The organism is Clostridium mediterraneense (genome assembly GCF_900091705.1).
Classification (GTDB): domain Bacteria; phylum Bacillota; class Clostridia; order Clostridiales; family Clostridiaceae; genus Sarcina; species Sarcina mediterraneense.
In genome coordinates this window covers 1,558,659-1,616,329 of record NZ_LT594785.1, presented here as the reverse complement: position 1 = coordinate 1,616,329, position 57,671 = coordinate 1,558,659, and the positions used below count along the sequence as shown (strand labels likewise).

Below are 57,671 nucleotides of genomic sequence, written 5' to 3'. Positions count from 1 at the left end.
ATATTATGGAGCTTGAAAGTAGTATAAAAAATTATGAGTCTCTTGATGTATTTACAGAAAATGATTTTTTAGCTATAAAAGAAAGACTTGAATATTGCTTAGCAAAGGGATATAAAGATTTAGCTTTTAAGTTTATTCATATATTATTTGAAGTATATACAAAGAGAAAAAAATTTGAAGGAATTAATGAATTAATATCAACTTATAATGAATTACATGAAGATGATGCTGATCAGAAACAAGTTTATTATGAGGATTTAGCTAAATATTTCTTAGCTAAAAGAAATTATAGTGATGCTATAACTTATTTAAATAGAGCTATTTCCCATATAGTAAGTTATACAATTTCTAAGAATATGGATTGCTATATAAAAAATAACTTTTTACTTGCTAAAGCATATTATTTAACAAATGATTATAATAAGTGTGAGGAAATATTAAAAGAGTTATTATATTTAGAGGATAAAATAAAATCAGATGAGTATATAGCTTTAATTAATGGATTAATGCTTACTTGTAGAATGAAGCTTAATAAAGATATAACTGCTAATTTAGAAAAGTTTGATTCTTATAAACATAAAGAAAAAATCACATATTGTGCTGTTGAGTTATTAATAGCTGAAAACTATTTTGAACAAAATAATCAAGATAAGGCTTTAGATATAATATTAGATATAAAAGAAAAGGTTAAAAGTAATAATAGCTATGCATATACAGAGTTGCTTTTATATATGGTAGAGATATTATTAAATAATGAAAAGGTAGATGTTGCAAAAGAAATGTCTGAAGAAGCTTTAGAAATTTCTATAAAGCTTGATAGTCAATTTTTAATAGAAAGAAGTTATCTTTATAAGGCTAGAATAAATAGAGTTAATAGAAGTCTTATTCAATGGGAAATGAATATGAATCTAGCAACAGATATATTAGTGAGGTTTGCATCAGTTGAAGAAAAAAGACAAAGGTATATAGAAATGGCTGAAATGTATCATATAATTGGTGAAACTAGAGAAACAATAAAGTATTTAACTCTTGCTATGAATCTTGAAAAAATAATTAGTATTTAAATATAATAAATGGCTATCTTTTAAGGGTGGCCTTTATTTTTTGAATTTTAATAAAATGTGTAAATTAGCTTAATTGTTAAAATTTAGATAAAGTGATATAATTATTACGAAAAAATTTTTAGGGGGATGAAAATGTATAATGAAGAAATGAATGCTATTTGTCATTCAGCAGAAAAAAAGATAGGACTTTATAATAAAGGTGTTAGTAAGTATATAATGATATCTTTATTAGGAGGTCTTTTTGTTGGGCTTGGAGTTATGCTTTTATACACAATTGGAGGAATTTTAGATCATGCAAATTATGCTGGAACTAAAATTGTTATGGGAGTTTCTTTTGGTGTTGCTCTTAGTTTAGTTATGATGGCAGGGGTAGATTTATTTACAAGTAATTCATTAGTTATGTCTATAGGTACTTTATATAAAAAAGTAACAGTATTAGATATGATTAAAATTTTATTAGCAAGTTACATAGGTAATATAATAGGTTCATTCATAGGTGCATTTGTATATGTTCAATCAAATGCAGGAACTAGTTATGTTAAAGAATATATTATAAAGTCAGCTGAAATGAAAATGACAACTGCTGGACCAGAGTTGTTCTTTAAGGGGATTTTATGTAATATATTAGTTTGTCTAGCTGCATGGTGTATGTATAAATTAAAAAGTGAATCAGCTAAACTTATAATGATATTTTGGTGTTTATATACATTTATAACAGCAGGTTTTGAGCATAGTATTGCAAATATGACTTTATTTTCAATGTCTCTTATGCTACCTCATACTGGTACAGCAGTATCACTTATGGGAGCAACACATAATCTTCTTTGGGTATCAATAGGTAATTTTGTAGGAGGAACTCTTTTCCTTGCTTTACCTTTATATTATATTGCTAAGAATAAAGAAGAGTCAGTAGTTGATATTGAAGATAGAAAAAGAGCTTAATCAAATAAAGTAAGAGCTATCCGTTAGATAGCTCTTTTTTATTTAAAGATATAGATAAAACCAAATTTTTAATATTAGTCATAAACTAAATAAATATTAATATATATTTTTTTAATAAAAATATATAAATTAGTAGGTGGTGGATAAAGTATAATAATAGAGTTATATAAAAACTCAGAAGGTGATTAAATGAATTATGTATATATTTTGAAATGTGGAGATGGTACACTTTACACTGGATGGACAAATAATCTAGAGAAAAGGATACAAGCTCATAATACTGGTAAAGGTGCAAAGTATACAAGAGCTAGATTGCCAGTAGAATTAGTTTATTTTGAAGGATTTGAAGAAAAAGTAGATGCACAAAGAAGGGAATATAGAATAAAAAAATTAAGTAGAAAAGAAAAATTAAAATTAATAGAAGGGTAAATTTAAGGGGGAGAAATTAGTGAGAAAATATAAATCGTATGATAGTATTTTTGAAATAATCCTATATATAATCACATCTATATATATAATTTATGGAATTATCAATAAAAGTAATGATTATATATTTAATGGATTTTGTACTTTAGTTGTTATTGCACTACCAAGGGTAATTATAAAGATATCTAAAATTAAGATTCCTAAATATTTAAATTTTATAATTCAAATTTTTATATTTATAGCTATGTTTCTAGGAAAAATGAATAGCTTTTATTTTAAATTTGAATGGTGGGATTTATTTTTACATTTAGTTTCAGGGGGAGTAGTCTTTTTAGTTGCATATACAGTTTTTATGGTTCAAAATAATTATGAAACAAAGAATGTAAAACCTATACTTATAGTAACTTATACTTTTTTATTTTCTATTGCAATGACTGCCTGTTGGGAGATGTGGGAATTTGCTGGAGATCAGTTATTTAATTTTGATTCTCAAGGTGGAAGTCTTTTAGATACTATGGAAGATATAATAGCAGGAAGTGTAGGGCCGCTTATAATGCTACCTATATTATTAGCTTTTTTAAAAGGAAAAAAGAATATGCTCTTTGATAGCTTAACTAAATTTATGAAAGATAATAATAAAAGCTCTAAAGATGAATAAAAGAATAATATTAATGATTTAATAATCTAATTTATAATTAATTATTATTAAATTAATAAATTTTTTAAAGGTATAAAAGCTTAAACTATAAGTTTTTATATCTTTTTATTTTGTAATTATTTTATAGAGATTAAGTTATTAATTGATAAAGCAATATCATTTAAAAGATGAATCTTGTTGTTAATTTAGTCACAATTTATTAAACTTTATAGAAAGTATATCTATATACATTAAAATTAATAAAAAATGTATATTTAAATATAAAAATATATATTTTTGGTGTTTTTACTTTTTATTAATATTAGGTTACAATAAATTTCGTAAAAGTTACAAAATAGTTATATAAATTGCGGAGAAATTACAAAAGTTGAAGAGAAAGAGAGAGAGAAGATGAATAAAAAAATTAAAGTTATAATCGCAGGTATAGTAGTAGCTGCTGCAGTAGTTGGATTTGGAATATTCAGATATAATGTTGCAGTAAAAAATAAAAATGAGGTTAAAATAGCTGATCAATCATCAACATATAAAGAAGTAAAATATGTATATAACGACGGAATAAATAAACCAGTAGATGTTACTATTAAGTCAGCTCCCAAAAGAGCAGTTACTTTATCACAGTTTATGACTGAGACATTATTATCATTAGGACTTGGAGATAGAATGGTTGGAACAGCACTTCTAGATAATCCAATTCTTCCAGAATATAAAGAGGCTTATGATAAAATACCTCAACTTAAAGTTACAGAAGGACACCAAATATCAAAAGAAAGCTTCTTAGCTTTAAAACCAGATTTTGTTTCAGGATGGTTACAATCACTAAGTGCTAAGGGGGTTGGAACTCCAGAAGAATTAGAACAAGAAGGAATAGCTCCTTATGTAGAATCAGCTTTACAAGGTAATGCAACAATAGAAGATGTATATAAAGATTATGATCAACTTGGTAAAATATTTAATGTAGAAGATAGAGCACAAAAAGTAGTTGCAGATATGAAAGCACAAATTAAAGAAGTTGAAGATAGAAATAAAACTGTACCAGAAGATAAGAAACCATCAGTACTTGTGTATGATTCAGGAGATAAGGATGCATATGTTGTTGGTGGAGGATTTGCAAACAATCTTATAACTCTTGCTGGTGGGAAAAATATCTTTGGAGATTTAAATAATCAATGGAATACAGTATCATTTGAAAGTATAGCAGCAAAAAATCCAGATATTATTATAGTTACTAGATATTTATCAGAACCTCAAAGTGTAGATGAAAAAATAAATCTTCTTAAGACAAATCCTGCATTTAAAAATGTTAATGCGGTTAAGAATAATAAGATATTCACTATAGATTTAGCTGATTTATCACCAGGAATAAGAGCACCAAAGGCTATTAAAGAAATGAATACTATGTTCTATGGGGATGTTAAATAATGAAAAAATCTAAAACTAGTTATGGATTAGCTATAATTATATTAGCTGCTATTCTTATAGTAAGTATGATTTTTGCTATATCTATAGGTAGTACACATATAAAATTCAATATAGTTTATGAAGCTGTATTAAATAAAATAGTTGGAATAAATATTTTTGATGTTAGTTGGAACAATGTAATAGAAACTATAATATTTGATATAAGGATGCCAAGAGTTATCCTTGCAGCAGTAACAGGAGCAGGGCTTGCAATATGTGGAATTTTAATGCAATGTGTAACAAGAAATTCAATAGCAGATCCATATATTCTAGGAATATCTTCAGGAGCTTCAGCTGGAGCTGTTTTTGTAATAGTAATAGGTGGAGCTATATTTGGAGTAACTCTTGGAGCATTTTTAGGGTCCGTGCTTTGTGGAGCATTAGTTTTTATTATTGGTACAAAGTGGGGAAGAGTTTCATCAACTACAAGGCTTGTTTTATCAGGGCTTGCAATATCTACAATATTTTCAGCTATAACAAATTTTATAATTTATTCAGCAGAAAATTCTAATCAAGCAAGAGCAGCTATGTTCTGGATAATGGGAAGCCTTGGTGGAGCTAAATGGAGTAATATAATTTTACCTATTGTTATATTAATTTTAGTTTTGATTATAAGTTTATTCTTATCAAATTCATTAGACTTACTATTATTTGGAGACACAAGTGCAATTGTTCTTGGTATGAATGTTAAACTTATAAAATCTATAATAATATTATTGGCAACATTTTTAACTTCAGTTTTAGTTTCAGTTGTTGGAGCTATTGGATTTGTAGGACTTGTAGTTCCACATATATCTAGAGGACTTGTTGGAAGTAGTCATAAGAAGATATTAATTTTATCATCACTTTTAGGAGCTATATTCTTAGTTGTTTCAGATATAATAGCTAGAGTTATATTTGCTCCTAGAGAATTACCAATAGGAATAATAACAGCGATAATTGGCGGACCATTCTTCTTATGGTTAATAGCTAAAAATAATTATTCATTTGGAGGTAATGAATAATGAAGTTAAAGATTGAAGGACTTGAATATGAAATTGGAAAGCAAAAAATACTAAAAGGTATAGACTTAGAAATACCCAAAGGTAAATTTGTAGGAATAATAGGACCTAATGGATCAGGTAAATCAACTTTATTAAAAAATATATATAGAGTTTATAAACCTAATAAGGGAAAAATATATATAGATGGTAAAGAAATTAATGAAATGAAATCAAAAGAAATAGCAAAAGAATTAGCTATACTTGCACAAGAAAGTTCAACACAATTTGATTTTACTGTAGAAGATGTTGTTAAAATGGGAAGATATCCTTATAAATCAATGTTTGAAGATTATTCTAAAGAAGATATAAAGCTTGTGGATGGGATGATTAAAAGAGTAGGGCTTGAAAAATATAAAGATAGAAATTTTAATACATTATCAGGTGGAGAAAAACAAAGAGCATTTATAGCTAGAGCTTTAGTTCAAGATACAGATTTTATAATTTTAGATGAACCTACAAATCACTTAGATATTACTTATCAAATACAGCTTATGGATATAATTAAAGATCTAAATGTTACTGTATTTGCAGCATTACATGATATGAATATATCAGCAATGTATTGTGATTATATTATTGTAATGAAACAAGGTGAAATTTTAAAAAGTGGAACAGTAGATGAGATTTTCACTAGTGAAACTATAAAAGAGGTTTTTGGAGTAGATAGTTATATATCAGAAAATCCTGTAAACGGTAGAAAGCAGATTTTCTATATTAGTGGGAGATAATCATATAAAAGCTGTATAATTTAAATAGAGCTAAATAAATCATCAAAAAAAGAGTTATCTAAAAGATAACTCTTTTTTGATAAATAAAAAAATCTATAATTTTTTTATTATATAAGTATTTGATCTTATTTTATATATTTATAAAATATAGGAGGTTTTAATTATAAAGATATATCTGAGACAGAAATTCAAACTCTATAGTTGATATATAAAGTTTATGAAATTAATACTATTTCATTTTATAAATTTTTAATGTGTTAATATAATTTTAATTTTAATAAAAAAATAATTGAAAATGAAAATCATTTTCAGTTATTGATTTTTTGGATGGTTTGCACAAAAATTTACTAAATGTTAATCTATATTTAACAACAAGTAGACATCAGGAGGTGTTTAACATGGAGATTAATATAGATAGAAATGATAGTAGAAATGAAATAAATTATAAAAGAAAAAATAAGATATTAACATTATTAAGTATTTTAGGACCTGGGGTTTTAGTGATGCTTGCAGATACAGATGTTGGATCAATAGTAACAGCAGCTCAATCAGCAGCTCAATGGGGTTATAGACTAATAGGACTTCAATTAATACTAATACCAATAGTATATTTTGTTCAAGAACTTACAAATAGATTAGGAATAGTCACAGGAAAAGGACATGGAGAATTAATTAAAGAAGCATTCGGCAAGAAGTGGGAAGTATTTTCAGTTGTAACATTATTAGTAGCAGTTATAGGTGCTTTAGTTACAGAATTTACAGGAATACTTGGAGTTGGAATTTTATTTGGAGTATCTAAATGGGTAACAGTTCCATTAGCAGCAATAGTATTAATTTTAATAACAACAACAGGAAATTATAAAAAAGTAGAAAAGACAGCTATTCTTATAGGATTATTTGAATTAGTATTTATAATAATAGCAATTATATCAAAACCAAATTTAAATGATATAGCTATGGGATTTGTAAATCAACCATTAAAGGATGGAGGATACTGGTTACTAATTTCAGCTAATGTTGGAGCAGTAGTTATGCCATGGATGATATTCTATCAACAAAGTGCAGTTGTAGAAAAGAAGTTACCAAAAAGCTATTTAAAAATGTCTAAAGTTGATACAGCAATAGGTTCAGTAGTTACTCAAATAATAGTAATTGCTATAATGCTTATAGTTGCATCTACAATAGGAAAAACAAATCCTAATGCACCTTTAAATAGTGTACAACAATTAGTTGATGCATTAACACCATTTGTAGGAAGCTTTGCAGGTAAATTATTATTTGCAGTAGGAATTATAGGAGCAGCACTTGTTGCAGCAATAGTTGTATCACTTGCTATCTCATGGTCAATAGGAGAATTATTAAATGTACCAGCAAGTTTAAATAATACAATAAAAGAAGCACCAGTATTTTATGGAGTTTATATAATAACAATAGTTGTATCAGCTGCAATAGTATTATCAGGAATACCACTTGTACCACTTACAATAGCTGTTGAAACATTAAACTCATTATTATTACCTATAGTACTTGGATTTTTAATAGCTCTTGCTTGGAAGACATTACCTAAAGAATATTCACTAAAAACTTGGGAAAAAGTTGTGCTTATAATAATATATGTATCAATTTGTTCACTAGGAATAGTTACAGTTATAGATTTATTTATATAAAATATTAGAGTATAAAAGCTAGAAAACATTTATATGTTTTCTAGCTTTTTATTTTTGATATTTAAAGTAGTTTATATTTATAAATTATAATATATAAATTAATAGAAAAATATATAGTTTAATAATGATATACAAATATTATAATATTAATTTATTTTTGAATTAAATAATTATTAAATTAATAAAAAATAGAGCTTTTTAAAGGAAATTAATTAAGTATGATAATTACTTTCAATTGATTTATTTTTTCATAAAATTTGCATAATAATCTTTGGGGTGATAATCTAATTACTGCAATTAACTAGACTTTAGGAGGAGTGAAAATGGAGTCTAATTTCGAACAAAAGATAAGTAATAAAAGAAGAAGTAAACTGTGGATGCTACTTGCAGCCTTAGGGCCAGGACTTTTAGTAATGTTAGCAGATACAGATGTAGGATCAGTAGTAACAGCTGCTCAATCAGGAGCACAATGGGGATATAAATTAATAGGTCTTCAATTAATACTGATACCAATAGTTTATTTCGTACAAGAACTTACAAATAGATTAGGAATAGTAACAGGAAAAGGTCATGGAGAATTAATAAAAGAAGTATTCGGAAGAAAGTGGGAGATATTTTCAGTTTTAACATTACTAATAGCAGTTATAGGAGCTTTAGTTACTGAATTTACAGGGATACTAGGAGTTGGAGTTTTATTTGGAATATTTAAATGGATATCAGTTCCGGCAGCAGCATTAATTTTAATATTAATAACAACAACAGGAAATTATAAAAAGGTAGAAAAAACAGCTATTTTTATTGGATTATTTGAATTATTATTTATAATAGTTGCTTTTATGTCAAAACCAGATTTAAGTGAAATTGCTAACGGATTTGTAAATCAACCATTAATGAATGGTGATTATTGGTTATTAATTTCAGCTAATGTTGGAGCTGTAATTATGCCATGGATGATATTCTACCAACAAAGTGCAATTGTGGAAAAGAAAGTAAGAAAAGAAGAGATAAAAATGTCTAGAATTGATACAGCAATAGGTTCAGTAGTTACTCAAATAATAGTAATAGCTGTTATTCTTATAGTTGCTGCAACAATAGGTAAGACAAATCCTAATGCACCTTTAAATAGTGTGGAACAAATAGTTAATGCTTTAACACCATTTGTAGGTAGTTTAGCTGGTAAGGTACTATTTGCTGCAGGGATTGTAGGAGCAGGACTTGTTGCAGCGATAGTTGTGTCATTAGCTATTTCATGGTCAATAGGAGAATTATTAAATGTACCAGCAAGTTTAAATAATACAATAAAAGAAGCACCAGTATTTTATGCAGTTTATATAATAACAATAGTTCTATCAGCTGCAATAGTATTGTCAGGAATGCCGCTTGTATCACTTACAATAGGGGTAGAAGTATTAAATTCACTTTTATTACCTATAGTACTTGGATTTTTAATAGCACTTGCATGGAAAACGTTGCCTAAGGAATTTGCTCTTAAAAAGTGGGAAAAAGTTATACTTATAATAATATATATATCAACATGTTCATTAGGAATAGTTACAGTTATAGATTTATTTATATAAATTAAAAATAAAAGTTAGGAAATCATATAGATTTCCTAACTTTTTTATTGTTCATTTATAATTTTACTTATATTATCGTTGTTATACATTGAACTTGAGAATGTTGAATTAAGCATATTTGCATATTTCTTTGCCTCTACAGTATCTTTTTGTGAGTTATAATATAATGCAAGATGATAAAGTACTTCAGGTGTATAACTTTCAGAAGTAGGGTATTCTTTTAGATATTTTTTATAATAATCTAATGATGTATTTATATCTCCAAGTTTTTCATATGATTTAGCTATAAGATATGCAACAGTTGGACCCCTAAATTTTTCAGTTGTATAAGGTTGAGCCTTTTTGAAGTATTCTATTGCTTCTAAATAATTACCATTATTATAATTTTCCATAGCATTATCATAATAGTAGTTAACTCCTGTAGTATTCATAAAGTTTTCAGCTGCAGTATATTCAGGCATAGCATTAGCTGGAACTGTATCTTTAGGTGTATTTTGAAGTATTGCATTAACCTTATCAATAGAGTTAACAGATATTAAATACTTAAGATCTGTTATAAGATTTTGAGCTTGCTCTGGTGTAAGCATAGCTGCTGGTGCTGTAGTTTGATCAGCTGGTTTTTGAGCAGTAGTATCAGCTGGCTTTTCCTCAGGTTTTGTAATTGGTTTAGGGGTATCCTCAGCTTTAGTAGTATCATTTTTAGCAACTTTAGGGCTATTATTAGATTTTATTGCAACATAGGATACACCAGCTATTAAAATTAATGCTATTATAGCAGAAGTAGCTGCGATTCTTTTTGACTTTGAAGCTTTTATATCACTATTATTAGTATTTCTACCTTGTGGTTTAAAATCTTGAGCTCTTAAAGGTGTATCATCATCTTCTTCCTCATTATTTTCTTCACTAGAAGTATTTGATTCTAGATGTTTAATTCTTTTCTTAAATTCCTCTAAATCAATAGTTTTTGGATGATTTGTTTCTACTGTATTAGAAGAATTAATAAGCTCATCTACATTTGTATCAACTACATGATATTCTTTAGAGTCATTACTTTCCTCAACTATATCTTCTACATAATCATCATGAATTGTATTTTCAGTTAATTCAGTTACTTCAGTAGATGGTACAATTTCAGTTAATTCTGGTGATTCTTCTATAAATTCTTGAGATATAGGTTCATCTGTAACTTCAGATTTAGGGAAACGTTCTCTTTCAGTTTCAAAAGTTTCAGAAATAACCTCATTATTTTCTTCTTGTAGAGCTTGTTCTTTTTCTTCTCTTTCTTCACTATGTAAATCACGTATATTATTATAACTTAAAGCCTGTTCCTTTTTTTCTTTATCTATTGAAGCAAGATGTTTTATAGCATCAGCATTTTTATTATACTCGGCATTTATTTTCCAAGTAACAATAGCATCATCAATTCTACCAAGTCTATATAGAATTGCTCCTTCAAGATATAATGCTTCTTCATCACTATATTCTTTTTCAAGATATTTTTCACAAATTTTTAGTGCTGCTTCATATTCACCATTTTCATATAAATTCAAAGCTTTTTTTAGCTTTCTATTAGAAATATCCATTTATAAACTGCCACTTTAAATATAATTAAAAATGTTAATTTATATTTAATTCGTAGCTCCTCCTTTTCTTTATTTCTTTAATTGAAATTATAATTATTATAATATTCTGAGTGAATTAGTGCAACTTTTGTGAAGAAATACTATTTTAAATAAATGTAAATTCTTTTTATGGTATAATAAATAAAATATCATAAATTTTTGATAAATAATATTAGATAAGGAAGATAATATGAGACATTATAATTTAGAAAAAAAAGTTTCAAAAATGGATAGAGATTTAGAAGCTTTAGCAATAGCAAAGAAATATCTATCAAATAAAGATGAAATAAATGAAGTGATGGATTACTTAAATCAAGACAGACAGGTTTATGCAGATGAATTATATTATGAAGATGCAAAGTCATATATAAAATGTTGTGAATTAATAAGACCTCTTCTTGATAAAGAATTAGATGAAAAAGAGCAACAAGAACTTCTTGAAAACATAAAAGAGATATATGGAAGAAGAGCTGCAAATGTAACAAAGAAAACATTTGGATTAAATGCATGGCTTAAACATATGGATATAGAATGTGAATGGATAGTAAAGGAAAATAATAACTGGTCAACTCTTATAATTAGAGAATTTGGTCTTCATGAGTAATTTTTAGTAAGCATCTTAGTCTTAAGGTGCTTTTTTATTTATTAAAGTAAATTTAACAACGTTATTAGGATAAATATAGTATAATTAGCTTGTATGAAAAATTCTAGATAAATTTGATAAGCTTTTCAAAAATTTGTTAATTATCTGATAGGGGGTAATGTTGTGAGTAAAATTACACATTGTGAAGTTATTATAAAAGACGATTTTAATAATGTTCTTATAATACAAAAAAAAGTTAAGAAAACAGAACCTAAGTTATGGTCAATTGTTGGGAAGAGTATGAGAGCGAAAGAATCACCAGAACAATGCGCTAATAGAATTTTAGAAAAAGAATTGAATGTAGTAGGCTTCGATATTACTAAGTTTAAAGAATATAGCTTAGATGAAGAAAATGACAAAGTAGTATTTAGTACAGTTTTAAAAGAAAGAATGTCTTGTCATTCAAGCATATCAAATTGGAAATGGATTTCATTAAGAGAATTAGAAAATTATGAATTCTCTAGCAATCATAAAGAAATTTTAAAAGATTTTTGGAATTAATAAATGTAAAAATTGAGTTTTTATAGTAACCTATATAAGATTTATACAATCTTATGTAGGTTTTTTTAAATTTATGAACAAAAAATGAAAAAAACTTATATAAATTTACCGAATATTAATATATAATATACTAGTAAATTATTAATAATTATGATGAGGTGAGGAATTGAGCGAAAAAATTCGTCTTTATGGTTTTAACAATTTAACAAAAACATTAAGTTTTAATATTTATGATGTATGTTATGCAAAAACAGAGAAAGAAAAACAGGACTATATTAAATATATAGATGAACAGTATAATTCAGAGAGATTAACAAAAATTTTATGTGAAGTAACAAATATAATAGGAGCTAGTGTACTAAATATATCTAAACAAGACTATGAACCACAGGGTGCAAGTGTTACTCTTCTTATATCAGAAGAAGAAATAGAAGATGATTTAGTAGATAGTTCATGTAATAAAGGAATATTAGATTATGCTAATGGAAAGCAAAGAGAAACTGTTGTAGCACACTTAGATAAGAGTCACGTAACTGTGCATACTTATCCAGAATTTCATCCAGATGAAGATATAACAACATTTAGAGTAGATATAGATGTTTCAACTTGTGGACAAATATCTCCACTAAATGCTTTAAATTACTTAATAGGTAGTTTTGATTCAGATGTTATAACAATAGATTATAGAGTAAGAGGGTTTACAAGAGATATAAGTGGTAGAAAACATTTTATAGATCATGATATAACTTCAATACAAAACTTTATAGAAAAAGATACTTTAAAGAGATATGATACTACAGATATAAATGTATATCAAAGTAATATTTATCATACAAAAATGATGCTTAAAGAGATAAATCTTGATAATTATCTTTTTAGAGTAAATAGTTATGAATTATCTCCAAGTACTAGACTAGAGATAAGAGAAAGATTATCAAAGGAAATGATAGAGATATATTCAGGAACTAATTTATATTAAGGAGGAGAAACTGTGTTTAAAAATGAGCAAGAAAGAGCTCCTATATATGAAGCTTTAAAGGAATATAAAAAAAATAAAATAGTACCTTTTGATGTTCCTGGACATAAGCAAGGGAGAGGAAACCCAGAATTAAGGGAGTTTTTAGGTGAAGATTGTTTAGCTGTAGATGTAAATTCTATGAAACCCCTAGATAATCTTTGTCACCCAACATCTGTTATAAAAGAAGCAGAAGAAATTGCTGCTAAGGCATTTTCTGCAAAACATGCTTTCTTTATGGTTAATGGAACTACCTCAGCAGTTCAAGCTATGATAATGAGTGTTTGTAAAGAAGGGGATAAAATAATTCTTCCTAGAAATGTTCATAGATCAGCAATAAATGCTTTAATTTTAACAGGTGCAATACCTATCTATATAAATCCAGGAATACATAATAGATTAGGTATATCACTTGGTATGGATATTAAAGATATAGAAAAAGCAATAAAAGAACATCCAGATGCTAAAGCTATATTTGTAAATAATCCTACTTATTATGGAATATGTTCAGATTTAAAGAGTATTGTAAAGCTTGCAAAAAAACATAATATGTATGTTTTAGCAGATGAAGCTCATGGAACACATTTTTATTTTGGTAAAGATTTACCTATGTCTGCTATGGAAGCTGGAGCAGATATGTCAGCTGTAAGTGTTCATAAAACAGGGGGATCTCTTACTCAGAGTTCAATGCTTTTATTAAATACAGACAGACTGTCAGTTGACTATGTAAGAACAATAATAAATATAACTCAGACAACTAGTGGTTCATATCTTTTAATGTCATCTCTTGATATAGCAAGAAGAAATCTTGCTCTTCATGGAGAAGAAATTATTAATAGTATTGTTGAAAAGGCAAACTATGCAAGAAATGAAATAAATAAAATAAAAGATTATTATGCTTTTTCAGATGAAATTATAAATGGAAGAGATATATATGATTTTGATACTACAAAGCTTGTAGTAAATACTTTAGATATTGGACTTGCAGGAATTGAAGTTTATGATATTCTAAGAGATGAATATGGAATACAAATTGAACTAGGTGATGTAGGAAATATCCTAGCTATAATTTCAGTAGGTGATACTAATTATAATATAGAAAGATTAGTAGCTGCTCTTTATGAAATAGGAAGAATGTATAAAAAAGATAAAAAGGATTTAATAGATCATGAATATATAAGTCCTATTTTAAAGGTAACACCTAAAAAAGCTTTTTATTCTGAAAGAGAAGATGTACTTATAGAAGAAAGTGAAGGAAGAATTTCTGGGGAATTTATTATGTGTTATCCACCAGGTATTCCAATACTATCACCAGGAGAGCTTATAACTAGAGAAGCTATTGATTTTATTTTATATTCAAAAAACAAAGGAAGTCTTTTAACAGGACTTGAAGATATGAATACAGAAAAAATAAAGGTATTAAAATAAAGGAGCGATTTAAAAATGGAATTATGGTATACAGAAGAGCATACAAAAGATGCTAGATTTTCAATAAAAGTTAAGGAACAATTATATAGTGGAAAAAGTGAATTCCAAGAAATAGATGTTTTCCGTTCAGAAGAGTTTGGAACATTCTTTACTTTAGATGGATTAATGATGGTAACAGAAAAAGATGAATTTATTTATCATGATATGATAGTTCATGTACCTATGGCAACAAATCCTAATATTAAAAATGTATTAGTAATTGGTGCTGGAGATGGTGGTACAGTAAGAGAACTTACAAGATACCCAGGTATAGAAAATATAGATATGGTTGAAATAGATAAGCTTGTTGTTGATGTTTGTAGAGAATACTTACCACAAACAGCTTCAAAGTTAGATGATGAAAGAGTAAATCTTTATTATGAAGATGGTCTAAAGTTTGTAAGAGGAGTAGAAAACAAATATGATTTAATAATTGTTGACTCAACAGACCCATTTGGTCCAGGAGAAGGTCTTTTCACTAAAGAATTCTATGGAAACTGCTTTAAAGCATTAAATGAAGAAGGAATACTTGTTAACCAACATGAAAGTCCATATTATGCTGAATATGCTAAATCAATGAAGAGAGCTCATAAGAGAATAAGAGAAAGTTTCCCAATATGTAGAGTTTATCAAGCTCATATCCCAACATATCCATCAGGACACTGGTTATTTGGATTTGCTTCAAAGAAATATGATCCAATAAACAGCGATAAGATAGATGAATGGAATAAGCTTGGATTAGAAACTAAGTACTATAACACAGAAATTCATAGAGGAGCATTTGCTTTACCAAACTATGTTAAAAATTTACTTGAGGAGGCTAGAAATGAATAGAAATATTCCTACATTCATGTCATGTGATAATGAATATGATGAATCAGAAATAGTTATTTATGGAGCTCCTTTTGATTCAACAACTTCAAATAGACCAGGAACTAGATTTGCGAGTCAAGCAATGAGACCAGATTCCTATGGTTTAGAAACATATAGCCCATATCAAGATAAAGATTTAGAAGACTATAAGTTTTTTGATGCTGGAGATTTAGAATTACCATTTGGAAATTCAGCTAAGGCATTAGAAATAATTGAAGAATTTGCTGATAAAATAGTAGCTGATGGTAAGAAACCTTGTATGATAGGTGGAGAACATTTAGTTACTCTAGGTAATATAAGAAGTCTTAGCAAAAAATATGATGATTTACACATAATACAATTTGATGCTCATGCAGATCTTAGAGATGATTACATGGGAGAAAAATTATCACATGCTAGTGTTATAAGAAGAGCTTGGGATATTCTTGGAGATGGAAGAATATATCAATTTGGTATAAGATCAGGAGAAAGAGATGAAATTTATTGGGGTAAATCACATGTGTATACTAGACATTTTGATTTAGAAACTTTAGGTGAAATAGTTGAAAAATTAAAAGGTAAGAGTGTATATGTAACTATAGATCTTGATGTATTAGATCCTTCAATATTCCCTGGAACAGGAACACCAGAACCAGGCGGAATAACATTTAAAGAAATTATAGAAGGAATTAAAATTTTAAAGGATGCAAATATAGTTGGTTTTGATATAAATGAATTATCACCACATTATGATCATAGTGGTGCATCAACTGCTGCTGCATGTAAAGTTTTAAGAGAAATGCTTTTAGTAGCAAGTAAATAATTTTTAAGAGAAAGGAGCTATCTTATTAGAGATAACTCCTTTATTTTAATTGTTTTGATAAATTATACTTTTTTACTATCAAAATTTATTGATAAAATTAAAAAAATATTTTAATATGTATTTAATATGCCAGTTTATAAGGATTTTAATAATAATTTAAAGAGGGTTGAAATGACTAGAAGAAGAAAAATTATATTAATAACAAGTATAATAATAGTTGTACTTTTAATAATTGCTTTAATATCAGAGCATAGAAGAGAAGAAGTTTATCGTGAAACTTATTATCCACCATATCAACAAGAACAGCAATATCATCAAGAAAGTTTTGGTGAAAGTGTTGCAAAATCAGCAGTTAAGGGTGCTGTAAGTGGATATGTATTTGGAAAAGTTTATAATCATGTTAGAGCTAATAATGCTGCAAAACATAATTATAATTCATATCATTATAGAAAAAGATAATATATTAAACAAAAAGTATCTAAAAATTTAGGTACTTTTTTATTTTTCAAAATTTATGAAAACAATACTTTATTATACATAAATAAATTAAAATATATTATAAAATTATCCATAAATGTAATAATGGGTTTTAAAGTTAAAGAATTTTAATAAAGATTATAAAAAAGTAAGTTTTACAATAATTTATAAATTTATTAATATATATTTATGCTTTTTAAGTAAGAAAAAGAGGTGAGACTTTGTCTATTATATGGAGTATTATACTTGTGTTATCAGTGCTATCTAGCTTTATGATTGCTGATATTTTATTTTTGGGTATATCAATAGCAGCATTATTTTCAATAATTTTAGAGTTTTTAAAATTTTCTGTAGAAGTTCAAATTATTATTTTTGGTTTAATAACAACTTTAGTAATTGTTATTTTTTATATTAAGTATAAAAAGAATAGTAATGAAAATAAAGCAGAGTTTAAAAATCTTGAACAGAAATATATAGGTATAAGATTTATATTAGAGAATGATGTAAGTGGAGAAAACTTAATTGCATTTAAGGGTTCATATTGGACTTTTAAGAATATAGCTAAGGAATTAAAAGTAGGAGATGAAGTTGAGGTAGTCGGGATTGAAGGTAATAAATTATTAATAGATAAATCAAATAATAAGACAGAAATACTAACAAAAGAATAGGAGATAGTGCTATGACAATAGTATTAGCAATAGTAATAATCATTATAATATTACTTCTAGCCTGGTCAATAAAAATAGTTAACACAGGATATGTAGTAGTTTTAGAAAGATTTGGACAATATCATAAGATATTAGAACCAGGTTGGCATTTTATAGTTCCGTTTATAGATCATATACGAAGAAGAATATCTGTTAAACAACAAATTTTAGATATAGATCCTCAGACAGTTATTACAAAAGATAATGTAAATATACAAATTGATAATGTTATATTTTATAAAGTTATTAATGCACAAGAGGCGGTCTATAATATAGAAAATTATAGATCAGGTATAGCATATTCAACAACTACAAATATGAGAAATATAGTTGGGAATATGACTTTAGATGAAGTTCTTTCAGGAAGAGATAAAATAAATATGGAGCTTTTGAGAATAGTTGATCAAGTTACAGATGCTTATGGAGTAAAAATATTAACTGTTGAAATTAAAAATATAATCCCTCCAAAAGAAATTCAAGAAGCTATGGAAAAGCAAATGAAGGCAGAAAGAGATAAAAGAGCTATAATATTACAAGCAGAAGGAACAAAGCAAAGTGATATAGCTAAAGCTGAAGGAGAGAAAACTGCTAAAATTTTATCAGCAGAGGCTGAAAAAGAAGCTAATATTAGAAGAGCTGAAGGTCTTAAAGAATCTCAATTATTAGAGGCTGAAGGTAAGGCAAAAGCGATAGAAGAAATTGCAAAGGCTGAAGCAGCAGCTATAGAGATTGTAAATAAGGCTATTTTAGAATCAGGAACTGATGAAAGAGTAATAGCATTAAAACAAGTAGAAGCTTTAAAAGAAATGGCTAAGGGCCCTTCTAATAAATTAATTTTACCTAATGAAACTTTATCAAGTCTTGGTAGTATAGCAGCTATTGCTGAAATGCTTAAAAATAAAGAATAAGGAATATATATAATAAAAAACTATCTCGTATGAGGTAGTTTTTTTATTTTATATATTTTTTAGAAATAAGTAATTTTAAAGATGCATAGCATAATATAGTGAAAGAAAAAATATTGGAGGCTATTATGAATAAGATAAAACAGGCTATATTTAGAAAGAGTTTTAAAATTGTAGTTTTAAAGGATTTAAGTGGTGAATGTGTTATAAAATTTGATATTCCTTTTAAGTTAAAAGAAGAGCATAGAGAGTATTATTATTTAATAGATGAAATACCAGACATGATAAATGGAATTAATAAAATTGATTTAAATGAGGAAGACTTAATTGTAAATATTTCATATGATAATAAAAAAATAAATTTAGAATATATTTTAAAGATTTTAGATGAAGCTAAAGAATTTATTATAGAGGAGTGGGATTATATAAAAGAAAATAATGAGGATAATTTAGAACAACTTATAAATGAGCTTAAGATTAAATTTAGGAATAGAATATCTAAGTATTAAAATATATGATATATATTTGACTTATAATTAAATTAAAATTTAAGAGATAATAATTATACAATATTTTTAACATAAGATAATTTCTTTGAGAAAACTAGGAGTGATAAGATGAATACTTTAAAGGAACTACAAAGTGGTACAGATATTAGAGGAATAGCTATGGAAAATAAAGAATTTGAACTTACACTTACAGAAGAGGTGGTAAGTAGGATAGCTATAGGTTTTGCACTGTTTTTAAAAGAAAAAAAGTTAGGTGAAAAAATAACTATTGCCATTGGTAAGGATTCAAGATTATCAGGAGATTTATTAAAGTCAGCAGCTATAAATACTTTAATAGATACAGGAGTGGATGTTATTGATTGTAATATGGCAACTACTCCAGCAATGTTTATGTCAACAATAATGGATGGATATAAAGTAGATGGAGCTATAATGATAACAGCAAGTCATTTACCTTTTTATTATAATGGAATGAAGTTTTTCACAAAAGATGGTGGAGTTGAAAAAGAGGAGTTAAATAAAATTATAGATTTTACTACTAATGAAGAGTTAAGTAATACTCAAAAAGGTAAGATTATAGTTAAAGATTTGGTAAGTGATTATAGTAAGATTATTGTTAATAATATAAGGGTTAAAACAGGGAGCGAGACTCCTTTAAAGAATTTAAAGATATTAGTTGATGCTGGAAATGGAGCAGGTGGATTTTTTGTAAATAAAGTATTAGAAGTTTTAGGGGCTGATACTAGTGGAAGTCAATTTTTAAATCCAGATGGAAATTTCCCTAATCATATACCTAATCCAGAAGATAAACAAGCTATACTATCAATAAGTAATGCAGTAGTTAAAAATAATGCTGATTTAGGAGTTATTTTTGATACAGATGTAGATAGAGCAGCTATAGTAGATAAAGATGGAAGAGCTATAAATAAAAATACTTTAATAGCTTTAATTTCTGCTATTCTTTTAGAAGAAAATCCAGGTACAACAGTAGTTACTGATTCTATTACTTCTGAAGGATTAAAAAAATTTATAGAAGGATTAGGTGGAAAGCATCATAGATTTAAACGTGGATATAAAAATGTTATAAATGAGGCTAAAAGATTAAATTCTTTAGGTGAAGAGGTAGATATAGCAATAGAAACTTCAGGACATGCTGCTTTAAAAGAAAATTATTTTTTAGATGATGGAGCTTATTTAGTAGCAAAAATATTAATAAAACTTGCTATTCTTAAGAGAAAAGGCAAAGAATTAAATTCAATAATAAGTAATTTTAGAGAAAGTAGTGAGCAGTTAGAATTTAGATTAAATATAGATGCAAAAAATTTTAAAGGGTATGGTGAAAATATTTTAAGTGAAATTAAATTAAAAATAAAAAATGATAAAGAATTAAATATTGCAGAGCCAAATTATGAAGGTGTAAAGGCGTATATAAATAATTCTAAATCATGGTTTTTAATTAGAATCTCACTACATGAGCCTATTTTAGCTATTAATATTGAATCTGAATATTTAAATGGAAGTAAAGAAATCATTGATAAAATAAGATATTTACTTAAAGATTTTAAAAACATTAATTTAGGAAATTTAAATTAAATTTAAGATATACAATTAAATTTGATAAAAAAATACAGTTTATATAGTAAAATAATAATTAAAAATAATATTTTCTAAGTATTTTTAAGAAAAACGGAGTAAAAAATATTCTAATCGATATAATTTGACATATACCATGTTTTTTGAGGGTTTTAAGGATTAAAAAAACATGATATAGTATACACATAATAAACAAATTATTTGGAGGTAATTATGGCAAAAATGATGGGACCTCGTTTCAAAATGTGTAGAAGACTAGGACTTAACGTTACTGGTCATCCAAAAGCAATGGAACGAGCTTTAAAAGGAACAAGCAGAGCTGATAAGAAATTATCAGACTATGGTACTCAATTATTAGAAAAGCAAAGATTAAGAGCTTACTATGGGGTTATGGAAAAGCAATTCAGAAGATACGTTGAAGAAGCTTTCCACAGTAGAATTCAACCAGGTGACATGTTATTAAGAATCTTAGAATCAAGATTAGATAACATGGTTTACAGAATGGGATTCGCAAACTCAATAAGACAAGCAAGACAAATGGTTAATCATGGACATTTCTTAGTAAATGGATCAAAGGTAGATATACCTTCATACAGATTACAACCAGGAGATGAAGTTGTTTTAAGAGAAAAATCAAGAAAAACAGAAATGTTTGCAGACAACTTCGCTAACAACTTAAACACAGTTCCATACGTTGAAAAGAACGTAGAAGAATTCAAGGGTGTTTATGTAAGATTTGCTCAAAGAGAAGAATTACCAATAACAATTAATGAACAATTAATCGTTGAGTTCTACTCAAAATAATAGCATTAAATAGTTCATACCCATACATTGCCAAGATTACATCTCATGTAGTTATGTTAATATACTCAACAGACCTTAGCGTTGCCCCGCTAAGGTCTTCTTCTATATAAAATAAAATTTATTTTTATCTTGGATATATATATTTTAAGAATTTTGTACTTATAACAGCTTTTTCTTTATCTAGTGAATAGATATAGTTTACCCCTTTACTAGTTATTCTTAATTTACTTTTAGAATTTTTTAGATTTTCTGTAAAATCATATGCATAAGGAATACTTATTGAGCAATTAAATATTGAAAGTAATTTTAAATATAAATATTCGGTATAAATTTCTTTATAGAGTTGATAATGCTCAAATGATGGTATCTCATCACAAATAAATTTACAATGTTCATCTAAAACTTCATATATTTCAAGAAGCTTGTCCCTATAAATAAATTCAATAGAATCTACACTTAAGAAAGAATTACATAATGAGGATATAAAATCATTTTTTAATATATCTACTTGTTCCTTATTGAATTTTAAATAAAAATTAAGATAACTTTCTCTATTAGAAAGTATAGTTTCTAAATATCTAACAAAAATTTCAAAATCTTCTGAATGATCTCCAGGTTCTATATCAAATAATATCTTAAAGAATAAGTTCCAGTGGAAATCTTTATTCATAGATTGTAAAAGTTTATTTCCAATTGTATAAGAAAAATCTGAGTTAAAATGTACTGGTCTATTCATTAAAATTGAATTTCTAAAAGATATATCATTATTAAATAATTCATTTAGTCTTACAGAAGTTTTTATAAAGGTATTATAATGATCATGAGCTGTATTACAATTATTTTTACAGAATATATAATCAACTATAATATCACAAGCATTTCTAAAATCAACAGATATACCAAGATCTTGCTTTACTTTTGAAGTATATAAATCAAAAATCATTTTAGATAGTAAATCTTCAAGCCTTTCTTTTTTTATAGCTTGATTACTTGTATTAAATTCATTCATGTGATTATAAATAGTTAAGAGTTGATTATCTATCATTGATAGATTACTCTTTATAGAATTTAGTATATTTTTATAAAATTTATCTCCAAGGATCATATTATAGTTTTTGTATATAACCTTATGTTCTATTTCACTCCAAAATAGATTAACCATTGATTTTATTTGAAGTTCAAAGTTAAATTTATGGTTTTCTGTTTGAATATATGCATCTATTCTATATAACAAAAACCCATTCTTTTGACTTAAAGGTTGTTCTTCTCTTAAATCTAATAAAATATTTGGTTCTTGTGGACAATAACTATAGCCATCTTTATTTATATGTGAAAAAGCTGATTTGAGGTATTTAAAAATATCCTCTTCATCTTCTATAAATCTACATTCTATTCTTACTCCTATTAAATCTGATAGGTTTATAAAAAGTTCTTCAGGGGTATTATAAGATAGGTAGTAGTTGTTTCTAATAATTTTTTCTTTTAAGCTAAGAGTAGACTTTACTCTTGTTGAGATATTAAAAAATCCATCACAATTATTCTCAAGTAAAGAAAAGAAAAAATCATCTAATCTATCTGATGCTTTATTTAAATCTTGTTTTAGTGTCTTTAATAAATTAATACTTTCTTTGGTAAAATCAAATACTGTTAATTGCAAAGTAAACACATCCCTATAGAAAAAAATAATTATATTAATATAATAACAAGTTATACTATTAATAACAATATTATGTATAGAATGTGGTGTAATTTGTAATATTTTTTGTTATTACAGATGAAAATTATGAATAGAATAAAATTTTTTTTTGACGAAGGGGAAAAATAGTAGTATTATTAGAGCAATATAATAATAGAAGAGGTGAAGTAATAATGAATGCAGAAAAAATGACTATTAAAGTTCAAGAAAGTTTAAATGAAGCTTATAATACTGCTGTTAGATACAATCATCAACAGGTTGATGTTATTCATTTATTCTCAGCTCTTGTAAATCAAGAGGATGGTTTAATACCTAATATTATTGAAAAAATAGGTGTTAATATTGGAATAATAAAGAATGACACACATATAGCTTTAGAAAAAATGCCTAAGATACTTGGAGAAGCAGCTAAATCAAGTGGAGTTGTTGCAAGTAGAAGAATTAATGAAGTTTTAATAAAGGCAGAAGAATTATCTAAAGAATTTGGTGATTCTTATATTAGTGTAGAACATCTTATGTTATCAATCATGGATATTGATAAAGATGGAGCAGTAGGAAAGATATTAAGTAAAAATAATATAGATAAAAAGAATTTTCTTGAAGTATTACAAGCTGTAAGAGGTAATCAAAGAGTTAATACAAATAATCCAGAAGGAACTTATGACTCACTTGCAAAGTATGCAGTTAACCTAATTGATTTAGCTAAGAAAAATAAGTTAGATCCTATAATAGGAAGAGATGATGAAATCAGAAGAACTGTTAGAATACTTTCAAGAAGAACAAAAAATAATCCAATTTTAGTTGGAGAACCTGGAGTAGGTAAAACTGCTATTGTTGAAGGACTTGCTGAAAGAATAGTTAGGGGAGATGTTCCAGAAGGATTAAAAGATAAAGTTATTTTCTCTTTAGATATGGGAGCTCTTATTGCTGGAGCAAAATATAGAGGGGAATTTGAAGAAAGATTAAAGGCTGTTTTAAAAGAAGTACAAGAAGCAGAAGGAAAAATTATATTATTTATAGATGAAATTCATACAATAGTTGGAGCAGGTAAAACAGAGGGTTCAATGGATGCTGGTAACTTAATTAAGCCTTTACTTGCTAGAGGAGAGCTTCATTGTATAGGAGCTACAACATTTGATGAATATAGAATGTATATAGAAAAAGATAAGGCTTTAGAAAGAAGATTCCAACCAGTTAAAGTAGGAGAACCTAGTGTTGAAGAAACTATTTCTATATTAAGAGGATTAAAAGAAAAATTTGAAATTCATCATGGTATAAGAATTCATGATTCAGCAATAGTAGCTGCTGCAAAACTTTCTGATAGATATATAAAAGATAGATATATGCCAGATAAAGCTATAGATCTTATTGATGAAGCTGGAGCTATGATAAGAAGTGAAATTGACTCACTTCCAACAGAATTAGATACTATTAGAAGAAAATTATTTATGTTAGAAACTGAAAAAGAGGCTTTATCAAAAGAAGAAGATGAAGCATCAATGAAGAGATTAGATGCTTTAGAAGAGGAGCTTGCTAATTTAAAAGAAAAAAATGATACTTTAACAGCAAAATATGAAAAAGAAAAAGAGCATATAACAGAAGTAAGAGAATTAAAGACAGAACTTGAAAATGTTAAAGCTGAAATAGAAAAGGCTGAAAGAGAGTATGATTTAAATAAAGTTGCTGAACTTAAATATGGAAGAGTTCCTGAGCTTTCAAGACTTATAAAAGAAAAAGAAGCAAATATGGATGATCAAAATGGTGAAGCTTTACTTAAAGAAGAAATTACAGAAAATGAAATTTCAGAAATTATTTCAAAATGGACCGGAATACCAGTAGCTAAGTTAGTGGAAGGTGAAAAAGAAAAACTTCTAAGATTAGAACATGAACTAAGAGAAAGAGTTATTGGTCAAGATGAAGCTACAACAGCAGTTGCTAATGCTGTTATAAGAGCAAGAGCGGGACTTAAGGATGAAAATAAACCAATAGGTTCATTTATATTCCTTGGACCAACTGGTGTAGGTAAAACAGAACTTGCTAAAACTTTAGCTAGAAACTTATTTGATAGTGAAGATAATATAATAAGAATAGATATGTCAGAATATATGGAAAAACAAGCGGTATCAAGACTTGTTGGACCACCTCCAGGATATGTTGGATATGAAGAGGGTGGACAATTAACAGAAGCTGTTAGAAGAGCCCCTTATTCAGTTGTCTTATTTGATGAAATAGAAAAGGCACATCCAGATGTGTTTAATATATTCCTTCAAATATTAGATGATGGTAGACTTACTGATAATAAGGGAAAAACAGTAGACTTTAAGAATACTATAATTATAATGACATCTAATATAGGAAGCTCTTATTTACTTGAAAATAAATCAGATGAAATAGAAGAAGAAATCAAAGATTCTGTTATGAATGAAATGAAGTTAAGATTTAAACCTGAATTCTTAAATAGAGTTGATGATATTATAATGTTCAAACCTCTAAATAATGAAGGTATAAAGAAGATAGTTGATATATTTGTTAAGTCTACAGCAAATAGATTAGCTGAAAGAGGAATAAAATTAGAATTAACAGAAGCTGCGAAGGAATTATTAGCAAGAGAAGGATATGACCCAGTTTATGGGGCAAGACCATTAAAGAGATATATAGGTAATGTTTTAGAAACAAAGCTTGCAAAAGAAATTATCTCAGGAAAACTAGCTAATAATGATACAGCTGTTATTGATGTAGAAGATGATCAAATAATTATAAGAGTTAAATAAATTAAGATAAAGGATTGCTTCAAAATAAAATGAAGCAATCTTTTTATTTTGAAAAATGGAAATAATAGATATGATTAATTTGATAAAAAAATGATAAAAATGTGATTTATTTTTATTATTTATTATATTTATATTAACAATTTATATGATTATAATTATTATTTGTAAATTAATGATATAATGATTAAATGATATAACAGTAAAAAATAGAATGGGGGAAGATTTTATTTAAAATGAGAATAAAGAAATCAAAATTTAATCTATCTCGAAATCAACAATCTAAGCAAAAGAAAATACTTAAGCCTATAATATACTGGCTTAGTTTAACATTAATATTTACTATAATTATAGAATTATTACAAAGGGCTTCAATAATAAAAACTATAACATTTATTTTAGGAAGTTTTTCATTATTTTTATTAAATTATTTTATATTTCTATCTGCTACATCTATAGCCTTTTTATTTAAAAAGACTAAATCAGTTTATGCTATAATAGCAGGAATAATAATGATATTCTCTATAGGGGGAGCCGTTATTATGAAATTTAGGGGAAGTCCTTTAACTGCAGCGGATCTTTATTCAATAAAAGATGGACTTTCAATAGCGCAGGAATATCTTAATGTATTTCAAATGATACTTATAGGAATTGTTTTAATAGCACTTATAGTTTTAATAGTATTTTGCTTTAAAAGAGAAAAGAAAAATGAAGGTTTTAGTTACAAACGTAATATAGCTTTAATAATAATTCCAACAATATTATTAACATTCGGAATTTATAAATATAATGATATACAAAAAAAGATTAAGATATATAGATGGGATTTAACAAGTACTTATAGTAATAATGGATTCTTAGTTTCATTTATAAATTCAAGTTTTGAGCTTATACCTCAAAAACCAGAGAGTTATAATGAAGCTAGAATGAATGAGATAAAGGATAAATTAGATTCAGCTACAGCAACAGTTTCAAATACTAAGGTTAAGCCAAATATAATAGTTGTTCAATTAGAATCATTTGTTGATCCTTATAGACTAAAAGGAGTTAAGTTTGAAGAGGACCCTATTCCTAATATAAGAAAATTATCACAACAAGGTCCAAATGGGCTTATAACAGTACCTTCCTTTGGTGGGGGAACAGTTAGAACTGAGTTTGAAGTCTTAACAGGTTACTGTGCCAATAATTTAGGACCAGGGGAAATACCTAATAATACCGTATTGAAAAAGCAATCAGTTGAAAGTTTAGCTTATATTTTAAAGAAACAAGGATATCAAACAACTGCTATACATGATTATTTAGGTAATTTCTATAATAGAGATACAGTATATTCTAACTTTGGTTTTGATAATCTAGTTACTATGGAATATATGGATGATTTAAAATATACTTATAACTATCCATCAGATATGAATAATTTAGCAAGTATAGAACAAGTATTATCAAGAAAAGAACCACAATTTATTTTTAATGTGGCAGTAGAGAGTCATGGACCTTATGATAAATCATATAATGCTAAAAAGTATACAGTAAGTGGTAATATAAGTAATGAAGATAGAAATCAAATACAAGAGTATGTTGATAAAGCTCATGAAGTAGATAAGTATGTAAAAGCTCTTATAGATTATGTTGAAAAATCTGGAGAGCCTACAATAATAGCTATGTATGGAGATCATCTTCCAGCTCTAAGTGTTATAAATAACAAAGATATTTTCCCACAGGATGAGAAATATAAACCAGAGTATTTTATATGGAGTAATATTGGTGTAAAACCAAAAGAACAAGATATATCAGCATATCAATTATCAACTTATATATTAAATCTTGCAGGAATAGATGGAGCTATAATGCCTACATTCCATAAGATGTATTCACAAGATGCAAATTATATGGATTATCTTAAAGATGTTCAATATGATCAGTTATATGGAAAAGATTATTTAGAGGGAACTGATTTATATAAAAAGTCAGATTTACAATTAGGATTAAATCCTATAACTATAACTAAGGCATATATTCAGGGGAAGCAATTAGTAGTAGAAGGAGATAATTTAACAAAGGCAAGTAAAGTAATTGTTGATGGTAAGCAACTTCAAACTACTTATGAAAGTAAAAATAAGATAGTAGCTACAGGTTTTAAGGATAATATAAAAGAAGTAAAAGTTGGACAAGTAGGAATGTATGATAAAGTTCTTAGTGAAACTGAAAAAATAAAAGTAACTAAGCAATAAAAAGGACTGCCTTTATAGGTAGTCCTTTTTATTTTAAGAATTTTTAATTTCAGTATAGGATTTAAAGCCATGAAGTGTATTTGCATTTTTTACTGCTCTTACAACTGCTTCTTCCATAACTTTAGTTGCAAGTGAACCTATAAGACTAATATCATATTCTTTATCTCCATTTGATAAAGAGAATATAGTATCACCATCAAACATAGTATGAGCAGGGAATATAGTTCTAGCAAAAGCATTATGAGTCATAGAAGCTATTTTTTTATTTTCAGCTTTTGTAAGTTTAGCATTACATAGTATAGCTCCTATTGTTGTATTACCTTTAAATGCATTAGATTTAGAATCTATTGATTTAAATATTGCTTCTTCAGTATTTATAAATTTATTATTTTCATCTAGAGCACCAGCTATAATTTCTCCTGTTTTAGGATCTTTTATATCTCCAAGAGCATTAACACCAACAATAGCAGCTATTTTTAAGTCTCCAACTTGAACTGCAAAGCTACCAAATCCTCCTTTCATAGCATTATTAGGTCCAAAGAATTTTCCTACAGTAGCTCCAGTTCCACATCCGATATTGCCGTTTATATTATCTATATATATTTCTGAATTTTTACAAGCTTCTATACCCATATTTTTATCAGGACGAACATCATATCTACCACAAGTTAAATCAAATAATACTGCAGAGCATACTATAGGAACTTTAGTTACAGATACATCAAAGCCGATATTCTTTTTTTCTAAATATTCCATAACTCCACTAGAAGCATCAAGACCAAAGGCTGAACCTCCAGATAAGACTAGAGCATGAATTTCTTGAATCATTTCACTTGGATCTAATAAATCAGTTTCTCTAGTTCCAGGAGCACCACCTCTAACACATACACCAGCACTAGCCCCTTTTTCTGATATTACTACAGTACAGCCAGTTCCAGCTTCTAAATTAGAAGCATGTCCTATTTTAAATCCTTCTATATCTTGTATATTTATTTCTATCAATTTAAAACACCTCATTTTATTTAAATTCTAAAAAGTTCTGCTCTAATTTTTAGAACAGAACTATAAATCTTTATTATTTTCTTATTTTTTTTACTGCTATAATAACAGGAATTGAAATTAGAGCAGATACTATACTTTCAGGTATACCATTACTTATACCAACGGCTAATAGCCCTGTACCAGCAAGACTTGTTGATATATTTAAAGCCTCAGCATATCTATCTAAATAAATAATATATGTTAAACCAAGTACACCAACTGTATTTGTTAATGTTCCAAGTATTGATGCTATTCCTATTGATAATGCTTGTTCTTTTTGTTTATATTTTAATTTAGTTGCTACAAAAACTAAAACTGTAAATAAGATAATAGCAGATATTGATGCTATAGCATAATTAAAGAATGATGATAATGTAGCAAATAATAAAATAGAAACTATTAAAGATGAAATTATAGCTGTAATTTTTATATTTTTCTTACTACCTTTAAATGCAGCAATATAAATATAATAACTAACAATTCCAATTAATATTCTAGGAACTAATGCTATTATAGGGTTTAGAAACATGAAGCTTGTTATAGTTGGAGCAGCTAGAGCTTGATAAATAGAAAATAATCCAAATATCAATCCGACTACAGCACCTACTATAGGGCCTTCAATAATTGCTCCTATAATTACAGGGATTTGCATTATAGTTGCTTTAACTGGTGGTACAGTTATAAAACCTAAACCAGTAAGTCCTAGAAATATAGATATTCCAGATAGCATTGAGATAATTACAAGTTTTCTCGTTTTTATACGAGATTTCGTATGAGTTGTGTTCATTTTCATTCCTCCGTTCTCATTCCTTTTAGGATATAATTCGGTTTAATCTAAAAAAATAGAAAAAAACTTTTAGGTTCGGTTTCAAAGAATACCGACCTAAATAATATTTTATAATCTAAAACCAATAATTTCAATAATAATACTTTAAAAACAATAATTTTTTTAATGAAATGATTATAAAAAAGTGAAAATATTAAAAAAGTATTAAAAAAGAATGAAATATAAAAACACAGAGAATAAAATATTCTCTGTGTTTTTAGTTTAATTTACTAGCAACTATTTTTTGAACTTTTTTAGGAAGTTCAAGTTCTTCTTCTTTAGTTATATTATCTGTGAAAATAGGTTTATGTATATATAATTCCACTGTCGCAGGTTTTATTAAATATTTATTACCTTCCATTACTTTATATGATCCATTAATTGTTATAGGAACTATAGGAACTTTAGCTTTTGTGGCAAGTTTAAAACTTCCAGCCTTAAATTCAGTCATAGGACCACCTTTACTTCTTGTTCCTTCAGGGAAGATAACAAGGGATTGGCCACTTTTTAGAATCTTTACACCTTCTATGATAGCAGCAGCAGATTTCTTAAGACTGCTTCTATCCATAAATACACAGCCCATCCATTCCATCCATGTTCTAATCATTGGAACTTTTTTTATTTCTATTTTAGCTATAAATCCTTTAGGTTTATCTATAAAACACATAAGTAAAGGAATATCTATATTACTTTGATGGTTACTAACAAATAAAACAGCTCCATCTTTAGGAAGATTTTCTTCACCATAAACTTTTACATTAGTTTTACTTAATTTTAAAAATGGTTTAGCCCAATTAGTACTAACTTCATGTATGTGATGATATCTTTCTAATAATTGTCTATTATCATCGAATTCTTTTACTTTTTTTGTAGTTCTTTTAGTAAGAGGCATTGTAGTTAATAAGCTTGTAGCAAATTTACTATAAAATGCGATAGTTCTTAGCATAAAAATCTCCTTCTTTTTTTAGGTTTATTTATAGTATATATTAACATATAATGCTCTATTTATACAATTAATATATTTTATATCATTAAGAAATAGAAGTAATAATATAATTTTAATGGATATCAATTTACGGGAATGGTGGTAATGAAAAAAGTAAATATCATAGGTGCTGGAATATCAGGTCTTGTTACAGGAATTTATTTAAGAAAAAAAGGTTATGAAGTTTATATATATGAAAAAAAGCCATGTTCAGGGGGCAGAATACTTAATGATGGTAGTAGAAAATTTAAAGGTATAGCTTTAAATCAATATATAAGAGGAATTCAAGATGATAGTGAGTATAATAAAATATTAGAAGAGTTAGGTCTAAATCCAGATATTCTAGAAAAAATGAATTATTTTAAGAAAATAGTATTTGAAAATGGGGATGAAATAACTATACCACTTGGCAAGATAAGATTAGAAAGATTTTTGATGTCTTTATCACTTGGTGATATAAAAAAAGTAAAGAGTTTATTTGATGATTTAGAGTATGTAGAGGAATATAGAGATCTTCAAACAAAAATAAAACCAAGACAATTATGGGGTAAATCAGATTATATAAAGTTTTATATGTTTAATAGGAAGTTATTAAAAAAGATAAGATATTATGAGAAAAAAGAAGTTGAAGTTTATTTAGATAGCTTAGAAAGTAGAAAGTTAAAAGAGGTTATAAGAGTGCTTACTAATAAAAAAGCTTCAATGTTATATTTGCTTGATAGTATTTTAGAATTATCTAAAGATGACTATGCACAAATAAATGGAGGGATAGAAGTATTAATAAATAATCTAGAGAAGAAGTTCTTAGAGCTTAAAGGTAAAATAGTATTTGATTCAGATGTAAAAAGAATATTAGTAGAGAATAATAAAAATAAAATTTTACTTAAAAGTGGTGATAAAAAAGAAGCTGATATTGTTATATGTTCAGTGGATGGATTTTATAGCTTAGTTCATTTATTAGGAGAGAAAAATATAAATAAAGATTTTGATAAATTATTTTTAGATGGAGATTTATTTGATTCATATGTAATAGTAGCATTGTTGATTGATAAGAAAATAAAAACTAATTGTAAGTTTGTAAGACATATATTAAAGAAGCCTTTTATTGATCCCACTGGTGCTTTTCATAAAAAATTTGATATGTATATATCTGAAAGAGGTGATAAGACAATAATCTCAGTATATATAAGAGGAAATTATGATTATTGGAAAAAGAGTTATAAAAGTAAGGTTAGTGATTATAATTTAAATAAGATTTTAATAGGAAGAAGAATTACAGAAGAACTTATAAAAAGAGGATATAATATAGAAGAGAAAATTGAAAAACTTGAAGTTATAACTCCATATGAATATTATAAAGAAAATAATGTATGGAGAGGAGTAGGGAGAGGATGGATACCTACACCTAAGTTTTATAATAGAATTTTTAAAAATACTTTAAGTAATGTAGAAGGAATTTATTTTTGTGGACAGTGGATAAATATTGGAGCTGATATAAGTAAAATAATAAAAAATTCAAAAGAACTTGCAAATATTATTTATGAAAAAGATAATATTAAGTGAAAATAAGTGTAAAAAATGGTAGAATATATAATATCTAGCTTGGTTAAGGGGGATATTTATGAATATCATTGATGAAATATTAAGGTTAAAAAAAGAAAAGAATGCACTGATATTAGCTCATTATTATCAAAATGATGAAGTTCAAGAAATTGCAGATTATGTTGGAGATTCATATTATTTATCTAAGATAGCAAAGAATAGTAAAGAAAATACTTTAGTTTTTTGTGGAGTAGATTTTATGGCAGAAAGTGCAAAAATTTTATCACCAGATAAAAAGGTATTAATTCCAGTAAAAGAGGCAGGATGTCTTATGGCTGATATGGTTAATGCAGAAGGCCTTTTAAAGCTTAAAGAAAAGTATAAGGATGCAGCGATTGTTACTTATATTAATTCATCAACAGAGGTAAAGGCTATATCTGATGTTATAGTGACATCATCTAATGCTTTAAAAATAGTTAAAAATCTTCCACAGAAAAATATAATATTTGCGCCAGATAAGAATTTAGGAGAGTATATATCTGAGCATGTTACAGATAAGAATATAATTTTATGGCAAGGTTATTGTCCTATACATGAAAAAATTAAAGAAAAGAGTATAATTAGTTTTAGAGAGGAACATCCAGAGGCACGAGTATTAGTTCATCCAGAATGTAGTAAAAAGATAAGGGATTTGTCTCATTATATAGGAAGTACTAGTGGAATAATTTCAAAAGTAAAAGAGCTTAGTAATAAAGAAATACTAGTAGTTACTGAAGAAGGAATATTCTATGAGCTTAATAAGAATAATAAAGATAATAAATTATATAAAACTACAGAAGTTATGAGTTGTAAAGATATGAAAAAAATAAATCTAGAAAGTATTTATAATTGTTTATTAAATGAAGAATTTGAAATAAAAATAGATGAAGAAATAAGAGAAAAAGCATATAAAGCTTTAGAGAATATGCATGAGTTATCAAAGTAAATTAAAAAGTGTAGCTAATTAATATAAGCTACACTTTTTATCTATTAGTTTAATGAGGATTTTCTCATTTCTATTAAAAGAAGATGTGAATCAGTTTTAGCTGTTATATCTAGTGATTCAGAAACTGATTCAAGAGCATCACCATTATTTAATTCTATATTATTTATTTCACCAGTACCCTCTATTTGTACTAAGTAAACTTGTCTATCAGCTGCTACTTCAAATTTAGCATTTTTCCCTTCATCTAAGAAAATTGAATATATATTTGCATCTTGATGTATTTTTACAGGAGCATCACCATTAGTTCCGGATACCATGTGTAAGAATTTATTTTTTCTTTCATCCCATTTAAATTTAAAGTCCCCATAATTAGGAGTATGATTTTTTGCATCAGGAAGAATCCAAATTTGTAATAGTCTAACTTTTTTATCTCCTTCATTCATTTCACTATGGAATACACCAGTTCCAGCACTCATGTATTGTACTTCACCCCTAGTAATAGTTCTTTTATTTCCCATACTATCTTGGTGAGTAAGTTCACCTTCAACAAGATAAGATATTATTTCCATATCTTTATGAGGATGCATTCCAAATCCGGTTCCAGCTTCTATATAATCATCATTTAAAACTCTCAATGATCCAAAGTTTAAGTTAAGTGGATTAAAGTATTCTGCAAAAGAAAAGTGGAATGAAGAGTTTAACCACCCTAAATTACTTTTACCCATATTTTTATTTTCTATTTTTCTTATCATAATTAATTACCTCCTAAATATCACTAATTAGTGATATGAAACTAAAAAAATTCTTTCTTAAAGTTTATTAAATTATTTATATTTAAAAAAGCTCAATTTTATTTATTAGTTTAATAAGAAATATATTATTTTACTAAGATTTTATATTTAAAGTAATATATTTTTAAGCTTTTTTCATTATTTTTAAGTTGAAATTATTTCATTTTTGTAAACTTTTATTCAGTATTCAAAAATGTTATTGCAATTTCTAAGTAAATTATATAAATGCCTTGTTTAAGCTATTTATATAAACAATATATCACTAATTAGTGATAAAATCAATGTATATTTATGGAATATAATAAATAAAATTCTATATTTTTTAGACAATAAAGTATTTTATTTACAAAAAATTTATTGAATAATAGTTAAAAAGCCTATATCATAGTAAATGTAACAAAAAAAAAACAAAATTAATACAAAATTGATTCAAAAAATGTTTTTTTGTATTATTTTAAAGTTAGGAGATGTATTATGAAGAAAAGAATAATTACTTTAATTTTGGCGGCATCTGCTGGAATAATGATAAACAACTCTCAAGAAATTAAGGTATTAGCTGATGAAAATAATAATACAGATAATATAGTAGAGTCAAATGAAATGGTAAAGAATGAAGTTAGATCACAACAAAAAGGACAAGTTATAAATGTAAGTACAAGTTTAAGAATAAGATCAGGAGCTGGCACAAATTATTCTGTTGTAGGACAATTAAGCCCATCAGCAATAGTTAATGTAGAAGGTAAAAGTGGTAGCTGGTATAAGATAGAGTATAAAGGCGTTAGAGGATATGTTCATGGAGATTATTTAAAAGTAACAGATTCTAATAGTGATAGTAATAACAATAATAATAGTGGACAAGTTCAAGGTAAAAAAGGACAAACTCAAAATGTAAGTACAAGCTTAAGAATAAGATCAGCAGCTAGTACAAGTGCATCTGTATTAGGAGCTATATACCCTAATCAAACATTTGATATTACAGGTGAACAAGGCAGTTGGTATAAAATAAGTATAAATGGTATAAATGGATACGTTCATAAAGATTACGTTAAAGTTCTTTCGGGAAACAGTACGCCAAGTACACCAAGTACACCAGAAACACCAAATAAACCAGAAACACCAAGTATAACTCCAGATTCAGGAAAAGGACAAGTTTATAATGTAAGCACAAGTCTTAGATTTAGAAGTGGACCTAGTACATCAAGTAGTGTTATAGGATATTTATATCCAGGTAATACTTTTGATATTAAAGGAAAATCAGGAGATTGGTACTATATAAGCTTTGGAGGTAAGACAGGATATATTCATGGTGATTACGTTAAAAAGATAAATAGTAATACAGAATCTAATACGCCAAGTACACCAAATAAACCAGAAACACCAAGTGTGACTCCAGATTCAGGAAAAGGACAAGTTTATAATGTAAGTACAAATCTTAGATTTAGAAGTGCTCCAAACACATCAAGTAGTGTTATAGGATATTTATCAGCAGGTGATATTGTTGATATTAAAGGAAAATCAGGAGATTGGTACTACATAAGCTTTGGAGGTAAAACAGGTTACGTTCATGGTGATTATATAAAAAGAGTAAATACTAGTACTGGTGGAAGTAGTAATAGTGGAAGCAACAATAGTGGACAAACTACTAATAAATATCAAGAAGTGTTAGCAGTTATGAAAGCTCATTTAGGTACACCATATATTTACGGTGGTTCAGGAGAATTAATAACTACTCAATCTTTACAAACATTAAAAAATAGATTCCCATCTAATGCTAATAGAGGAGATTATAATATTGATTCTAAATATATAAATACAGGATACAGAGCATTTGATTGTTCTGGTCTTATGCAATGGGGATTTAGACAAGTTGGAATAAGTCTTGGAAGAACTACTTATGATCAAATCAAAAATGGAGTAGAAGTTTCTAAGAGTAATGTTAAACCAGGAGATTTATTATTCTATAGTAATATGGGACATGTTGGTATGTATATAGGAAATGACCAATGGATTGAATCACCAAAACCAGGTGCAAAGGTAAGAATTTCTAATGTACCTTGGAGTAGTATAGGAAGAGCAAGAAGAGTTATAAATTAGTTTTAGAAAGTACAGTTAGATTATTACTAACTGTACTTTTTTTAGAATTATGTAAATACAATATACTAAGTTTAATAATTTTAATATGTAAATCTATTTATTTTAACTTAGGGAGGATTTTATGAGTAAGGGTTATGAGGTAATTAAAAAAAATTTATATGTAGATGAGAATGAAGAAATTATTTATATAACAGATAGAAATTTTAAATTTGGTGAAAAAGGAACAATTATAAAAGGTGAAAAAATACTTTGTATTTCTAATTTAGGTAGGATATTTATTTGTGATAAAGAAAGGAAATTTAAATCATTAGAGCTTTATGTATATGATAATAATGGTACATTTAAGGTATTAACTAAAAATGATATAGTAGCTATAAATTCTAAAGATATTTCTGATGATAGAAAAAAAGCATTTATATTAAATATAAATATGAATGATTTTATTAATATTTATAAAAAAGTTGATAAAAGTATATTTGATATAAATTGGGAGATGTATGTAGTAAAAAATGATTCAAAATATGAAAGTGCAATAATTGATCTTAGAGAAGAGTCTTTTTGCATAAATACTATTAGCTATAATCAAGAAAGAGAATATAAGAATATTACTAATTATAAATTAAAATCAAATTTATTAATTATAGAAGGATATTTTCCAAATTATCAAAAGTTAGAGATATATGCATTTTCTAAAGATTTAAATTATTTTATTGATATTATAGAATCGAAAATAAATAAAGTAGAAGATATTAAGCAAGATGAGGAAAACGAAGTAACAGGTATTTATAATTTTATTAGTAAGCAAAAAATACAGGATAAATTAGAAGATGAGGATGCTATAGGAATTAGTAAGAGAATAGAAAATTATATAAAAGATGAAAGAGAAATTTTAAAAGAAGAAAAGATATATTTAAGTGGATTTTTAAATGGGATAAATTATGAAAGAAAATTAATAAATTTATCTATTGAAGATGAGCTTATTAGAATAAAAAATATAGATACAAAAGAAGAAATAGTTGCTTTAAATTTTAATAAGTTTAATTTTATAAAAGAAGATAACATATTAATTGTAGAGAATCAAAAGCTTGATTTAATATTATTATTGGAGTTTGGAAAAGACTATAATTTTGAAAAACTTTTTAATAAGATAGATATAAGTACTAATAGTTCAAGATATATAGCTTATAATTCTGAATTAAAACCTTTTTGTATAGATTTTTATGAAAAGAAATTAATCTTTAAGCATAATAATAATCTATCTTTAAATGATTTTATACTTAAAGATATAGTAGATGTAATTATAGTGGATAATGGGGTGTATTTTGATAAAATTAGTATTATTTTTAGGGATTCCACAGATATAAAGATAAACTTACTAAAATCTAAAATAGATGATTTTATAAAGGAACTTTATAGAAAAAGTAAGGAAGAGGATTTTTTAAATTCAAATTTTATTAATATAGCAGAGAATTTTTCATATATGTTAGAAGAGAGAATGGAATTTTTATTTTTAAGTGAATTTACTTTAATAAAAAGGTATTTAGATAGTTTTAGTAAAAAAGAAATTGATGATAAAAATATTGTAATAAACATATATAAGTCTTTAATAAGGCAAGATAAGATAAATAAATCTATGGCAATGGCTATACCTGAATTTATAGGAAGAGAAATAAATAAAGTTATTTGTAGTGATGACTATTATAAGTGTTTAGATAAACTAGAAATAGGTCTTTTAAAGATAGCTAGAACTATTAAAAATGATATAAAAGAAAATAGTGATTTTATGCTTTCTTTAGAAGGGATATTAGATAAATCTAGATATATTGGCACTAATAATGAGGTTTTAGAGTTTGATTTTAAAAATATATTAGATATTTTAGAGTTAAAGATTAGTGTTAAAAATGATTTGGATTTAGGGAGTAATGTATCAGATATAGAATTAAAATATATAATAAATAAGTTTAGGGATGATTTTAATTATATTTTAGATTTTAGGGTGTCATATTATATAAAGCTTATAAATAATGTTTTAAGTGAGTTTTTAAAAGATATAATTAGTTTATTTAACGAGCAAGAAAAAGAAGGGTTAAAATTACAATTATTTTTAAGGATGTCTGAATTTTATTTATTTAAGCAATCAAAGTCTAGTTTAGATTTTAATATTAGAAGAAAAGTATTAATAGATGAAATCAAAAAGTATTCTAAATTTAAAAATAAATCTTATTTAATAGACTCAAATATAGAGTATACATTTATAGATATGATTACTAGTAAAAATAGTATTTAAGTAATAAAAATATTAATATAAAATATGTCTTATTGAATTTAACAAAAATTATAATAATAAGTACACAATTTGATTTATTGAATTGTGTACTTTATTTTTGTTATTAATTATATAAAACTTATTATTTAAGATATTTGCTAATATGAAATATTAATTTAGAATGTATTTATAGAAAAAACACTTGTATTCGTATAATTAGCATGGTAATATAAAAATGTAAATTTATAACAATTTTATATTAAATTGGGGTGATGATATGAATTTTATAAGTACTAGAAATAAGGAGGAAATTCTGAATTCAGCACAAGCTATTATAAAGGGGCTGTCTAATAGCGGGGGATTATATGTGCCAGAGGAATTTCCAAACCTAACAGGAGAGTTAGAGAGATTAAAAAAATTAGACTATCAAGATTTGGCAATAGAAATAATAAATAATTTTTTTGAAGATTTAGGGAAAGAAAATATAAAAAAGGCAGTTGATAATGCATATAAGGATAAGTTTTGGGTTGAACTTAATAATAATTTTTTAGAATTATACCATGGACCTACATCAGCATTTAAGGACGCAGCATTATTATTTTTGCCACAAATTATGAAAGTAGCAAAGAAGCAGTTAAATGTAAAAGAGGATATAGTTATTTTAGCAGCTACATCTGGTGATACAGGTAAAGCAGCTTTAGAGGGTTTTAAAGATGTAGATGGATTAAAGGTAATGGTTTTTTATCCTAAAGAAGGAGTAAGTGATATTCAAAAATATCAGATGATAACACAAGATGGTGAAAATGTTTCAGTTATTGCAATAGAAGGTAATTTTGATGATGCTCAAAGAGGAGTAAAAGAGATTTTTAGTAATAATAAATTACGAGATAAATTAAAAGAAAAAAGTATTTTACTTAGCTCTGCAAATTCTATAAATATAGGTAGGCTTATTCCTCAAATAGTATATTATTTTTATGGATATTTTGATTTGATCAATAAAAATTGTATTAACAGTGGAGAGAAGATAAATGTTGTAGTTCCTACAGGGAATTTTGGAAATATACTTGCAGCCTATTATGCTAAAAAAATGGGACTTCCAATTAATAAATTTATTTGTGCTTCAAACGAAAATAATGTTTTAACTGATTTTATAGGTACAGGAATATATGATAAGAGAAGAGAACTTATTTTAACAAAGTCACCATCTATGGATATTCTTATTAGTTCGAATCTTGAAAGATTATTATTTGAATTATGTGATAGAGATGATAAAGAAGTAATAAAGTTTATGAATGATTTAGAATCTAAGGGGACTTATGAGATAAATAATAATATGAGAGAGAAAATGTCAGATTTTTATGGATATTATTCAAAGGAAGAAGATATTTTAAAAGATATAAGAGAAGTATTTGAAAAGAAAAATTATTTAATGGATACACATACAGCTGTTGCTTATGGAGCATATAAACAATATTATAATGATACAAATGATGACACTATAAGTTTAATAGTATCTACAGCTTCTCCATTTAAGTTTACTAAAAGTATTATGGAAGCTTTAAATCAGGATATAGATAATAAAGATGATTTTCAGCTTTTAGAAGACTTATCTAAAATATCAAACTTAGAGATACCAGTAGGATTAAAGAATTTAGATAAAAAGAAAGTTTTACATCACTTAGAATCTTCTAAAGAAAATATGAAAGATTTAATTTTAAATATATTGGAGATAGATAAGTAGTATGAGATATAGGGTGCAGGTACCAGCCACTTCAGCTAATGTAGGGGCTGGTTTTGATAGTATGGGAATAGCCTTAAATTTATATAATATTTTTGAGGTAGAAGAAATAAGTGATGGAATAGTTTTTGAGGGATTTGAAGAGGAGTTTTCTAATAAAAATAATATTTTTTATCTTTCTATTATTAGGATATTAAATATGTTTAATTATAAAATTAAAGGATTAAAATTAAAACTTATAGAACAGAATATACCTGTGACTCGTGGACTTGGAAGTAGTTCTAGTTGTATAGTTGCAGGATTAATAATAGGTAATAAAATAATAGGTGAAAAATTAAGTTTAGAGGATTTAATTAATATAGCTACACAAATAGAAGGGCATCCAGATAATGTAGTCCCAGCTCTAGTAGGTGGCTTTACTGTGTCGGTTGTTGTAGAAAATGGTAATGTATATTATAATAAAGTTGATTTAGAAAATGATTTGATATTTTTATCAGTTATACCTAAATTTAAAGTTTTAACAGAAGAGGCAAGAAGAGTTTTACCTAGTAATTATAGTTTAAAAGAAGGAATTTATAATCTTAGTAGAGCAGGACTTATAGCTAGTGTTTTCTCAACTAAAAATTATAAATTATTAAAAGAAACATTTGGTGATTGCTTCCATGAACCTTATAGGAGTAAACTTATAAAAGATTATGATACAATTAAAGAAATTATTAGTAAAAATAATTTCTTATGCTCTTTTATAAGTGGATCTGGACCAACTATAGTAGGTATTAATCTTTTTGATGAATTTACTGAAGAATATAGGAAAAATATAAAAGATAAAATAAATTTATTAGATAATAGTTGGAGTTTGTTAGAATTAAGAGCAGATAATATAGGAGCAGTTATAGAAGAAAGGTGATTTTATATGAGCAGTCAATGGTTAGTTATTGATAAAAAAGTTTTACCAGACGTTTTTGAAAAAGTTATGAATGCTAAAAGACTTTTAAAACAAGGAAAGGTAAGAGAAGTGACAGAGGCAACAAAACAAGCAGGAATAAGTAGAAGTGTTTATTATAAATATAAGGACTATGTCTTTGAGTTCTCAGAAACTTCAGCAGGTAAAAAGTTTATATTTAATATGGTAGTAGCTCATAAGCAAGGGGTTTTATCAAAAGTTTTAAATTTAGTATCAGAATATGGTGGTAATATCTTAACAATAGATCAAGGAATTCCTATAAATTCAGTTGCCCATGTAAGTATTACTATGGACATATCATCTATTAATTCTGATATTCATGTTATATTAGACAATATTGATAAAATTGATGGTGTAGAAAAAGTGGAATTTGTAGCAATGGAATAATAAAAAAGCTATCTCAACAGAGATAGCTTTTCTATTTTATCAGTTAAGATAAATTATTTTTAAATATTATCTTATTTATATTGAAAAATAAAAATGAAATAATAAAAAAAATATGTTAAACTATATTAGTTAAAGAAAGTTACTAATATACTTTATATTTATAAGGTAGTCTTAGTATGAGAAAGGAGAGCTAGTTATGGAAGTGTATTTTGATAACAGCGCAACTACTAGACCATATGAAGAAGTATGTGAAGAAATGTCAGTAGCTATGAGAGAATATTTTGCAAATCCTTCATCATTACATAAACTTGGTTTAAAGAGTCAAAGAAGACTTGTAGAAGCTAGAGAAGCTATAGGTAAAACTATAAATGCAAGTAAAGAAGAAATACTTTTTACTTCAGGAGGAAGTGAAAGTAATAATACAATATTAAGAGGTCTTGGAAAACCAGGTTCTCATATTATAACAACTTCATTTGAACACCCAAGTGTTTTAACAACATGTAAAGAACTTGAAGAAAATGGAGTGAAGGTTACTTATCTAAAGTTAGATTCTCATGGAAGAATAAATTTAGATGAGTTAAAAAATAGTATAACTAAGGATACAGTTCTCGTATCTGTTATGCATGTTAATAATGAAATTGGAACTATAAGTGATTTAGAAGCAATAGGTAAGATAATAAAAGAAAATAGTAAAAGAGCTAAATTCCATGTTGATGGAGTTCAAAGCTATGGTAAATTTAAGATAGATGCTAATAAATTTAATATAGATTTTTATACTGTATCAGCTCATAAAATTCATGGACCAAAAGGAATTGGATTTTTATATATGAGAAAAGGTCTAAATATACCGTCACTTATAAGTGGAGGTAGTCAAGAATCAGGTAAAAGAGCAGGAACAGAAAATTTACCAGCTATAGTTGGTATGCAAAAAGCTAGTGAATTAACTATTAATAAATTAGATGAAAGCTTTAATAATCTTGTAGAGTTAAAGGCTTATTTTGTAGATAGACTACAAGAAATAGATAATATAAGAATAAATAGTCCAATAGAAGAATATATGAGTCCATATATTTTAAATGTTTCATTTATTGGAGTAAGAGCAGAAGTTCTATTACATATGCTTGAAGAAGAAAATGTATTTGTATCAACAGGGTCAGCATGTTCTTCTAAAAAGATAATAAGTAAAGGAAGTCATGTATTAAATGCTATAGGACTTAAACCAAATGAAATTGAAGGAGCTATTAGATTTAGTTTCTCAGGTGAAAATACTAAGGCAGAAGTTGATTATACAATAGAAGCTTTAAAGAAATCATTACTATTTTTAAGGAGATTTAAAAGATGAAAAAACTAATATTAGTTAAATATGCACCAGAAATATTCCTTAAGGGATTAAATAAGGGGAAATTTGAAAGTAAGCTTAAGAGCAATATAGAAAAAAAGCTTAAAGACATTGATCATAAGATTATAAGTGACCAAGGAAGATGGTTTATAGAAACTGAAAATCTTGAAGAAGTTACAGAAATAGTTAGAAAAGTATTTGGAATTACAGAACTTGTAATAGTAACTCAAATAGAAACAGATATGAATGTTATAAAGGAAGAAGCATTAAAGAAAGTTAAAGCTTCAGATGCTAAAACATTTAAGATTGAAACAAATAGAGCAGATAAGAAGTTCCCTAAAAATTCAATGGAAGTTTCAAGAGAAGTGGGAGGCCACATACTTAAGAACTTAGGAAGAGAAATTTCAGTTGATATAAGAAATCCAGAATGCATGGTAAAATTAGAAATTAGAAAGAATTCATATATTTGGACAAATGATGATATAGTTAAAGCAGTTGGAGGTCTTCCATATGGAATGAATGGAAGTACTATGCTTATGTTATCAGGTGGGATTGATTCACCAGTAGCTGGATACTTAATGGCTAAGAGAGGAGTAGAAGTTAACTGTGTTTACTACCACTCACATCCATATACATCAGAAAGAGCTAAGGATAAGGTAAAAGACCTTGCTAAAATACTTGCAGAATATACAGAAAAGGTTAATTTATATGTAGTTTCATTTACTGAAATACAAATGGCTATTTTAGATAAATGTAGAGAAGATGAACTTACAATACTTATGAGAAGATTTATGATGAGAATTGCTTGTGAGCTTGCTGAAAAGAAAGGTATACAATCAGTATCATCAGGTGAAAGTATAGGTCAAGTTGCATCTCAAACAATGGAAGGGTTAATAGTAAGTACTGATTGTGCTGATAGACCAGTATTTAGACCTCTTATAACAATGGATAAAGAAAATATAATGCAAATAGCAAGAGAAATAGGAACATATGAAACCTCAATACTTCCTTATGAAGATTGTTGTACAATATTCGTTCCAAAGCATCCTAAGACAAAGCCAAGATTAGATCAAATGAGAGAATCAGAATCAAGACTTGATGTTGAAGCATTAGTTAAAAAGGCTATAGATGAAATGGAAGTTTATACATTCTAATTTACTTAATGAGGCTGTCTCAATTTAAACTGAGGCAGTCTTTTTTATATAAATATTATCTTTTAATTTAATTAAGTGCTTTAATTGAATAAGAGGATTAAGATATGTTAAAAATTAAGAGAATTAGATAAGTTTATGGATGGAGGAGTGAATATTTTGAGGGAAAAGATGCTTGAAGTTTTAGAGAAATATTATGGTTATAAAGAATTTAGAAAAGATCAAGAAAAAATTATAAAAAGTATCTTAAATAAAAAAGATACTTTAGTTATTATGCCTACAGGTGGAGGAAAATCAATTTGTTATCAAATACCAGCTCTTTTATTAGATGGTTTAACTATAGTTGTATCTCCATTGATATCTCTTATGAAGGATCAGGTTGATTCATTAAAGGAAATAGGTATAAGCTGTGCTTATATAAATAGTACTCTTAGTAGTATAGAGCTTTCAGATATATTATTTAAAATTAAAAATAATGAGTATAAGCTTATATATGTTGCGCCAGAAAGACTTACTAGTTATGACTTTATAGATGCTATTAGTAATGTGAAAGTTTCTCAAGTTGCTATAGATGAGGCACATTGTGTTTCTCAGTGGGGACATGATTTTAGAAAAAGTTATAAAAATATAAAGTCTTTTATTAGTCTATTATCACGCAAGCCGATAGTAACTGCTTTTACGGCAACAGCATCAGATAAAGTTAGAGAAGATATAATAAATTTATTATGTTTAGATAATCCTAGTTTATTTATAACTGGTTTTGATAGAGAAAATTTAGAGATAGATATCTTAAAAGGAGTAAATAAAAAACAATATATTTTAGATTATTTAAGTGAGAATAAAGAACAAAGTGGAATTATATATGCTTCTACAAGAAAAGAAGTTGAAAATATATATTTAGCATTAAAAAAATTAGGATATGAAATTTCAAGATATCATGCTGGACTTTCAGATTTAGAGAGAAAAGAAAACCAAGAAAATTTTGTGTTTGATAGAGTTAAGGTTATGATAGCTACTAATGCTTTTGGTATGGGAATAGATAAGCCTAATGTTAGATATGTTATACATTATTCTATGCCTAAAAATATAGAAGCATATTATCAAGAGATAGGACGTGCTGGAAGAGATGGTGAGAAGAGTAGGGCTATAATGTTATTTTCACCAGGAGATATACAAACTCAAAAATATTTAATTGATATTTCAACTGAAAATCAGCTTAGAAAAATTGATGTTCATAATAAATTACAACAAATGTTAGATTTAGTTTATAGTAATAATTGCTATAGAAAGTATATTTTAAGTTATTTTGGTGAAGAGTACAAAGATAATTGTAACAATTGTAGTAATTGCTTAAGTGATGGAGAACAAGTTGATAAAACAATAGATGCCCAAAAAGTTTTATCTTGTATTTATAAGATGAAAAGGGGTTATGGAGTTAATGTAATAGTTGATGTTTTAAGAGGTTCTAAAGCTAAAAGAATAATTGATCTTAAATTTAATGAATTATCTACTTATGGAATAATGAAGGAATATAGCACAGATAATTTAAAAGAGTTTATAAACACTCTTATATCACATGGGTATGCAGGAACTAGTACTGGAGATTATCCTGTTGTAATTTTAAATAATAAATCTTTAATGATTCTTAAGGGAGAATTAAAGGTAATATTTAAAGAATTTAAGGTTAATAAGAGTTTTGAAGAGGATAATAAATTATTTGAAATACTTAGAGAAAAAAGATATGAATTATCAAAAGAAAAAGGAATACCACCTTATGCTATTTTTGGAGACAGTACACTTAAGGAAATATCTATAAAATATCCAGTAACAAAAGAGGAATTTATGAATATATCAGGTGTAGGACAAAAGAGATATGATAATTATGGTGAAGTGTTTATAGAGCTCATAAAAGACTATGTAGATGAAAATAATATAGTTTTATCTAAGAGTATTTTAGAAAAATCAGAAATAAATAAAAAGATAAATGATTTACCATTTGAAGTAATTACAGATACAAAACTTTTAGATAAGTTATTCATATTAAGAGAAGAATTTGCTAAGAAGGAGAATAAATCTGCAACGTATATTTTAGCTTTAAATACATTAAAGGAGATTAGTGGTAGATATCCAATATCATATGAGGAGTTAAATGATATATCTGGAATGGGAGCTAAGAAAATAGAAAGCTATGGAGATAAAATTTTATCCATAGTTAAGGATTATATCGAAATAAATAATATAGAGAGAACTTGGCAAGATAAAAAGAGAAGAAAGCTTATTATAGATGGAGAATCAAGAAAAAATAATGAGATAACAATAGATGAGCTAAAAGAAGGTAAAAACATAGAAGATATATCTAAAAGGATAGAAGTATCTGTATCAACTTTATTAGCTTATGTTACAGATTATGTGAAAGAAACAGGAAAATATGATTTTGATATAGATTTAAAATCATTTTATTCAGATGAAGAGACAGAGCGTGTTTTAGATATATGCAATAAAAATGGATATGAAAATATATCTTATATAAGAAAAGCTTTAAATAATGAAATAAGATATGAATCTATTAGAGCTATTATATTAGATAAGATAATAATAAAGTCTTTAAGTTTAAAATAAAGGAAAAAAGCTATCTATAATTATAGATAGCTTTTTTTGTGAAATAACTTATTGGAAACTTAAGATATTTGTAAAATAATTTCTAGGAATTACTCCTTGTTTTATTCCTTCAATTACTACTAAATAAGTTGCAGCTGTATCAAATCTAGCATCATGATAATTTCCACTTCCATCAAATAGCTTGTTTGCTGTAGCTGTAATTTGTTCCTTAGTGATTCCTAGGTAATTTATAACTTCTTCTAGTTTAGGATTCTTATAAGTACCATTAGGCTTTACAAGCTTACATATATCTTTATAGTACTTCATTGTACAGAATATATTTTTAGGAGCATATTCTGTTTCCATATAAAGAGCTGAAAGCTCATGTGTTAAGAATTTTATATCAAATGGAACATTATGTCCTATAACAAAATCAGCATTTTGGAAATCTGATAAGAAGTTTTCAAATTGATCTTCAAAGTAAAGTCCATTACTTAATTCGTAAAGTTTTTCTAAAGAGAAACCATGAACTTTTTCTGCTTCAGGATCCATTTCTTCAACAGTAAAGAAATAATTATATCCTGTTGTTTTTTGTGGTTTGCAATCTGTATCAACTAATATGTAACTAAGTTGGCATATACTACCTGGCTTGATACTTGTTGTTTCAGTATCAAAAAATAATAGTTTCATTATTATCTTCCTCCAATTTTAATATATATATATAATAATACAAAAATCATTAATCATGCAATCAATATTAATAAAATGATATTTTTTGTGAATAAATTTTAGCGAATCGTGGCATATTATTTTTAGTGTTTCATAAAGGAGGAGTATATAAATGAACAAAAATTTAAAGAGTTTATGTGCAGCGATTGCTATTTCATTACTACCTGTGGGAGCGACTTGTTATGCTGCAAATAATGTTGAAGAAAGATATGAAACTATATGGGTAGAAGCAACACAAAAACCAGCAGAAGTAAATGATGCGGCAAACAAAGAATTATCATTAGAAGATGCTATTAATCTTAGATCTGATAAAGATAAGTATAATAATTGCATTGGTAAAGATGTGGTTATTAAAATGAATATTAGTAAAATACATGATAAAGATAATGAAACTTCAATCATGTCTAAATCTGGCTCTTTAAAGGCTAAATGTATTTTAGATAAGGATAGTAAATCAGAATGTTTAAAATATAAGGAAGGCGATGAAGTCATCGTAAAAGGGAAATTAAAAGAAATTAAAGGTAAGAAAATTATTTTAGAAAATGCTAAAGTATTAAAATCAACTAATGCAGGAAAAGATAAATTTAATAAAGATAAATTTAAAAATAGAGAAGAGGAAAATAAAGAAGAGGAAAAAAAGACAACTTTCCATAAGGAACCAGAAGAAAAACCAGAAAGACCAGAAAAACCAGAAGGTCCTTCTAAAAGAGAAGACAGGAAGGAGTTAAAGGAAAATAAAGAAGAAAAAAGAACTAATGTAGAAAAAAAGAATGAAGAAAATGAGAAGAAGACTAACTCAGAAGAGAAGAGTGAAAAACAAGATAAGAAAACTAACTCAGAGAAGAAAAATGAAGAACAAGATAAGAAAACTAACTCAGAGAAGAAAAATGAAGAACAAGATAAGAAGACTAATTCAGAAAAAAAGAGTGAAGAACAAGATAAAAAAACTAATGTAGAAAAAAAGACTGAAGAACAAGAAAAGAAAACTAGTACAGAAAATAAAGAAAATGAAAATAAGAAATCTAATAATTAGTAAAAAATATTATCTATAATACATATAATTAAAAAATTTTGAAAATAAATTTTTTAGTTTTACTATAACAACTTTTTAAATATATAATTTCATATGAAATATAAAAGCTTGGGAAGCTTATTTACCAAGTCTTTTATGTATTATAAGAAAAAATTCTTCTAGAATTAATAACTCTTTGAAGAATTTTTTTCATTTAATTAGATATATTCATTAATTCCTGTTATAGAAAATTCTCCAGAATATATATTTAATATTTCATTATTATCTAAATTTTTTACTTTTAAGCTACCATCATTGTTTATATCTAATACTAAAACTGATTTATTTAAGTTATTTGAAGTAAGAAGTACTTTTTTATTTAGTAATATACAATTTTGCTTGTATTGGTTTAAAATATTTAAAGTTCTATTATTATTTAAATCATTTGTTAAAATATTAAATTTATTTATTATATTAGAAAGTAAGTCTTCATTTGTAGGTAATATTTCTATTGAATTTTTTAGAGAAATAAATTTATTTGATATTTCGTCAGATGGTAAATCTGAGTTAATATTAATTCCTATACCTATAATTAAAGTGCTTGGTAAGTCTTTAGATATTTTAGATTCTAAAAGAATACCAGCAAGTTTTTTATCATTAAATAATATATCATTAGGCCATTTAATTGATGTATTTATATCAAATTTTTTTAAGCTATTGTGTACTGCTAAAGAAACAATCAAAGGAAATAAAGATATTTCTTCTATAGAAAATTTATTTTTTAATAATATTGAGAAGTAAAGTCCTCCCTTTGGTGAAAACCACTTTCTATTATTTTTTCCACGTCCACTAAGTTGTTTTTCAGCTATAACTATTGTTTTATTATTTAAGCTTTTAGAATTAATTTTGCAATAAGTATTAGTTGAATCTATTTCCTTAAAATAAAGTATATTATTTTTATACTCTAAATCATCTATATTTTTACGAATTAAATCTAAGTTCATATTAGAGCTCCTTTTAAAAAATAAGTTTTATTATAATTTTAACTAATTTTCTAAAAATATAATAGAGCTTAAATAAAAAGATGATATAGCGTGTAGAAAAAGTGTTAGATGGATTAAGGCAGAAATAAAGTTAAGTGAGAGTGATATTTTAGATAATGGAGAGGTATTAAGAGTAGAAAGTAGAGCCTATAATATTATTTATTATTAATTTTGATATCTCATAATATAGGACTACTTAAAAAGTCTAGGTAAAACTAAGTACCTAGACTTTTTTATTTTTAATTTAATAAAATATGAGATATTATTTTTCATAAATTTATTTATTAGTATTTTCTAAGTAAGTTATTACTTTTTAAATATACCAAATGGTTTTCCAACAGGTAAAACTACCTTAGAAAAATGAGTATTTAATACAGCAGCAGCAGAACCATAGAATGATGTTATTGCTATTAGTAATTCAGCATATGCCGCAAGTTGATGAGCTGCATGTTCTATTATTCCAAATGAAGATAATGTTAATCCTATAAATAAAAAGTCTATAAGCACAAATATTATAAATAATACTTTATGAGTTTCCATTGCACCTATAGTCATAAATAATGTAAATATTAAGTAACCTAAGTAAGCAAAACCTAATTGCTTAGGATCAGCAGCTGCAGCTAATTTATCACCAAATATTCCGTTTTGTATTAACCATGTAAATCCGATTGCGTACCAGAAAAATGCATAGGCACCAAAGGCAGTAGCACCAAAAGTATTATTATGTTTAAAGTCATTTATACAGGCAAATAGTTGAGCAGTAGCTCCTAAAAATATTGCCCAAGGTATAACTAATGATACTCCTGATGTTAGTCCTAATTTTTGTGATGATGCTACCAATGTAATTATTGCTAATCCAAAAAGTCCTAAGGCTGAAGGATCAGCTGTTGTGATTTTTATTTTTGTTTCTTCTGTTGTTATCATAGATAGTCCCCCTATATAGCTAAATATTACATAAATAAATAATATGTAATTAAAACACTTGCCAATATTACCATAAACTTAAAATCAAGTACATAAAAAAATTGTTAATAAAAAGGTGATTATATGAATTTTTTATAATCATAAAGGATTATATGTTAAATTAGATAATTATCACAAACATTAGAGGTTGTTATTTTAAAAATTAGTAGAATTAGGAATATATGAAATAAAGAATATATCAAGTAAAAAAAATTAAGAAGTTTTTAAATTTGAGAGGATTTATTCCGATATATTTTGTTTTTATATAAAATACTCGTAACTGATAATAAAATATAAAAAAATTTAAATTACTTTACAGTTTAATAATTAGCTGAATATAATAATATAAATAAAAATATAAGACTTAAATCCATTTAGCTTAAAAGTATGATTTTTATAATATTTATTATAATTCTCTAAAAATATAATAGAGCTTAAATAAAAAGGTGATATATTATATTTTTAGCATATAATATAGTATATAAACTTTCCTAAAGGAGTGGATTTCTTTGAAAAAAACCTATGTTTTAGATACTAATGTATTACTATATTCTCCAGGTGCAATATTCGATTTTGAAGATAGTAATGTAGTAATACCAGAAGTAGTTTTAGAAGAATTGGATAATATGAAAAAGAATAATAATGACTTAGGTTTAAATGCTAGACATGTAGCGAGAATATTAGATGGATTAAGAAAGAAAGGGAAGTTAAGTGAGGGTGTTGCTTTAGATAATGGAGGAATGCTAAGAGTAGAAAGTAGAGGATATGATACTGCTATACCTAAAGCATGGAGTGTTGATAAACCAGATAATAGAATCATACAATTATGTATGGCTCTTAAGGAATTAGGAGAAGATGTTTATTTAATAACTAAAGATACTTTTGAAAGGATAAAGGCTGATACAGTAGGAATAAAAACTGATGATTTCTATGAAAGAGTAGTACCAAAGTATGATAAGCAATATACAGGAAGAAAAGATGTATATGCATCAAAAGAAATTATAGATAAATTTTTTAAAGGAAAATCAATAGAAATCAAAGAAGTATTATTTTTTGATGAAGAAACTAATGAATATGTAGAACCTAATTTTGAAGTAAATGAATTTATTATAATTCATTGTAATGATAATGAAAAACAAACTGCTTTAGGAAGATTTAATGGTAAAAAAATAGTTCCTTTAATTTATAAAAATAGTCATAATATTATGGGAATATCACCAAGGAATGTAGGTCAAAGATTTATGATAGAATGTCTTAGTACAGAAGCAAAGATAGCTCCTCTAGTAATTATAAAGGGTCCAGCTGGAACAGCAAAAACTTTATTTTCATTAGCAGTAGGACTTCAAAAAATAATTGAAGAGGAAAATGGAGAATATAGAAGGATATTAGTATGTAGACCTAATGTAACCATGGATGAAGAGATTGGATTTTTACCAGGTTCAGAGCAAGAAAAAATAGCGCCATTTATGAGACCTATTTATGATAATTTAGAAATTTTAATAGATTCAGATGAAGAACAAAGGTATGTTGATGAAAGAGAGTTAAATGATAAGATAGAAGAGTTGTTTGAAAGAAAAATTATTACAACAGAAGCTGTTGCTTATTTAAGAGGAAGAAGTATAGCTAAATCTTGGGTAATAATAGATGAGGCTCAAAATTTAACCCCTAAGCAAGTAAAGTCAATAATAACTAGAGCAGGAGAAGGCTCAAAGATTATATTAATAGGTGATCCAGAACAAATAGATCAAGCTTTCTTAGATTCTAGAAGTAATGGTTTGTGTTATGCCTCTGAAAAGATGAAGGGAAGTCATCTTTGTTATCAAGTTACTTTAAAATATGATGAGTGTGAACGAAGTGATCTTGCATACGAAGCATCTAAAAGATTATAAATATAGAACACCTTTTTGCAATAGACAAAAAGGTGTTTTTTGTAATATTATATGATATAATTAGTAGTATTAATTAGGAGGTGAAGTTTATTGGCAGGTAGAATGTTAAATATGTTCTTATCTATTCCAGCTATTCTTATAGCTTTTACTTTTAGAGAGTATATAAGAGCTAGAGTGGCATATAATTTAGGAGATAAGTCCCAAAAACTTGAAGGTAAAATGACTTTAGATCCCTTTGCACATATAGATTTAATAGGATTTATTGCTATTATATTTACTGGTTTTGGTTGGACAAAGGGAACAACAGTAAATAAGTATGCTTTTAAACATCCAAAAGAAGATAGTATAAAAGTTACATTAGCTGCTTTATTTTCGCATATATTGATAGCGTTTATTGGAGCATTATTTATGATGCTATTCGTTATTTTGAATTTATTAGATTCTAATGAAGTATTACAGATACTAACTCTAATATTCCAATATGTTATCATTATAAATGTAAGTTTATTTGTATTTAATCTAATTCCTATACCAGGATTAGAAATGTATAATTTATTAGTTGATATAGCACCAAAGAAAGCTTATGAAATTGCTAAATTTACAAGTCAATATTATATAGTAATATTATTAGTAATAATATTCTTTGCAGGAAGAATAATGTCATATCCAGCTACTGTGATATCAGGATTAATTATGAAACTTGCTAATATTATTTTTACAATAATACTTAACTTAATCTAACAAACAATGCTTTCTTACTTTAAAGAAAGCATTGTTTAAAGTTTAAAAATAAGTTATTTAATTTGTTGACATAGCTAGTTAGTATTTGCTATAATGACATGAAAACTTTATAGAAAAAATCGTTGAGAAGAAGAGTAACTTAATTGATGTCTTAAGCGAGTAGGAGTAGAGTGCGAGTCCTATAGAATAGATTAAGCGAAAAGAGACTTTGAGATGCTGCTAGAAAGCTATGCAAGTATAGTATGTCGTGTAAAAGCGTTAATTAATTAAGTGGATTTTATATCAATTAGAGTGGTACCGCGGATTTTATTCGTCTCTTATTTACAGAATAAGAAGGCGTTTTTTTTATATTTAAATTTATATATTGAGGAGGATTTAGTTTATGAACTATAAAAAGCTTATAGCTGAAAGAATTAAAACAATTGTAGACTTAGAAGTTGAAAAAATAGAAGAATTAGTAGAAATACCACCAAAGAGTGATATGGGAGACTATGCATTTCCATGTTTCCAATTAGCTAAGGTGATGAGAAAAGCTCCTAATATGATATCAGCAGATATTGTAGAACAAATAAATAAAGAAGGATTTGAAAAGGTTGAAGCTTTAGGACCATATGTTAACTTCTTCTTAGATAAGAGTTTATTTACTAAAGCAGTAGTAGAAGAAGTAATTGCTAAAGGAGATAAGTATGGTTCAGGTAATGAAGGAGAAGGAAAAAAGGTAGTTGTTGAGTTTTCATCACCTAATATAGCAAAGCCTTTCCACGTAGGACATTTATTTACTACAGCAATAGGAAATTCATTATATAAGATATTAAACTTTGATGGTTATAGCACAACAAGAATTAACCATTTAGGAGACTGGGGAACACAGTTTGGTAAATTAATATCTGCATATAAGAGATGGGGAGATGAAGAAGCTTTAGAAAAAGATCCTATCAAGGAACTTTTAAGAATTTATGTTAAATTCTATTATGAAGCTAAAGAAGACCCAGCTTTAGATGATGAAGGAAGAATGTACTTTAAGAGATTAGAAGATGGGTGCGAAGAAGAACTAGCTTTATGGAATAGATTTAAAGATTTATCATTAAAAGAATTTAATAAGATCTATGAAATTTTAGGAGTAGATTTTGATTCTTGGGCTGGAGAAAGTTTCTATAACGATAAGATGAATGAAGTTGTATCATTCTTAGAAGAAAAAAATGTCTTAACAGAAAGTAATGGAGCAAAAGTTGTTATGTTAGAAGATTACAATATGCCTCCATGTATAGTAGTTAAGTCAGATGGAGCTTCAATTTATGCTACAAGAGATTTAGCAGCAGCTATGTATAGAAAGAAACATTACAACTTTGATAAATGTATCTATGTAGTTGGTAAGGACCAAATTCTTCACTTTAAACAAGTATTTAAGACATTAGAGCTTGCAGGAGAAGAATGGGCAAAAGATTGTGTTCATATTCCATTTGGAGTAGTTAAATTTGCAGATAAGAAGCTATCAACAAGAAAAGGAGATGTTGTTCTTCTTGAAGACTTATTAAATGGTGCTGTTGATAATGCTAGAGAGCTTATAAATGAAAAGAATCCTAACCTTGCAAATAAAGAAGAAGTGGCTAAGAAAATAGGAATAGGGGCTATAGTATTTACTTATCTTAAGAATTCAAGAGAAAAAGATATTACATTCAATTGGGAAGAAATGCTTAGCTTTGAAGGAGAAACAGCTCCATATGTTCAATATGCATATGCTAGAGCAAATAGTATTATGAGAAGAGCAGGTGAAATTAATGTAGAGCCTGATTTTACAAAGCTTACAAGTAAAGAAGAATTTGAACTTGCTAAGATTTTAGATAACTTCCATAAGAATATACTTTTAGCAATAGATAAGTTAGAACCTTCAATTATAACAAGATATGCTATTGATGTTGCAAAGGCATTTAATAAATTCTATAATGCACATACAGTATTAAATGTTGAAGATGAAGGATTAAAGAGTGCTAGACTTGAACTTATCAAGGCAGCAGCTCAAGTTATAAAGAATGCTCTTGCTTTAATAGCAGTAGAAGTAGTAGAAGAAATGTAATAAAAAAATACCATCTAGTCAAGCTAGATGGTATTTTTATTATTTCTTTAAAGTTATTTTACAAGCACTATTATTTTCTTTTACCTTAGGGCATTTAGCAGAGCAAGTACTACATGATCCACAAACACCATCAGAGGATTTTTTAAAGCTTTTAAATAATATGAAAATAACAAATAAAACTATTACAACAGTAATTAATATTTCAAGTATTTCCATTATTATCATCTCCTTAGTTTATTTTATAAGAATAGAGAACCTACATTATATATTACGAACGCAAATACCCATGCAAGTACTAGTTGGAATACAACAGAAATTAGTGCAAATTTTGCTCCAAATTCTTTTTTCATAGTTCCTATTACACTTACACAAGGAGTATATAAAAGAACAAATACCATAAATGCATAAGCAGATAATGCAGTAAAGTGTGTTACTAATAATTCATTTAAATTACCACCATAAATTACTTCCATTGTTGATATAACAGTTTCTTTTGCCATTATTCCTGTAAGTAGTGATACAGATGCTTGCCAATTTCCAAATCCAAGAGGAGCAAAGAAAGGAGCAAATATAGAACCAATACCTTTTAAGAAACTTGTATTTATATCTTCAGCAAGTCCACTAAAATTAAAGCTTTGTAAAAACCAGATAATAACACTCATAGAGAAAATTATAGTACCAGCTTTTATTAAGAAGCCTTTACTTTTTTCCCATATTTGTTTTAAAACACTTGTAATATTAGGAACTTTATATTCAGGTAATTCTACTATAAAAGGTTCATCATCTTTTTTAAAGATTGTTTTATTTAAGATAATACCTGATAAAAATGCTACAATAATTCCAAGTAAGTATAAAGAAACAACTACTAGTCCACTATGCTTTGGGAAGAATACTGCAGCAAAAAGCACATAAACAGGTAATCTTGCATTACATGACATAAGTGGTGCAAGTAGAGCTGCAAGTTTTCTGTCTTTTTCACTTTCTAAAGCTCTTGCTGAAGTTATAGCAGGTACAGAACATCCAAATCCTATAATTAAAGTTATAAATGCTTTACCTGAAAGTCCCATTTTTCTCATAACACTATCCATTAAGAAAGCAACTCTAGCCATATATCCACTATCTTCTAGTAAGAAAATACAAAGATAAAGTGATACTATAAGTGGTAAGAATGACAATATACCACCAACTCCAGCTATAATCCCATCAACTATAAGTGAGCTAAACCAATCTGAAGTATTTCCAAGCATATGAGCAACTGAAGGCATTATACTATTATCTATAAAATCACTAAGCATATCAGAAAGTGGTTGTCCAACCCATTTAAAAGTAAATTGGAATATTACATATATAATTGCAATAAATAAAGGGTATGCAAGCCATGGATTTAATAAAATAGAATCCAATTTTTCTGTAAGTTTTGTAGAGCTTTTATTAGAGTCTCTATTATAGCTATTATTTAAATTTTTTTCGATATAAGTATAAGTTTCTTCTGCATTCTTAAAATTATAGGAAGTATTATCTATATATTTAGTAAAATTATCTTGATTTAGAGTTTCTAAAATATTTTCTATACCTATAGATTTAGAAGCTGATATAGGTATAACCTTAAGATTAAAATTCTTTTCAAGAGCTTCAAAATCTATAAATATACCTTTTTTCTCTGCAAGGTCAATCATATTAACAAGTAATATAATAGGTTTATTAAATTTTTTTAATTGCATTGTTAAATATAAATTTCTATCTAAATTTGAAGCATCAACAATATTTAATATTGCATCAACATTTTCTTCTTCTATAAAACGCTTAGATATCTTCTCTTCATTAGAAAATGTATCCATTGCATAAATTCCAGGAAGGTCTACTATTTTTATATTATCAAAGAAACCTTCTTTCTTATCTACTGTTACTCCAGCCCAGTTACCTATTTTTTGATTGGACCCTGTTAGTAAATTGAATAATGTAGTTTTACCTACATTAGGATTACCAACTAGGGCAATAGTTTTCATGGCTATACTGTTCATACTAAACTCCCCCTATGATTTCCTAAGATGCTTGTAAGTATATGTATTTAGCATCTTTTTTTCTTAAGGCTATGTCAAAGCCCCTAACAGTTAAAATTATTGGATCACCAAAAGGTGCTTTTCTTTTTAATTTAATGCTTGTACCTTTTGTACATCCAAGAGATAAAAGTCTTTTACTAAGTTTATCATTTCCTTCTACATAATCTATTATTCCGACATCCCCAACTTTTAAATTATTAATATTCATATTATAAAAACCTCCGTTGAAAATCATTATCATTAAGATAATACTATCATCTAGTTAAATAAATGTCAA

The 57,671-nt window shown here is 26.6% G+C and carries 49 protein-coding genes and 1 other annotated feature (1 of these 50 only partly in view); of the genes, 37 read left to right on the top strand and 12 right to left on the bottom strand.

All coding sequences use genetic code 11. The annotated features are described in order from the left end of the window. The 9 genes from BN8917_RS09790 to BN8917_RS09750 form a co-directional block, all read left to right on the top strand. Positions 1-1,064: the 3' portion of a helix-turn-helix domain-containing protein gene (locus BN8917_RS09790; protein ID WP_066873920.1), read on the top strand. It extends 199 nt beyond the left edge of the window; only the last 1,064 of its 1,263 coding nucleotides appear in the window; the start codon falls outside the window, past its left edge; the stop codon is at positions 1,062-1,064. Positions 1,065-1,196: 132 nt separating this feature from the next. Then, entirely contained in the window at positions 1,197-2,006 is an 810-nt protein-coding gene (locus BN8917_RS09785; RefSeq protein WP_066873918.1) for a formate/nitrite transporter family protein, read from the top strand. 189 nt (positions 2,007-2,195) lie between these two features. Continuing rightward, complete coding sequence (locus BN8917_RS09780; protein ID WP_066873916.1) at positions 2,196-2,435, top strand: GIY-YIG nuclease family protein; 240 nt, start codon at positions 2,196-2,198, stop codon at positions 2,433-2,435. A gap of 19 nt (positions 2,436-2,454) precedes the next feature. Next, entirely contained in the window at positions 2,455-3,090 is a 636-nt protein-coding gene (locus BN8917_RS09775) for a DUF2238 domain-containing protein (RefSeq protein WP_066873914.1), read from the top strand. A gap of 390 nt (positions 3,091-3,480) precedes the next feature. Further along, positions 3,481-4,509 (top strand): ABC transporter substrate-binding protein, encoded by a 1,029-nt coding sequence (locus tag BN8917_RS09770; protein ID WP_066873912.1) that lies wholly within the window; start codon positions 3,481-3,483, stop codon positions 4,507-4,509. Continuing rightward, the gene (locus BN8917_RS09765) at positions 4,509-5,552 is read left to right on the top strand and encodes a FecCD family ABC transporter permease (RefSeq protein WP_066873910.1); all 1,044 of its coding nucleotides are present in this window, start codon (positions 4,509-4,511) and stop codon (positions 5,550-5,552) included. The genes BN8917_RS09770 and BN8917_RS09765 overlap by 1 nt, the downstream gene beginning before the upstream one ends. Beyond that, entirely contained in the window at positions 5,552-6,319 is a 768-nt protein-coding gene (locus tag BN8917_RS09760) for an ABC transporter ATP-binding protein (protein WP_066873908.1), read from the top strand. The genes BN8917_RS09765 and BN8917_RS09760 overlap by 1 nt, the downstream gene beginning before the upstream one ends. 398 nt (positions 6,320-6,717) lie before the next feature. Then, a complete protein-coding gene (locus BN8917_RS09755) occupies positions 6,718-7,986 on the top strand; it encodes an Nramp family divalent metal transporter (protein ID WP_187117193.1) in 1,269 nt (422 codons plus the stop codon). A 323-nt stretch (positions 7,987-8,309) separates the two neighbouring features. Then, on the top strand, positions 8,310-9,563 hold the full coding sequence (locus tag BN8917_RS09750; protein WP_066873907.1) for an Nramp family divalent metal transporter: 1,254 nt from the start codon (positions 8,310-8,312) through the stop codon (positions 9,561-9,563). A gap of 44 nt (positions 9,564-9,607) precedes the next feature. Here BN8917_RS09750 and BN8917_RS09745 read toward each other — a convergent pair whose 3' ends face one another. Continuing rightward, complete coding sequence (locus BN8917_RS09745; RefSeq protein WP_066873905.1) at positions 9,608-11,146, bottom strand: tetratricopeptide repeat protein; 1,539 nt, start codon at positions 11,144-11,146, stop codon at positions 9,608-9,610. Positions 11,147-11,375: 229 nt separating this feature from the next. On the opposite strand from BN8917_RS09745, the gene BN8917_RS09740 reads away from it, so the two are divergent. The 12 genes from BN8917_RS09740 to rpsD all read left to right on the top strand — a co-directional run bounded on the left by BN8917_RS09740 (position 11,376) and on the right by rpsD (position 21,481). Further along, a complete protein-coding gene (locus BN8917_RS09740) occupies positions 11,376-11,789 on the top strand; it encodes a hypothetical protein (RefSeq protein ID WP_066873903.1) in 414 nt (137 codons plus the stop codon). 162 nt (positions 11,790-11,951) lie between these two features. Continuing rightward, a complete protein-coding gene (locus BN8917_RS09735) occupies positions 11,952-12,329 on the top strand; it encodes an NUDIX hydrolase (RefSeq protein ID WP_066873901.1) in 378 nt (125 codons plus the stop codon). Between the two features lie 166 nt (positions 12,330-12,495). Then, positions 12,496-13,308 (top strand): adenosylmethionine decarboxylase, encoded by an 813-nt coding sequence (gene speD, locus BN8917_RS09730; RefSeq protein ID WP_066873899.1) that lies wholly within the window; start codon positions 12,496-12,498, stop codon positions 13,306-13,308. 12 nt (positions 13,309-13,320) lie between these two features. Beyond that, positions 13,321-14,772, top strand: coding sequence for an aminotransferase class I/II-fold pyridoxal phosphate-dependent enzyme (locus BN8917_RS09725; protein ID WP_066873896.1), 1,452 nt, complete (start codon positions 13,321-13,323; stop codon positions 14,770-14,772). A 15-nt stretch (positions 14,773-14,787) separates the two neighbouring features. Beyond that, positions 14,788-15,645, top strand: a complete 858-nt coding sequence (gene speE / locus BN8917_RS09720; protein ID WP_066873893.1) for a polyamine aminopropyltransferase — start codon at positions 14,788-14,790, stop codon at positions 15,643-15,645. Continuing rightward, positions 15,638-16,486, top strand: coding sequence for an agmatinase (speB, locus tag BN8917_RS09715; RefSeq protein WP_066873891.1), 849 nt, complete (start codon positions 15,638-15,640; stop codon positions 16,484-16,486). Before speE ends, speB begins: the two co-directional genes overlap by 8 nt. Positions 16,487-16,657: 171 nt before the next feature. Then, positions 16,658-16,945, top strand: a complete 288-nt coding sequence (locus BN8917_RS09710) for a hypothetical protein (RefSeq protein ID WP_066873889.1) — start codon at positions 16,658-16,660, stop codon at positions 16,943-16,945. A gap of 239 nt (positions 16,946-17,184) precedes the next feature. Further along, positions 17,185-17,631, top strand: a complete 447-nt coding sequence (locus BN8917_RS09705; RefSeq protein WP_084748579.1) for an NfeD family protein — start codon at positions 17,185-17,187, stop codon at positions 17,629-17,631. Positions 17,632-17,642: 11 nt separating this feature from the next. After that, positions 17,643-18,578, top strand: a complete 936-nt coding sequence (locus tag BN8917_RS09700; protein WP_066873887.1) for an SPFH domain-containing protein — start codon at positions 17,643-17,645, stop codon at positions 18,576-18,578. Positions 18,579-18,703: 125 nt separating this feature from the next. Continuing rightward, positions 18,704-19,084 (top strand): PDDEXK family nuclease, encoded by a 381-nt coding sequence (locus BN8917_RS09695; RefSeq protein WP_066873885.1) that lies wholly within the window; start codon positions 18,704-18,706, stop codon positions 19,082-19,084. A gap of 108 nt (positions 19,085-19,192) precedes the next feature. Continuing rightward, positions 19,193-20,677, top strand: a complete 1,485-nt coding sequence (locus BN8917_RS09690; RefSeq protein WP_066873882.1) for a phosphohexomutase domain-containing protein — start codon at positions 19,193-19,195, stop codon at positions 20,675-20,677. A 213-nt stretch (positions 20,678-20,890) separates the two neighbouring features. After that, positions 20,891-21,481: a 30S ribosomal protein S4 gene (gene rpsD, locus BN8917_RS09685; RefSeq protein ID WP_066873880.1), complete on the top strand. Its 591-nt coding sequence runs from the start codon at positions 20,891-20,893 to the stop codon at positions 21,479-21,481. Between the two features lie 124 nt (positions 21,482-21,605). On the opposite strand, the gene BN8917_RS09680 is transcribed toward rpsD, so the two are convergent. Further along, positions 21,606-23,147, bottom strand: coding sequence for a GTP pyrophosphokinase (locus tag BN8917_RS09680; RefSeq protein WP_407641393.1), 1,542 nt, complete (start codon positions 23,145-23,147; stop codon positions 21,606-21,608). Between the two features lie 203 nt (positions 23,148-23,350). Here BN8917_RS09680 and clpB point away from each other — a divergent pair, with 203 nt between their 5' ends. Further along, the gene (gene clpB / locus BN8917_RS09675; protein ID WP_066873876.1) at positions 23,351-25,948 is read left to right on the top strand and encodes an ATP-dependent chaperone ClpB; all 2,598 of its coding nucleotides are present in this window, start codon (positions 23,351-23,353) and stop codon (positions 25,946-25,948) included. Between the two features lie 233 nt (positions 25,949-26,181). Further along, positions 26,182-28,176, top strand: coding sequence for an LTA synthase family protein (locus BN8917_RS09670; RefSeq protein WP_066873874.1), 1,995 nt, complete (start codon positions 26,182-26,184; stop codon positions 28,174-28,176). 33 nt (positions 28,177-28,209) lie between these two features. Here BN8917_RS09670 and BN8917_RS09665 read toward each other — a convergent pair whose 3' ends face one another. The 3 genes from BN8917_RS09665 to BN8917_RS09655 all read right to left on the bottom strand — a co-directional run bounded on the left by BN8917_RS09665 (position 28,210) and on the right by BN8917_RS09655 (position 30,989). Then, complete coding sequence (locus BN8917_RS09665) at positions 28,210-29,178, bottom strand: P1 family peptidase (protein WP_066873872.1); 969 nt, start codon at positions 29,176-29,178, stop codon at positions 28,210-28,212. Positions 29,179-29,251: 73 nt separating this feature from the next. Next, a complete protein-coding gene (locus BN8917_RS09660; protein WP_066873870.1) occupies positions 29,252-30,004 on the bottom strand; it encodes an ECF transporter S component in 753 nt (250 codons plus the stop codon). 256 nt (positions 30,005-30,260) lie between these two features. After that, on the bottom strand, positions 30,261-30,989 hold the full coding sequence (locus tag BN8917_RS09655) for a lysophospholipid acyltransferase family protein (RefSeq protein WP_066873868.1): 729 nt from the start codon (positions 30,987-30,989) through the stop codon (positions 30,261-30,263). Between the two features lie 144 nt (positions 30,990-31,133). Between BN8917_RS09655 and BN8917_RS09650 the strand changes: the two genes are divergently transcribed. Together BN8917_RS09650 and nadA are read left to right on the top strand one after the other, a co-directional pair. Then, a complete protein-coding gene (locus BN8917_RS09650) occupies positions 31,134-32,591 on the top strand; it encodes a phytoene desaturase family protein (protein WP_066873866.1) in 1,458 nt (485 codons plus the stop codon). 58 nt (positions 32,592-32,649) lie between these two features. After that, positions 32,650-33,555: a quinolinate synthase NadA gene (gene nadA / locus BN8917_RS09645; protein WP_066873864.1), complete on the top strand. Its 906-nt coding sequence runs from the start codon at positions 32,650-32,652 to the stop codon at positions 33,553-33,555. A 44-nt stretch (positions 33,556-33,599) separates the two neighbouring features. Here nadA and BN8917_RS09640 read toward each other — a convergent pair whose 3' ends face one another. Then, a complete protein-coding gene (locus BN8917_RS09640) occupies positions 33,600-34,307 on the bottom strand; it encodes a pirin family protein (protein ID WP_066873862.1) in 708 nt (235 codons plus the stop codon). 513 nt (positions 34,308-34,820) lie between these two features. Between BN8917_RS09640 and BN8917_RS09635 the strand changes: the two genes are divergently transcribed. The 8 genes from BN8917_RS09635 to recQ all read left to right on the top strand — a co-directional run bounded on the left by BN8917_RS09635 (position 34,821) and on the right by recQ (position 46,904). Beyond that, positions 34,821-36,440: a C40 family peptidase gene (locus BN8917_RS09635; RefSeq protein WP_235829996.1), complete on the top strand. Its 1,620-nt coding sequence runs from the start codon at positions 34,821-34,823 to the stop codon at positions 36,438-36,440. A gap of 121 nt (positions 36,441-36,561) precedes the next feature. Continuing rightward, on the top strand, positions 36,562-38,727 hold the full coding sequence (locus BN8917_RS09630; RefSeq protein WP_066873860.1) for a hypothetical protein: 2,166 nt from the start codon (positions 36,562-36,564) through the stop codon (positions 38,725-38,727). Between the two features lie 256 nt (positions 38,728-38,983). Beyond that, a complete protein-coding gene (thrC, locus tag BN8917_RS09625; protein WP_066873859.1) occupies positions 38,984-40,447 on the top strand; it encodes a threonine synthase in 1,464 nt (487 codons plus the stop codon). Between the two features lies 1 nt (position 40,448). After that, positions 40,449-41,351, top strand: coding sequence for a homoserine kinase (gene thrB, locus BN8917_RS09620; protein ID WP_066873857.1), 903 nt, complete (start codon positions 40,449-40,451; stop codon positions 41,349-41,351). Between the two features lie 6 nt (positions 41,352-41,357). Further along, positions 41,358-41,795: an ACT domain-containing protein gene (locus BN8917_RS09615; RefSeq protein WP_066873855.1), complete on the top strand. Its 438-nt coding sequence runs from the start codon at positions 41,358-41,360 to the stop codon at positions 41,793-41,795. A gap of 196 nt (positions 41,796-41,991) precedes the next feature. Continuing rightward, complete coding sequence (locus BN8917_RS09610) at positions 41,992-43,137, top strand: cysteine desulfurase family protein (protein ID WP_066873853.1); 1,146 nt, start codon at positions 41,992-41,994, stop codon at positions 43,135-43,137. After that, positions 43,134-44,288, top strand: a complete 1,155-nt coding sequence (gene thiI, locus BN8917_RS09605; protein ID WP_066873851.1) for a tRNA uracil 4-sulfurtransferase ThiI — start codon at positions 43,134-43,136, stop codon at positions 44,286-44,288. The genes BN8917_RS09610 and thiI overlap by 4 nt, the downstream gene beginning before the upstream one ends. 156 nt (positions 44,289-44,444) lie before the next feature. Further along, positions 44,445-46,904 carry a DNA helicase RecQ gene (gene recQ / locus BN8917_RS09600; protein WP_187117192.1) on the top strand — a complete coding sequence of 820 codons (2,460 nt, stop codon included), beginning with the start codon at positions 44,445-44,447 and terminating at the stop codon, positions 46,902-46,904. 48 nt (positions 46,905-46,952) lie between these two features. On the opposite strand, the gene BN8917_RS09595 is transcribed toward recQ, so the two are convergent. Next, complete coding sequence (locus tag BN8917_RS09595; protein WP_066873847.1) at positions 46,953-47,573, bottom strand: 3'-5' exonuclease; 621 nt, start codon at positions 47,571-47,573, stop codon at positions 46,953-46,955. A gap of 151 nt (positions 47,574-47,724) precedes the next feature. On the opposite strand from BN8917_RS09595, the gene BN8917_RS09590 reads away from it, so the two are divergent. After that, entirely contained in the window at positions 47,725-48,645 is a 921-nt protein-coding gene (locus tag BN8917_RS09590; protein WP_066873845.1) for a hypothetical protein, read from the top strand. A gap of 197 nt (positions 48,646-48,842) precedes the next feature. Here BN8917_RS09590 and BN8917_RS09585 read toward each other — a convergent pair whose 3' ends face one another. Together BN8917_RS09585 and BN8917_RS09580 are read right to left on the bottom strand one after the other, a co-directional pair. Next, positions 48,843-49,628: a biotin--[acetyl-CoA-carboxylase] ligase gene (locus tag BN8917_RS09585; RefSeq protein ID WP_066873843.1), complete on the bottom strand. Its 786-nt coding sequence runs from the start codon at positions 49,626-49,628 to the stop codon at positions 48,843-48,845. A 345-nt stretch (positions 49,629-49,973) separates the two neighbouring features. After that, a complete protein-coding gene (locus tag BN8917_RS09580; RefSeq protein WP_066873841.1) occupies positions 49,974-50,591 on the bottom strand; it encodes an acetate uptake transporter in 618 nt (205 codons plus the stop codon). Between the two features lie 548 nt (positions 50,592-51,139). On the opposite strand from BN8917_RS09580, the gene BN8917_RS09575 reads away from it, so the two are divergent. The 3 genes from BN8917_RS09575 (at position 51,140) to argS (ending at position 55,334) form a co-directional block, all read left to right on the top strand. Beyond that, positions 51,140-52,519 (top strand): PhoH family protein, encoded by a 1,380-nt coding sequence (locus BN8917_RS09575; protein WP_066873839.1) that lies wholly within the window; start codon positions 51,140-51,142, stop codon positions 52,517-52,519. A 90-nt stretch (positions 52,520-52,609) separates the two neighbouring features. Then, a complete protein-coding gene (locus tag BN8917_RS09570) occupies positions 52,610-53,260 on the top strand; it encodes a site-2 protease family protein (RefSeq protein WP_084748575.1) in 651 nt (216 codons plus the stop codon). Between the two features lie 113 nt (positions 53,261-53,373). Next, positions 53,374-53,581, top strand: a binding site (T-box leader). A gap of 61 nt (positions 53,582-53,642) precedes the next feature. Next, entirely contained in the window at positions 53,643-55,334 is a 1,692-nt protein-coding gene (gene argS, locus BN8917_RS09565; protein WP_066873837.1) for an arginine--tRNA ligase, read from the top strand. A gap of 39 nt (positions 55,335-55,373) precedes the next feature. On the opposite strand, the gene BN8917_RS14070 is transcribed toward argS, so the two are convergent. The 3 genes from BN8917_RS14070 to BN8917_RS09555 are packed head-to-tail and all read right to left on the bottom strand — an operon-like array spanning position 55,374 to position 57,602. Beyond that, positions 55,374-55,550 carry a FeoB-associated Cys-rich membrane protein gene (locus BN8917_RS14070; RefSeq protein WP_084748573.1) on the bottom strand — a complete coding sequence of 59 codons (177 nt, stop codon included), beginning with the start codon at positions 55,548-55,550 and terminating at the stop codon, positions 55,374-55,376. 23 nt (positions 55,551-55,573) lie between these two features. After that, positions 55,574-57,340 carry a ferrous iron transport protein B gene (feoB, locus tag BN8917_RS09560; RefSeq protein WP_066875448.1) on the bottom strand — a complete coding sequence of 589 codons (1,767 nt, stop codon included), beginning with the start codon at positions 57,338-57,340 and terminating at the stop codon, positions 55,574-55,576. A gap of 37 nt (positions 57,341-57,377) precedes the next feature. Beyond that, on the bottom strand, positions 57,378-57,602 hold the full coding sequence (locus BN8917_RS09555; protein WP_066873835.1) for a FeoA family protein: 225 nt from the start codon (positions 57,600-57,602) through the stop codon (positions 57,378-57,380). Positions 57,603-57,671: the final 69 nt, after the last annotated feature.

What these genes read in the sequence shown, in the direction of transcription:
- speE (WP_066873893.1), top strand. Translation starts at nt 14,788, where the DNA reads ATGGAATTATGGTATACAGAAGAGCATACAAAAGATGCTAGATTTTCA.
- BN8917_RS09670 (WP_066873874.1), top strand. Translation starts at nt 26,182, where the DNA reads ATGAGAATAAAGAAATCAAAATTTAATCTATCTCGAAATCAACAATCT.
- BN8917_RS09755 (WP_187117193.1), top strand. Translation starts at nt 6,718, where the DNA reads ATGGAGATTAATATAGATAGAAATGATAGTAGAAATGAAATAAATTAT.
- BN8917_RS09610 (WP_066873853.1), top strand. Translation starts at nt 41,992, where the DNA reads ATGGAAGTGTATTTTGATAACAGCGCAACTACTAGACCATATGAAGAA.
- argS (WP_066873837.1), top strand. Translation starts at nt 53,643, where the DNA reads ATGAACTATAAAAAGCTTATAGCTGAAAGAATTAAAACAATTGTAGAC.
- BN8917_RS09635 (WP_235829996.1), top strand. Translation starts at nt 34,821, where the DNA reads ATGAAGAAAAGAATAATTACTTTAATTTTGGCGGCATCTGCTGGAATA.
- speB (WP_066873891.1), top strand. Translation starts at nt 15,638, where the DNA reads ATGAATAGAAATATTCCTACATTCATGTCATGTGATAATGAATATGAT.
- BN8917_RS09690 (WP_066873882.1), top strand. Translation starts at nt 19,193, where the DNA reads ATGAATACTTTAAAGGAACTACAAAGTGGTACAGATATTAGAGGAATA.
- BN8917_RS09695 (WP_066873885.1), top strand. Translation starts at nt 18,704, where the DNA reads ATGAATAAGATAAAACAGGCTATATTTAGAAAGAGTTTTAAAATTGTA.
- BN8917_RS09615 (WP_066873855.1), top strand. Translation starts at nt 41,358, where the DNA reads ATGAGCAGTCAATGGTTAGTTATTGATAAAAAAGTTTTACCAGACGTT.
- BN8917_RS09780 (WP_066873916.1), top strand. Translation starts at nt 2,196, where the DNA reads ATGAATTATGTATATATTTTGAAATGTGGAGATGGTACACTTTACACT.
- BN8917_RS09760 (WP_066873908.1), top strand. Translation starts at nt 5,552, where the DNA reads ATGAAGTTAAAGATTGAAGGACTTGAATATGAAATTGGAAAGCAAAAA.
- BN8917_RS09630 (WP_066873860.1), top strand. Translation starts at nt 36,562, where the DNA reads ATGAGTAAGGGTTATGAGGTAATTAAAAAAAATTTATATGTAGATGAG.
- BN8917_RS09640 (WP_066873862.1), bottom strand. Translation starts at nt 34,307, where the DNA reads ATGATAAGAAAAATAGAAAATAAAAATATGGGTAAAAGTAATTTAGGG.
- thrC (WP_066873859.1), top strand. Translation starts at nt 38,984, where the DNA reads ATGAATTTTATAAGTACTAGAAATAAGGAGGAAATTCTGAATTCAGCA.
- BN8917_RS09710 (WP_066873889.1), top strand. Translation starts at nt 16,658, where the DNA reads ATGACTAGAAGAAGAAAAATTATATTAATAACAAGTATAATAATAGTT.
- BN8917_RS09745 (WP_066873905.1), bottom strand. Translation starts at nt 11,146, where the DNA reads ATGGATATTTCTAATAGAAAGCTAAAAAAAGCTTTGAATTTATATGAA.
- BN8917_RS09655 (WP_066873868.1), bottom strand. Translation starts at nt 30,989, where the DNA reads ATGCTAAGAACTATCGCATTTTATAGTAAATTTGCTACAAGCTTATTA.
- nadA (WP_066873864.1), top strand. Translation starts at nt 32,650, where the DNA reads ATGAATATCATTGATGAAATATTAAGGTTAAAAAAAGAAAAGAATGCA.
- BN8917_RS14070 (WP_084748573.1), bottom strand. Translation starts at nt 55,550, where the DNA reads ATGGAAATACTTGAAATATTAATTACTGTTGTAATAGTTTTATTTGTT.
- BN8917_RS09590 (WP_066873845.1), top strand. Translation starts at nt 47,725, where the DNA reads ATGAACAAAAATTTAAAGAGTTTATGTGCAGCGATTGCTATTTCATTA.
- BN8917_RS09555 (WP_066873835.1), bottom strand. Translation starts at nt 57,602, where the DNA reads ATGAATATTAATAATTTAAAAGTTGGGGATGTCGGAATAATAGATTAT.
- rpsD (WP_066873880.1), top strand. Translation starts at nt 20,891, where the DNA reads ATGGCAAAAATGATGGGACCTCGTTTCAAAATGTGTAGAAGACTAGGA.
- feoB (WP_066875448.1), bottom strand. Translation starts at nt 57,340, where the DNA reads ATGAAAACTATTGCCCTAGTTGGTAATCCTAATGTAGGTAAAACTACA.
- BN8917_RS09740 (WP_066873903.1), top strand. Translation starts at nt 11,376, where the DNA reads ATGAGACATTATAATTTAGAAAAAAAAGTTTCAAAAATGGATAGAGAT.
- thiI (WP_066873851.1), top strand. Translation starts at nt 43,134, where the DNA reads ATGAAAAAACTAATATTAGTTAAATATGCACCAGAAATATTCCTTAAG.
- BN8917_RS09770 (WP_066873912.1), top strand. Translation starts at nt 3,481, where the DNA reads ATGAATAAAAAAATTAAAGTTATAATCGCAGGTATAGTAGTAGCTGCT.
- BN8917_RS09750 (WP_066873907.1), top strand. Translation starts at nt 8,310, where the DNA reads ATGGAGTCTAATTTCGAACAAAAGATAAGTAATAAAAGAAGAAGTAAA.
- BN8917_RS09785 (WP_066873918.1), top strand. Translation starts at nt 1,197, where the DNA reads ATGTATAATGAAGAAATGAATGCTATTTGTCATTCAGCAGAAAAAAAG.
- BN8917_RS09660 (WP_066873870.1), bottom strand. Translation starts at nt 30,004, where the DNA reads ATGAACACAACTCATACGAAATCTCGTATAAAAACGAGAAAACTTGTA.
- BN8917_RS09765 (WP_066873910.1), top strand. Translation starts at nt 4,509, where the DNA reads ATGAAAAAATCTAAAACTAGTTATGGATTAGCTATAATTATATTAGCT.
- BN8917_RS09580 (WP_066873841.1), bottom strand. Translation starts at nt 50,591, where the DNA reads ATGATAACAACAGAAGAAACAAAAATAAAAATCACAACAGCTGATCCT.
- BN8917_RS09585 (WP_066873843.1), bottom strand. Translation starts at nt 49,628, where the DNA reads ATGAACTTAGATTTAATTCGTAAAAATATAGATGATTTAGAGTATAAA.
- clpB (WP_066873876.1), top strand. Translation starts at nt 23,351, where the DNA reads ATGAATGCAGAAAAAATGACTATTAAAGTTCAAGAAAGTTTAAATGAA.
- BN8917_RS09700 (WP_066873887.1), top strand. Translation starts at nt 17,643, where the DNA reads ATGACAATAGTATTAGCAATAGTAATAATCATTATAATATTACTTCTA.
- thrB (WP_066873857.1), top strand. Translation starts at nt 40,449, where the DNA reads ATGAGATATAGGGTGCAGGTACCAGCCACTTCAGCTAATGTAGGGGCT.
- BN8917_RS09595 (WP_066873847.1), bottom strand. Translation starts at nt 47,573, where the DNA reads ATGAAACTATTATTTTTTGATACTGAAACAACAAGTATCAAGCCAGGT.
- BN8917_RS09650 (WP_066873866.1), top strand. Translation starts at nt 31,134, where the DNA reads ATGAAAAAAGTAAATATCATAGGTGCTGGAATATCAGGTCTTGTTACA.